Origin of the sequence: Hydrogenophaga sp. (genome assembly GCF_019264445.1) — a bacterium.
Classification (GTDB): Bacteria; Pseudomonadota; Gammaproteobacteria; order Burkholderiales; family Burkholderiaceae_C; genus Hydrogenophaga.
In genome coordinates this window covers 1-55,234 of record NZ_JAHVAB010000082.1, presented here as the reverse complement: position 1 = coordinate 55,234, position 55,234 = coordinate 1, and the positions used below count along the sequence as shown (strand labels likewise).

Sequence of the window (55,234 nt, the reverse complement as noted above, 5' to 3'; positions counted from 1 at the left end):
GCGCTTCTATTTCATGGAAATGAACACGCGCCTGCAGGTGGAGCACCCGGTGACCGAGGCCATCACCGGGCTGGATCTGGTGGAGTGGCAACTGCGCGTGGCCAGCGGCGAGCCGTTGCCGCTCAAGCAGCAAGACCTGTGCATCCAGGGCCACGCGATCGAGGCGCGCATCTGCGCCGAAACGCCGGACAACCACTTCCTGCCCGCCACCGGCACGCTCACCGTGTACCGCAAGCCCGACTGCACCGCCTTCGAGCGCGCGTCCGTGAACAGCCCTGCGGCTGGGGTGCGGGTCGATGACGGCGTGCGCGAGGGCGACACCATCAGCCCGTTTTACGACTCGATGGTGGCCAAGCTCATCGTGCACGGTGCCACGCGCGAAGAAGCGCTGGCGCGCCTGGACACGGCGCTGGCGGAGACGCGCATCGTCGGCTTGCAGACCAACGTGCAGTTCCTGCGCCACGTGGTGGGCAGCCGCTCGTTCGCGCAGGCCGACCTGGACACCGCGCTGATCCCGCGCGAAGCCGCAGCGCTGTTCCACCAGGACAAGGTGGGCCGGCCGCTGGCGGTAGCTGCCGCCGTGGCGCAGACGCTGCTGGCCGAGCGCGCGAGCGAGAGCGCCGACCCGTTTTCGCGCCGCGACGGCTGGCGCCCCCACGGCATCACCGTGCGCCGCTTTGATTTCGAGTACCAGGGCGAGCCCTTGCTGGCCCACCTGAGCTACCTGCACGACGGCGCCTTGCAGCTGACGCTGGGTGACGTGAGCGGTGTGCTGGCCTTCGATGCGCTGCCCACCGACACGGGCACGCGCATGGACCTGCACTTCAACGGCCAGCGCCAGACCGTGCAGACCTGGCAGGTCGACGAGACCGTGCACGTGTTCTGCGCGCTGGGCGCCACGCAGATCGTGGCGATCGACGCGCTGGCGCATGCCGGGGAGGCCGCCGCAGAAGGTGGTCGCCTCACCGCGCCCATGCCGGGCAAGGTGGTGTCGTTCGCGGTGAAGGCCGGCGACGCGGTGAAGAAGGGCCAGCCGCTGGCGGTGATGGAGGCCATGAAGATGGAGCACACCATTGCCGCGCCGGCCGATGGCACCGTGGCCGAGCTGCTCTACGCGCCGGGCGACCAGGTGAGCGAGGGCGCGGAGCTGCTCAAGCTGTCGGTGGGGTGACGCCTGTGGAGGCGATGAGCGCTTAAGCTTGGCCGCATGAACGTCACCTTCTGCTGCACCGACACCAAAGCCGAACCCTGGCTTGCGGGCCTTCGCATGGCCCTGCCACATGCCCACGTGTCCGAATGGCAACCCGGCGCGCCGCCCGCCGACCACGCGGTGGTCTGGGCGCCGCCCCAGCAATTCCTGGACGAGCAGACCCGGCTCAAAGGCCTGTTCAACATCGGCGCCGGGGTCGATGCGTTGCTCAAGCTGCGCCTGCCGCCCCACGCCAAGGTGGTGCGGCTGGACGACGCGGGCATGTCGGTGCAGATGGCCGAATACGTGTGCCACGCGGTGATCCGCCACTTTCGCGAATTCGATGGCTACGAGGCCGACGTGGCGCACAGCAAGTGGTCGTACCGCAAGCCGCGCATGCGGGCGGACTTCCCCGTGGGCGTGATGGGCCTGGGCGTGCTGGGCGAGCGCGTGGCGCGCGCGTTGCGCCAGTTCGACTTCCCGGTGCACGGCTGGAGCCGTTCGCCCAAGACCATCGAGGGCGTGGTGGGCCACAGCGGTGCCGCGCAGCTCGACGGTTTTCTGGCCTCGTGCCGCGTGCTGGTGAACCTGCTGCCCCTCACGCCCGACACGCGCGACATCCTCAACCACCGCACGCTCTCGCTGCTGCGCCCCGGTGGCTACGTGATCAACGTGGCGCGCGGCGCGCACCTGGTGGACGACGACCTGATCGCGCTCCTGGACAACGGCCACCTGGCCGGTGCCACGCTCGATGTGTTCCGCACCGAGCCGCTGCCCGCCGCGCACCCGTTCTGGACCCACCCCCGGATCACCGTCACGCCCCACACGTCGGCCCGCACGCTGCGCGAAGAAAGCATCGCGCAGATCGCCGGCAAGATGCTCGCGCTGGAGCGCGGCGAGCCCATTGCCGGCCTGGTCGATCCGGTGCGCGGCTATTGAAAAAGGACTTCCCATGACCGCCATTCCTTCCCGCGTTCGCCTCATCGACGTCGGCCCGCGCGACGGCCTGCAGAACGAAAAACAACCGGTGCCCGCCGGCACCAAGATCGAGCTGGTGCACCGCCTGCAGGCCGCCGGCCTGCGTGAGGTCGAGGTCACCAGCTACGTGAGCCCGAAGTGGGTGCCGCAGATGGCCGACAACCACGACGTGATGAGCGGCCTGCAGCGGCAGGCGGGCGTGCGCTACTCGGTGCTCACGCCCAACCTCAAGGGGTTTGAGGCGGCCGTGCTCGACCGGCCCGACGAGATCGTCGTGTTCGGCGCGGCCAGCGAGGCCTTCAGCCAGAAGAACATCAACTGCTCCATCGCCGAGAGCATCGAGCGCTTCGCGCCCGTGGTGGAAGCGGCGCGCGCGGCCGGCATCGCGGTGCGCGGGGCCATGAGCTGCACCGTGGGGTGCCCGTACGAAGGCGAGATCGCGCCCGGGCGCGTGGCCTACCTCGCCGGCCTCATGAAGGGCATTGGCGTGCAGCGCGTCGATGTGGCCGACACCATTGGCGTGGGCACGCCGCGCAAGGTGCAGGCCGCCATCGAGGCGACGCTGCAGCACTACGGCATCGATGCGGTGTCCGGCCACTTCCACGACACCTACGGCCAGGCGCTGTCCAACACGCTGGCCGCGCTGGAGCTGGGCGTGTGGAACTTCCAGTCGTCCGTGGCGGGGCTGGGCGGCTGCCCGTATGCCAAGGGCGCCACCGGCAACGTGGCCACCGAAGACGTGGTGTACCTGCTGCACGGCATGGGCATCGACACCGGCGTCGACCTCGACGCGCTGGTGGACACCGGGGCCTGGATCAGCGAACAGCTGGGCCGCCCCACCAGCTCGCGCGTGGCGCGCGCGCTGCTCGCCAAACGCGCCGGCTGAACGGCGCCCGCTTCATGCCCCACATCCACTCTGCGGTGTTGCTCGACACCGCCCGGCGCGCCCTCGCCGCTGCCGGCGCCAGCGACACCATGGCGCGGCTCACGGCGCACGCGCTCGTCCAGGCCGATCTGCAAGGGCTGGCCTCGCACGGCGTCACGCGCGTCCCGGCCTATGCGGCCCACCTGCGCAACGGCCGCGCCGACGGCAGCGCCGAGCCGCAGGTGCTGCACGAACACGGCGCCGTGCTGCTCATCGACGCCCGCCAGGGCCTGGCGTACCCGGCGTGCCAGCTGGCGGTGCAGCGCGGCATCGCGCTGGCGCGGCAGCAGGGCGTGGCTTTTGCGGCCATCGCCAACAGCCACCACTTTGGCGCGGCCGCCCACCACCTGCAGCCGGTGGCCGAGGCCGGCATGGTGGGTCTCGCGCTGGGCAACGCACCGGCGGCCATGCCCGCCTGGGGCGGCAAGCGGCCCCTGTTTGGCACCAACCCGATTGCCGCCGCGTTCCCGCGCCCGGGGCACGACCCGTTGCTGATCGACCTGTCGCTGTCCGCCGTGGCGCGCGGCAAGCTGGTGGTGGCCGCGCGCGAAGGCCGCTCCATTCCGCCGGGCTGGGCGCTGGATGCGCAGGGCCAGCCCACCACCGACCCGAAGGCGGGCCTGGCCGGCTCCATGGTGCCGGCCGGTGGCGTCAAGGGCACCATGCTCGCGCTCATGGTCGACCTGCTGGTGGCCACGCTCACCGGTTCGCACTTCGGCTTCGAGGCCGACTCCCTGCTCGACGACGAAGGCCGGCCACCCCGCTTGGGCCAGGTGTTTCTGATCATCGACCCGGCCGCGCTGGCCGGCGGTGCGGTGTATGCCTCGCGCATCGAGTGCCTGGTGCAGACGATGCTCGAGGAAGAGGGTGTGCGCCTGCCCGGTGCGCAGCGGCTCGCCCGCCAGCGCGAGGCCACCACCGTGGAACTGCCCGACGCGCTGTGGCATAAGCTGCAGGCACTCGCCAGCGCCGCACCAGCCGAACAGGCATCATCCAGTCCCCACTGAAGACCTCCGACCCCCATGGACCTGCACATCTGGTTTGCCTATTTCGCCGCCTCCTGGGCGATTGCCCTGTCGCCCGGCTCCGGCGCCGTGCTCTCGATGACGCACGGCCTGGCCTACGGCGTGAAGAAGACCAGCGCCACCATCGCCGGCCTGCAGCTGGGCCTGTCGGTGATCCTGCTCGTGGCCGGCGTGGGGGTGGGCGCGTTGCTGCTGGCCTCGGCCACCGCCTTCACGGTGGTGAAGTTCGCCGGCGCGGGCTACCTCATCTGGCTGGGCATCAAGCAATGGCGTTCGCGCGTGGAGGCGGCGGTGTCGTCGGACGGTGCAGCGCCGTCACCGGTGGGCTTGCCGTCGGCCCGCGAGCGCTTCACCATCGGCTTCCTCACCAACGTCACCAACCCCAAGGGCATCGTGTTCATGGTGGCGGTGCTGCCGCAGTTCATCGACCCCGCGCGCGCGCTGTGGCTGCAGCTGCTGATCTTGCTGGTCACCACGGTGGCGGTCGATCTGGTGGTGATGCATGGCTACGCCTTTCTCGCCTCGCGCGCTCAGGCCTGGCTGGCCACGGCCCGCGCCCGCCGCGCACAGAACCGCGTGTTCGGCGGCGTGCTCATGGCCATGGGGGCGAGCCTGTTGCTGGTCAAGCGCGCTGCCTGAGCGCGGTCGGCGGTTCCTGCGCTCAGCTCGCACTTGGCACGTGCAGCACACAGCACGGCACGCGGGTGTCAAACCAGTCGGTGGTGTTCATGGGCGGGTACGCGCCGGCCTCGTGGCTGGGCGGGCTGGTGCGCCCGGCGCGGCGCCGCCACAGGTGCACCGACACATCGAAGGCGTAACCGCTCTGGCTGCTGCCCGTCACATACAGCGCGACGGCCTGGTGGCTGTCCAGCGGCATGAGCACGTTGTCCACCTCGATGCTGCCCACCCAGGGCAGGCAGCGGTTGTGGAAGTTCGCCACCGCATAGGACCAGTCGGAAGGCCGTGCCGGGCACTGGATCACGCCGCCGTGGCGCTTGCCCATCACCAGCGCTTCGGCGCGCAGCGCCAGGACCAGCTGCGTGTGGAAGCGGCGTTGCACCTGCTCGGTGACTTGCATGTCCTTCACGCCGGCGCGCAAGTCGTGGGCGGCCTTCTCCGCCTGCATGAGCAGGTCGCTCGCGGTGTTGGCGTGGGCTTTGGGGTCGAGGGCCAGTGCGAGCAACCGCGCCCGCAGCGCGTCGTTCTGCGCCGTGACCTGCGGCGGCCACGGCATCAGCGCCAGAAGGTCCTGCAGCTCGTCGCGCAGAAAGCGGGCCGTGGCCGACACCGAGTCGAGCAAGGCGCCCGAGACATCCGCTTCCGTATAGCTCAGTGATTTCGGCGAGGTCTGGGCAGGCGTGAGCGCCTGGCCTTTGACGGGTGAAGGCGCCGGTTTCTGGGGCGGGGCCTTGGGGGGCAGGGGCGTTGCTTTGGGGAGTGCCTTGGCGATCATGCCCGGGTCCAGCTTGCGGGTGGATTCGCCAGTGACGGGGCCATCGATCCAGCTGGCCAGCACATCGAGCGACCAGGCCTGTGTGATCGCGAGGTCGGGTCTGGCTTGACCGGGCGCGATGTCTTGCGCCTTGACGGGTTGGGCGCGCGCCTGCGCGGCACGCGTGGGGGTCATGCGCTGCGACACGCTCTGGGCATCGGCCCGCCACCGGGCCGCCGCCGCGCGGCTTTCTTCGGTGCGCATCTGCCCGAAGTACAGGCCCCGGTCCAGCGCTTCGACGGTGGCGCACATGGCTTGCCGGGACAGGCCGGCGTACTGGGCGCTGGCCGACTGAAGCGGGAGCTCGATGGCGTCGTCCCAGCGGGTGCCGTCGGGGTCCTCACACAAGCGCTCCATCAGCTGCGACACCGCGTCCATCCGGCAGCTTTCATGCACATCGGTGAATGCTTCTGCGCGTTGCAGTGCCTTGAACAGCACATCGAGGCGCTTGCGCTCCACCAGGACCCGGTACCGCCGCATGGTCGTGGCCAGCTCGTTGGCCGGGCGCGTCATGAACAGGCGCAACACCGCATTGCGGTTCTGCCCGGGGTCGCCAGGGTACTGCTGGCACTGCTGACCCGCCTCCAGCATCAGCGCCAAGAGCTCGCTGTAGTGGGGTTCTTTGGCCAGCCCATGCGCGCCCCTCGTCATGTATTCGCGGTAGTCGGCGCAGAGCGCGCGCAGCGTGAAGTCCATGAACACATCGGGGAACACGGTGCCGATGGTCTTGAGCTGCCCCAGTCGCCACATCAACCGTTCGGGTGGTGCTTCAAGGTCGGTGAAGTGGGCGTCGACCACCCGTGCGATCCGTTCGGCGCGCTGCTGGCGTCGGTCAGCAGGCAGCAAATGGTGCTGCTGGGCCATGTGCATTGCGAACTCCAGCCCCTCGTCGACCCCGACATGGTTGACGAGCACGAGGAGGTCTGCCTTGAGTGCGGCGCGAACGGTTTCGTCGAGCCCGGTGAAATGCGGCGAGGTGACGAATTTCACCAGCTGGCCGGCGCCCTGCGCGCGCGCTGCGTTGCTCAGGGTGTTTTCGTCCGGGGACTGGAGGGCGGGCAGCCACATGTGGCAGCTCGAGCCTTTGCGCGCCTTCAGGTCTTGGGGTGTGTAGGTCAGCCAGCCGTACATGGTTCCTCCTTGGCGGGGCTTCACGGTGCGTGACGGCCCTCTGTGTGGCCAAACCAGTATCCTTGCGGGCTTGCCTTTCGCTCTGACCCAATCGTGAGCAATTCATGTTGAAACGCTGTCCCTTTGCCCGTTGCTGCCATGTGTGGTGCTGAACTCAAACCCCTGCCCGACACCGTGCAGCGCGTGGCCCGCGTGCTGCAGGACGCCAGCCACCCGCATGCGCCGGTGATGCTGGACGACGCCGCGCGCACCGCGCAGCAGGCGGCCGATGCGCTGGGTGTGGCCCTGGGCCAGATCGCCAAGAGCATCGTGTTTCGCCGCAAGAGCGACGACGTGGCGGTGCTGGTGGTCACCTCGGGTGATTTGCGGGTGGACGAGAAAAAGGTGCAGGCCCTCGTCTGCGCCGATGGCGGCAAGCTCGGGCGCGCCGATGCCGACTTTGTGAAGGCGCGCACCGGGTTCTCCATTGGCGGTGTCTCGCCGCTGGCCCACGCCACGCCGCCAGTGACGCTGATCGACGCGCAGCTCTCGCGCTTCGACGAGATCTGGGCCGCTGCCGGCCACCCCCACGCGGTGTTCCGCCTGAGCCCTGCGCAGTTGCAGTCGCTCACCGGCGCACCGGTTCACGACGTCACCCTGGACCCCGCTTCATGAGCCTGCCCCTGCCCCTGCCCCCCGTCACCCTGCAAGCCGCGCGCCGCCGCGCGGGCCTGGCCCCCGGCGTGCCCTCGCCCTGCATCTCGGTGTGCAAGATGGACGCCGCCCGCGGCCTGTGCCAGGGCTGCTTTCGCACCATCGACGAGATCCGCGCCTGGAGCCAGTCGGGCGACGCCGCCAAGCTGCTGGTGTGGCAGCAGGTGGAAGCCCGGCAGCTGCCCTGAGCGCCACCGCGCCGGAGATCGACATGCGAGACATCACCTTCTTCTACGACCCGATCTCGCCCTATGCGCACCTGGCGTTCGAGCGCCTGCCCGAGGCGCTCATGGGCCACAGCGTGCAGGTGCGCTACCGCCCGGTGCTGTTCGCCGCCATGCTCAAGGCCAACGGGCAGCTCGGCCCGGCCGAGATCCCCGCCAAGCGCGACTGGACCTACCGCCAGGTGAGCTGGCTGGCGCACCACCACGGGGTGACGCTGGCGATGCCGGCCGCGCACCCCTTCAACCCCTTGCCCCTGCTGCGCCTGGGCCTGGCCACCGCCACAGACGATGCGCCCGGCGAGACCAACCGCTACGTCACCGAGCAGCTGCTGCGCCACGTGTGGCACGGCGGGCAGGACGCCGCCGACCCCGCGCGGCTGGCCGCGCTGCAGGCGCGCTTGCAGGACCACATGGCGCAGCGCGGCAAGCCCTGGCTGGCGCCCGAGAGCGAGGCCGTGAAGCAGCGCCTGCGCGCCAACACCGACGAAGCGCTGGCGCTGGGTGTGTTCGGCGTGCCTTCCATGGTGCTGGACGGGCGCGTGTTCTGGGGCCAGGACGCCCTGCCCATGCTGCGCGCCTGCCTGGATGGCGACACGTGGTTCGACGCGCAGTGGGACGCCGCCGCGCGCACGCCGGTGGGCGTGCAGCGGCGCTAGCCGAACGCGTCGCCCAGCGCCATCACCTGGCCGGTGTGCGCGGCCTCATAGCCCTTGAGCGCCGCCACCCGCGCGCGAAACGCCGGTGAGCGCAGCACCGTGAGCACCGGCCGCAGTTCGGCGCGCTCCAGGGCGTCGGCGGGCAGCGCGAAGAAATAGCGCTCCTTGAGCAAGGGGATGAAATGCAGGCCGAAGCGGTGCGCGGCCGTCTGCACGCCAATGCCCACATCGGCCATGCCGCTGGCCACATAGGCGGCCACGGCGGCATGGGTCAGCTCGGTGTTGTCGTAGCCCGCCACCGAGCGCGGCGCGATGCCTTCGCGCTGCAGCAGCAGGTCGGTGAGCACGCGGGTGCCCGAGCCTTCGGGGCGGTTCACAAAGCGCAGCCCGCGCCGCGTGAGATCGCGCAGCCCGCGCAGCCCCAGCGGGTTGCCGGCCGCCACAAACAGCCCCTGCGTGCGCACCGCCAGCTGCACCAGCCGGTGCTGGTGGCGCTGCAGCCAGGGCAGGTAGCGCTGCGCGGCAGCGGCCTCGAACTCGCCCAGTGGCACATGAAAGCCCGCGAGCTCGCAGTCCCCCTGCGCCAGCGCCGCCACAGCCTCCAGGCTGCTGCGGTAGCGCAGCTCCACCGGCACCTGGCGCGCGGCCAGCTGCTCGCGCAGGGCAGCCACCGCAAAGCCGTGGCTGGCGTGCAGGCGCGGCACCGCGCGCTGGCGGCGCTGCACGCGGCCGAGCTCGCCCTCGAGCTCCGAGGCCAGCGACTCCAGCAGCGGCTGCAGGCGCGCGCCAATGCGCGCGTCGGCCCAGATGAGTTTCTCGCCCAGCTCGGTCAGCGCCGAGCCGCGCCCGCGCCCGCGCACCAGCAAGGGCTGGCCAAACACCTGCTCGGCCTGCTGCAGCAAGCCCCAGGCATGGCGGTACGACAGGCCCAGCTCGCGCCCGCCCTGCGAGATGCTGCCCGAGGCCTGCACCGCCGCCAGCAGGCCCAGCAGGGTGTTGGCATCGAGCGTGACGCCTTCGCCGGGGTCGATGCGCCATTGGGGAGACAGGGTGATGCGCGGCATGGATGCGGGTGCGGAAACGGGGTGGTGGATGCCCGAGTTTATGCAGCTTCAAACATATTAAGAAACCCCATACGGTGCTACGCTGAAACCATGACCCGCACCCCGGCCCCCACGGCCCCCGACACCGCCCCACGCCCGATGAACACCGTGATTCCCATCCGCCCGCTGCAGCCCATGGGCCGGGGCGGGCCGCGCCACACGCCCAAGGGCCGCCAGATATCGCCCGCAGCGCGCGAGCGCGTAGCCGCCCTGTGCGACGGGCTGGCGCCGCGTGCGGACCTGTTGATCGAGCACCTGCACCGCCTGCAGGACGGCGAAGGCGCCCTGCGCCACGGCCACCTGGCCGCGCTGGCCGAGCGGCTGCGCCTGAGCCAGGTCGAGGTGTTCGAGGTCGCGAGTTTCTACCACCACTTCGAGATCGTGGACGATGCCGCCGCCGTGCCCGAGACCGTGGTGCGCGTGTGCACCAGCCTCTCGTGCGCCATGGCCGGTGGCGAGGCGCTGCTCGCCGACCTGCAGCACGCGCTGGAGGGCGACACCCGCGTGCGTGCGCAGGCCGCGCCGTGCATTGGCCAGTGCCATGTGGCGCCGGCCGCGTGCGTGGGCCAGCGGCAACTCGCGCAGGCGAGCGTGGCCAGCGTGCAGGACGCGCTGGCGCGCGGCGACACCGGGCCGCGCAGCCTGGCCACACCCGATCCCTCCCACTTCGCGCAACTGCGCCGCCTGCTCGCTGGCGAGCTGAGCGCCGAACAGGTGCTCGACGAGCTCAAGATCTCCAACCTCCGCGGCCTGGGCGGCGCGGGCTTTCCCGCGTGGCGCAAATGGGAGACCGTGCGCGCACAGCCCGGCCCGCGCCACATGGTGGTGAACATCGACGAAGGCGAGGTCGGCACCTTCAAGGACTGGCAGGTGCTGAGCAGCGCCACCGACGGCGCACCGCAGATGTTCGAAGGCCTGCTGATCGCCGCGCAGGTGGTGGGTGTTTCGCATGCGTGGATCTACCTGCGCGACGAATACCACGACGTGCGCCAGCTGCTCACGCAGGCGCTGGCCGCGCTTGAAGACACCGTGCGCACGCTCGCCGAGCAGCACCCTGGCTACGTGCCGCCGCGCATCGAACTGCGGCGCGGCGCGGGCGCGTACATCTGCGGCGAAGAGTCGGCGCTGATCGAATCGGTGGAAGGCAAGCGCGGCCTGCCGCGCCTCAAGCCCCCCATCGTTGCCATGCACGGCGTGTTTGGCCGCCCCACGCTCGCGCACAACCCCGAAACGCTGTGGTGGCTGCCCCGCATCCTGGAGAAGGGCGGCCGCTGGCTCGCGGGCGAAGGGCTGCGCGGGCGCACCGGCCTGCGGCGCTTCTCGGTGTCGGGTCGGGTGAATCGGCCCGGCGTGCACCTGGCGCCCGCGGGCATCACGCTGCGCGAGCTGGTGGACGACCACGCCGGCGGCATGCCGCCAGGCCACACGCTGTACGCCTACCTGCCCGGCGGCGCCTCGGGCGGCATCCTGCCCGCCTCGCTGGCCGATGTGCCGCTGGACTTCGACACGCTGGCCGACCATGGCAGCTTTGTTGGTTCGATGGCGGTGGTGGTGCTCAGCCAGCACGACACGGCGCGCGGCGCCGCGCTCAACCTCATGCAGTTTTTCGAGCACGAGTCCTGCGGCCAGTGCACGCCCTGCCGCGCCGGCACCACCAAGGCCGTGCAGCTCATGCAGGCCCCGGTGTGGGACGCGCCGCTGCTCGGTGAGCTCTCCCAGGTGATGCGCGACGCGTCCATCTGCGGGCTCGGCCAGGCCGCGCCCAACCCGGTGGACAGCGTGCTGCGCTTCTTTGCCCATGAAGTGAACGGAGCCGCGGCATGAAGACCGATGACCTGCCTCAGAACGCTGCGCCGATTGCATTCACGCTCAACGACTGCGCGGTGGAAGCCGCACCGGGCGAGACCCTCCTGAAGGCCGCGCAGCGCGCCGGTGTCGAGATTCCGCACCTGTGCCACAAGGACGGCCTGCGCAGCCCCGGCAACTGCCGCGCCTGCGTGGTCGACATCGAAGGCGAGCGCGTGCTGGCGCCGTCGTGCTGCCGCGCCCCCACCGCCGGCATGGTGGTGCACACCAACAACCCGCGTGCGAAAGCCGCGCAGAAAACGGTGCTGGAGCTGCTGCTGTCCGATGCGCCCGACACCACGGCGCTCAAGTTCGACAGCGAGCTGGCGCACTGGGCGCAGGCCGCCGGTGCGCAGCCGGGGCGCTTCCCTGCACGTGCCCACTACGCCGTTTGCCCTGAGCCGGTCGAAGGGGTCACCCACACCTCGGCGGGGCTTCGACAGGCTCAGCCCGAACGGATATCGGCTCAGCCCGAACGGATGTTGGCTCAGTCCGAGCGATGGGGTGCTGACACGTCTCATCCCGCCATGACCGTCAACCTCGACGCCTGCATCCAGTGCACGCGCTGCATCCGCGCCTGCCGCGAGACGCAGGGCAACGACGTGCTGGGCCTGGCCTTTCGCGGCGGCCACGCGCAGATCGTGTTCGACCAGAACGACCCGATGGGCGCGAGCACCTGCGTGGCCTGCGGCGAGTGTGTGCAGGCCTGCCCGACCGGCGCCATCGCACCGGCCAACGGCGCGTTTGCCCAGCCCTCTCAGCGGCAGGTGGATTCGGTGTGCCCCTTCTGCGGCGTGGGTTGCCAGCTCACCTACCACGTGAACGACGACCGCATCGAGCACGTCGAAGGCATTGACGGGCCAGCCAACGAAGCGCGCCTGTGCGTCAAGGGCCGCTTTGGTTTTGACTATGCGCACAGCCCCGGGCGGCTCACGCGCCCGCTGATCCGCCGTGCGGGTGTGCCGAAAGACCCGCACGGCGAACTGCGCCGCCTCACGCCCGAGCAGGTGCGCGAGCGTTTCCGCGAAGCCACCTGGGACGAGGCGCTGGACGCCGCCGCCGAAGGCTTTCGCCGCGCCCTGGCCGCCACGCCCGCGCGCGGGCGCCAGAGCCCGGTGGCCGGCTTCGGCTCGGCCAAGGGCACGAACGAAGAGGCTTACCTGTTCCAGAAGCTGGTGCGCACCGCGTTTGGCACCCACAACGTGGACCACTGCACGCGCCTGTGCCATGCCTCCAGCGTGGCCGCGCTCATGGAAGGCCTGGGCTCGGCGGTGGTGACCAACCCGCTGCGCGATGTGCGGCATGCCGACTTCGTGCTGCTGATCGGCGCCAACCCCGCGCAGAACCACCCGGTGGGCGCCACCTGGATCAAGAACGCGGTGAAGAAAGGCATGAAGCTCGTGCTGGCCGACCCGCGCCGCACCGAGCTCGCCCGCCACAGCTGGAAGCACCTGGGCTTCAAGTCCGGCACCGACGTCGCGCTGCTCAACGCGATGCTGCACACCATCGTGTTTGAAGGCCTCACCGACCCGGCGTACATCGAAGCCCACACGCTGGACTTCGCGCAGCTCAAGGCGCACCTGGTGGACTTTTCGCCCGAAGCCATGGCGCCGGTGTGCGGCATCGACGCGGCCACGCTGCGCGAGGTGGCGCGCGCCTACGCCACCGCAAAGAACGCCATGATCCTCTGGGGCATGGGCATCAGCCAGCACACGCACGGCACCGACAACGCGCGCTGCCTGATCGCGCTCTCGCTCGTCACCGGCCAGATCGGCCGCCCGGGCACCGGCCTGCACCCGCTGCGCGGGCAGAACAACGTGCAGGGCGCGAGCGATGCGGGCCTCATTCCGATGGTGCTGCCCGACTACCAGAAGGTGAGCGACCCGCGCACCCGCGAGAAGGCCGAGCGCCTGTGGCAACTCGCGCCGGGCACGCTGGGCAGCGAACCCGGGCTCACGGTGGTGGAGATCATCGACGCCGCCCACCGCCAGGAGATCCGCGCCATGCTGATCCAGGGCGAGAACCCCGCCATGAGCGACCCCGACGCGGCGCATGCCCGCGAAGCGCTGGCCGGCCTGAGCCACCTGGTGGTGCAAGACATCTTCCTGACCGAGACCGCCAGCCTGGCCGACGTGGTGCTGCCCGCCACCGCGTGGCCCGAGAAGACCGGCAGCGTGACCAACACCGACCGCTGCGTGCAGCTCGGCCGCAAGGCCGTGCCCGCACCCGGCGAGGCGCGCGCCGACGCCTGGATCACCGAACAGCTCGCGCGCCGCCTGGGCCTGGGCTGGGCCTACGAGGTGGCTGCCGACGGCACCGCCAGCGCCGACGCGCGCACCGGCATCGGCGCGGTGTTCGAGGAAATGCGCGCGCTCATGCCCAGCATCGCCGGCCTGTCGTGGGCGCGGCTGCAGCGCGACGGCGCCGTGACCTATCCCGTGGCCCACGACGACGACCCGGGCCAGCCGGTGGTGTTCACCGACGGCTTTCCCACGCCCAGTGGCCGCGCCTCGCTGGTGGGCGCGGTGCTCACGCCGCCGGCCGAGCAGCCCGATGCCGAATTCCCGATGGTGCTCATCACCGGGCGCCAGCTGGAGCACTGGCACACCGGCAGCATGACGCGGCGCAGCGGCGTGCTCGACGCGCTGGAGCCCGGCCCGGTGGTGAGCCTGCACCCCGAGACCGCCGCTCGGCTGGGCCTGGGCGCGGGCGACAGTGCGCAGGTGCGTTCGCGCCGCGGTGAGGTGAGCCTGCCGGTGCGCATCGACGACGGCATGCCGCGCAACACCGCGTTCATTCCCTTCGCCTACGCCGAGGCCGCCGCCAACCTGCTGACCAACCCGGCCCTGGACCCGGTGGGCAAGATCGCCGAATTGAAGTACTGTGCCGTGGACGTGCGCCCGCTGACCGCGATGGCGCGCGACACAGCCCGGCATTGACCTGCCTCAACGCGGCAGCGCGTCGGGACTCCTACGATGAACCGCACCACCCCGACGGGTTGGGCGGTTCACATCACCCACCAGGAGAACCCCATGTTCAAGAAAATCCTCGTACCCACCGACGGCTCCGGGCTCGCGGCCCAGGCCACCACCACGGCGGTGCAGCTCGCCGGGAGCCTGAACGCGCAGATCATCGGCGTCAACGTGATCGACCCGTTTCCCTACATCGGCATTGGCGACGCCTCCGCCGTGGGCCTGCAGGCCTACCTCACCGAAGCCAAGAGGGCGGCCGGTGAGGCGCTCGATGCCTCGCGGCAGCTGTGTGAGGCCGCCGGCATCGCGTTTGCGGGCGACACCATCGAGCGCAACGTGGTCTATGAAGGCATCATCGAAACGGCAGAGGCCGAAGGCTGCGACCTGATCGTGATGGGCTCACACGGCCGCCAGGGCGTGAAGGCGCTCATCCTCGGCAGCGTCGCGCAGAAGGTACTGACGCATGCCAAGGTGCCCGTGCTCATCGTGAAGTCGTAGGAGAGCGAAAGGCTCGTCCAGAAGCACCGCGTAAGCGGCTTTGCCGGGCCGCTGGTGCTGCCCCCCTTCCAGGGGGGTGGCGCCGAAGGCGATGCGGGGGGTGTTTCGCTTACCGTCTGAACTTCCCTGACGCGTCGACGATGGAGAGGTCGGCGAAATCCAGGCCGGTGTGGTTGTTCGGGCTGTAGGCCACGGTGAGGCCGCCGAGGTCGTAGCTGCGAAGGCCCTCCAGCGCGTCGCGCAGGGTCACGGGTGTCGGGTTGGCGCCGGCGCGGCGCAGGCCTTCGGTGAGCACCTTGGCGGCGGCGTAGCCTTCCATCATGGCGGGCGACACGCCGTCCAGCCCCTTGGCCTTGGCGAACTCCTGCGCTTCCTTGATCAGCGGGTAGGCCACCGAGCGCTCGTTGGGGAACACCTGCGTCACGATCACGCCGCGTGCGTGCTCGCCGAGCAACTTGATGAAGCCGTCAGACGCGTTGTTGGATAGCGTGACCGCCTGCGCCCGCGAGCCCGCCGCGCGCACGGCCTTGACCGCATTGGCCGTGTTGCCCGCCGAGCCAATCACCATCACGGCCTGCGCATTGCTCTCGTTCACCCGCTTGGACAGCTCGGTGAAATCCGGCTTGTCGCGCGGAAACTTCTCGTGCATCACCGGCTTGAGGTTGGCCTTGGCAAAGCCTTTGAGTGCACCGGCCGCCGAGTCGGCGCCGAAGGAGTCGTCGGTCTCCAGCACGGCAATGCGCGTGATGCCGGTGCTCGCCAGGTGCTCGATGGCCTTGGCAGCCTCGCGCTGGTAGGTGGCACGCACGTTGAACACCCAGGGGTTCACCGGCTCGTGCAGCACCATGGCGCCCGTGCTCGGCCCCACCAGTGGCACCTTGAGCTCGGCCAGGATCGGCAGCAGCGCTTGCGAGTGTGGCGTGCCGCGGTTCAGGAACAGCGCCAGCACCTTTTGCTTGGTGATCAGTTCGCGCGCCACCTCCACCGTGACCTTGGGGTCGAACTTGTCGTCCACCGTGATCAGTTCGATCTTCTGGCCGTTGACGCCACCGCGCGCGTTGATGGTGTCGAAGTACAGCTTGGCGCCTTCGTGGTTCTCTTTCACGCCGGCGGCCACCGAGCCGGTGAAGCCGGAAGGCATGCCCACCCGCAACTGGGCCCAGGCGGGCGCCGACAGGCCGAGCAGGCCGGCCAGGGTCAGGGCCATCCAGGGGCGGGGCGAGAACGTGCGGGTCCATTTCATATGAGCGGGTCTCCATGAGGCGCGCCATGCCTTCGAGGCGCGTGCGGGCGCGATTTCAACCGCGTCCGGTGGCGTGAGGCAGATCCAGCCGACAGAAGGCGGCTCTGGGCTGATCCGTACCCCGTGGAGTATGCATTCGGTGTGGACGAGTGAAGCGCGGTGCCGCCTTGGGCTTGCGCGCATGCCGGTTCTGCGGCGCCGTCAAGCCCTTGCACCCGCCTTTCCGGGGCATTGCAGGGCCGCCAGCGCCGACTTTTGGCGTCCCTAGAATGTTGGGCTTCCCTTCTGGAGCCCCTGCATGTCCGATGCCTTTTCGCCCGCTGACGCTTCCGATGGCGCGACCCCTGCCGCGCCGCACCCAGAGGGCGCCGAGCGCCCGGCGGAAGGGGGCACCGGGCTGATCCGCATCCGGGGTGCGCGGCAGCACAACCTGAAGAACCTCGACCTCGACATCCGCACCGGAGAACTCACCGTGGTCACCGGGCCGAGCGGCTCGGGCAAGTCCAGCCTGGTGTTCGACACGCTGTTTGCCGAAGGCCAGCGCCGCTACGTCGAAACCTTCAGCGCCTATGCGCGGCAGTTCCTCGACCGCATGGACAAGCCGGCGGTGGACCGCGTGGACGGCGTGCCGCCCGCCATCGCCATCGACCAGACCAACCCGGTGCGTTCCTCGCGCTCCACCGTGGGCACCATGACGGAGCTCAACGACCACCTCAAGCTGCTGTTTGCGCGCGGCGCCGAGCTGTTCGACCGCGACACGGCCCTGCCGGTGCGCCACGACTCGCCCGAGTCGATCTTTGCGGAGCTGCAGAAGCGGGCGGCCGAACGGGGCGATCCGCGTCTGGTGGTCACCTTTCCGGTGGAGCTGCCTGCGAGCACCACGCCGGAAGAGGTGGAGCAGTGGCTGTCGGCCAGCGGCTACACGCGCGTGCAGGCCGAGCGGCTGGTGCAGCGCGAGGCCGCGCAGGAAGCCGCCCCGGCCAAGGGTGGAAAGAAGGCGAAGGCACCCATCGAGGCAGTGAAGCTGCTCGACGTGGTGGCCGACCGCTTCCGCATCGGCACGGCCGAGCCGGCGCGGGTGATGGAAGCGATCGAGGCGGGCTTGAAGCGCGGCGCCGGCAAGCTCATGGTCTACGTGCTGGCCGACGAAGGTGAAGCCCGCCGACCCGCCGCCGGGCCGCCCCAAGGCGGGGCAGCCCCCTCGGGGGGCAGCGAACCACGCGAAGCGGGGAGCGTGGGGGCTCCAGAGATATGGCGCTTCAGCACCGGCCTGCACTGCCCGGAGAGCGACATCCGCTACAGCGAACCCGCGCCGTCGATGTTCTCGTTCAACTCGGCGGTGGGCGCGTGCGAGGCCTGCCGGGGCTTTGGCCGCGTCATTGGCGTGGACTATGGCCTGGTCGTGCCCAACGACAAACTCACGCTGCGCGCGGGCGCCATCAAGGTGTTCCAGACGCCGGCCTGGAAGGAAAGCCAGGACGACCTGATGCGCCACGCCGAAGCCGCCGGCATTCCACGCGACACGCCCTGGGCCAAGCTCACACCCGAGCAGCAGGCCTGGGTGAAGGGCGGTTCGCCGCAGTGGAACGGCAAGTGGAACCAGCAGTGGTACGGCGTGGACCGCTTCTTCGAGTACCTGGAGAGCAAGGCCTACAAGATGCACATCCGCGTGCTCTTGTCGAAGTACCGCAGCTACACCGAGTGCCCCACCTGCCGCGGCGCGCGCCTCAAGACCGACAGCCTGCTCTGGCGCCTGGGCACCCGCGCGCAGGCCGACGCCGTGCTGCCGCGCGCCAAGCGCTACCTGCCGCAGGGCGTGAAGTGGTCGCGCGAGCAGCTCGAAGCGCTGCCCGGGCTGTGCCTGCACGACCTCATGCTGATGTCGCTGGACAAGCTGCGCGTGTTCTTTGCGTCGCTCGCACCGCCCGAGGCCGCCGGCGGCCGCGAGTCCACCAGCGGGCAGCAGCAGGCGCTCAAGCTCCTGCTCGATGAAATCAACACGCGCATCCGCTACCTGTGCGAGGTGGGCATTGGCTACCTCACGCTGGACCGGCAGAGCCGCACGCTCTCGGGCGGCGAGGTGCAGCGCATCAACCTCACCACCGCGCTGGGCACCTCGCTGGTGAACACGCTCTTTGTGCTGGACGAGCCCAGCATCGGCCTGCACCCGCGCGACATGGCGCGCATCGTTGATGCGATGCTGCGCCTGCGCGACGCGGGCAACACGCTGGTGGTGGTGGAGCACGACCCGGCCGTGATGCTCGCGGCCGACCGCCTGATCGACATGGGCCCGGGGCCCGGCGAGCGCGGCGGGCAGATCGTGTTCGACGGCACGCCCGAGTCGATCCGCTCGGCCGACACGCTCACCGGCGCCTACCTCGGCTCGCGCAAGACCATCGGCATGGGCTTCAAGCGCATGGTGACGGACAACACGCCGCGCCTGATCCTGGAAGGCGCGCGCGAGCACAACCTGAAAGACGTGTCGGTCGAGTTCCCGCTGCAGCGCCTGGTGGTGGTCACCGGCGTGTCGGGCTCGGGCAAGTCCAGCCTGATCCAGGACGTGCTCGCGCCGGCCCTGCTGCGCCACTTCGGCAAGTCCACCGACAGCCCGGGCGCGCACGACCGCTTGCTGGGTGCCGACTTTCTCTCTGAAGTCGTGTTTGTGGACCAGTCGCCCATCGGCAAGACCGCGCGCTCCAACCCGGTGAGCTACGTGGGCGCGTGGGACGCCATCCGCGCGCTGTTTGCCGACGCACCACTGGCGCGCCAGCGCAGCTACACGCCGGCCAAGTTCAGCTTCAACAGCGGCGACGGGCGCTGCCCCACCTGCGGCGGCTCGGGCTTCGAACACGTGGAGATGCAGTTTCTCTCCGACGTGTACCTGCGCTGCCCCGACTGCGACGGCAAGCGCTACCGCCCCGAGATTCTGGAAGTGAAGATCCAGCGGCTTTGGCCTGCCCACCTCCCCGTTCGCCCTGAGCTTGTCGAAGGGCTCACCCAGATGTCGGCGGGGGCTTCGACAGGCTCAGCCCGAACGGTGAGCATGAACGTGGCCGACGTGCTCGACCTCACCGTGAGCGAGGCCGCGGCGCTGTTCGCCGGTGACCGTGAGGTGATCCGCGTGCTGCAGCCCATCGTGGATGTGGGGCTGGAGTACGTGAAGCTGGGCCAGCCCGTGCCCACGCTCTCGGGCGGCGAGGCGCAGCGCCTCAAGCTCGCCGGCTTCCTGGCCGAGGCCTCCAAAAACTCCAGCGCGAGCCGCCAGGCCATTGCGCGCAAGGGCACGCTGTTCCTGTTCGACGAACCCACCACCGGCCTGCACTTCGACGACATCGCCAAGCTCATGCGCTCCTTGCGCAAGCTGCTCGATGCCGGCCATTCGCTGGTGGTGATCGAACACAACCTGGACGTGATCCGTGCGGCCGACTGGCTCATCGACCTCGGCCCCGAAGGCGGCGATGCCGGTGGCCTGGTGGTGGCCGAAGGCCCGCCCGAAGCGGTGCGCGAACACGCCAGCAGCCACACCGCCAAAGCCCTGCGCGACTACGCGCTGGCCATGGGCGAAGTGCACGCGGTGCGCGAAGGCCTGCCGCAGGCCCGCCTGAGCCCGTCCAGCGGGCTGAAAGCCGCTGCGCAGCGCGGCGACGCGCACGGCAACGCCATCCGCATCGTCAACGCCAAGGAACACAACCTCAAGAACCTGAGCGTGAACATTCCGCGCGGGCGCTTCAACGTGATCTCTGGCGTGAGCGGCTCGGGCAAGTCCACGCTGGCGTTCGACATCCTGTTCAACGAAGGCCAGCGCCGCTATCTGGAAAGCCTCAACGCCTACGCGCGCAGCATCGTGCAGCCCGCAGGCCGCCCCGAGGTGGACGCGGTCTACGGCATTCCGCCCACCGTGGCCATCGAGCAGCGGCTCAGCCGCGGCGGGCGCAAGTCCACCGTGGGGACCACCACCGAGGTGTGGCACTTCCTGCGCCTGCTCTATGTGAAGCTGGGCACCCAGCACTGCGTGCACGATGGCGCGGCCGTCATGCCGCAAAGCGCCGACAGCATTGCGGCGGCCATCCTCAAGCGCTACAAGGGCCAGCACATCGGCCTGCTCGCGCCGCTGGTGGTCAACCGCAAGGGCGTCTACACCGAGCTGGCCGACTGGGCGCGCCCGCGCGGCCACACGCACCTGCGCGTGGACGGCGAGTTTCTGCCCACCACCGGCTTCCCGCGCATCGACCGTTTCAAGGAACACACCATCGAACTGCCGGTGGCCGACTTCGTGGTGAGCGCCGAAGGCGAAGTCGCGCTGCGTCAGCAGCTGAACAAGGCGCTGGAAATCGGCAAGGGCGTGGTGCACGTGCTCACCCCGCTGGATGGCCTGGCACAGGCGCTGGCCGACGGCACCTCCACGCGCGAGCTGGGCACGCTGGAGGTGTTTTCCACCACGCGCGCCTGCCCGGTGTGCGCCACCAGCTACCCCGAGCTCGACCCGCGCCTGTTTTCGTACAACAGCAAGCACGGCTGGTGCCCGGACTGCGTGGGCACGGGCGTGAAGCTTTCGCGCGACCAGCGCAAGGCGCTCGACGACTCGGTGCGCGACGACAAGGAAAAAGGCCGCGAGCAGAGCTTCGCCGAACCCGAGGTGGACGACCTCGTGGACGAAGCCTGCCCCACCTGCGAAGGCACCCGGCTGAACGCCCAGGCCCGCGCGGTGCGCTTCGCGGGCGTGGGCATCACGGACGTGGCGCGGCTGTCGGTGCGCGAGGTGCGCGCCTGGGTGCGCGGGTTGATGAACTTCCCTGTGTCCTCGATACCCACCACCTCCGTTCGCCCTGAGCCCACGCACCCCGTTCGCCCTGAGCTTGTCGAAGGGCATCCAGGCACGCTGGGGCTTCGACAGGCTCAGCCCGAACGGGGCGGGGCTCAGCCCGAACGCATGGCAGCGCTGCCCGTGTACGACTTTGCGATGAGCACGCGTGAAACCGACATCGCGCGCGACCTGCTGCCCGAAATCGAAGGCCGCCTGGCCTTCCTGGAAGAGGTCGGCCTGAACTACCTCACGCTCGACCGTGGCGCGCCGACCCTGTCGGGTGGCGAGGCGCAGCGCATCCGCCTGGCCGCGCAGCTGGGCAGCAACCTGCAGGGCGTGTGCTACGTGCTCGACGAGCCCACCATCGGCCTGCACGCGCGCGACAACGCGATCCTGCTCAACGCGCTGCACAAGCTCGGCGACATGGGCAACACGCTGGTGGTGGTGGAGCACGACGAGGACACCATCCGCCGCGCCGACCACATCATCGACATTGGCCCCAGCGCGGGCAAACGCGGCGGGCGCGTGGTGGCGCAGGGGTCGGTGAGCGACCTGTCGGCGAACGCCGAGTCCGTCACCGGGCGCTACCTGCTGCACGCCATGAAGCACCCGCTGCAGGCGCGGCGCCCGGTGCCACCGGTGCCGGCCGATGGCGCCCACTGGCTGCAGGTGCGCGGCGCGCGGCTGCACAACCTGAACCAGCTCGATGCCGCCGTGCCGCTGCAGCGGCTGGTGGTCATCACCGGGGTGTCGGGTTCGGGCAAATCCACGCTGGCGCGCGACGTGCTGCTGAGCAACGCCGCCAGCGCCGTCGCCATGCGCTCCACGCAGGCCGGGCGCACCGCCTGGGACAAGGGCACGCGCCCCACCTGGACCGGTTGCGACAAGCTCATCGGCACCGAAACGGTGGACCGTGTGCTCGAAGTCGACCAGACGCCGATTGGCAAGACGCCGCGCAGCTGCCCCGCCACCTACATCGGCTTCTGGGACACGGTGCGCAAGCTGTTTGCCGACACGCTCGAGGCCAAGGCGCGCGGCTACGGCCCGGGCCGCTTCAGCTTCAACACCGGCGAAGGCCGCTGTCCGGGCTGCGAAGGCCAGGGCATGCGCACGATCGAGATGAGCTTCCTGCCCGACGTGAAGGTGCCCTGCGAGGTGTGCTCCGGCGCGCGCTTCAACCCCGAAACGCTGGCCGTCACCTGGAAGGGCAAGAGCATCGGCGACGTGCTGCAGATGGAGGTGGACGAGGCGGTGGAATTCTTCGCCTCCATGCCCAACATCAGCCACCCGCTGCAGTTGCTCAAAGACGTGGGCCTGGGTTACCTCACGCTGGGCCAGCCCAGCCCCACGCTCAGTGGCGGCGAGGCGCAGCGCATCAAGCTGGTGACCGAGCTCAGCAAGGTGCGCGACGACATCACGCGCCGCGGCCAGAAGCCACCGCACACGCTGTACGTGCTGGACGAACCCACGGTGGGCCTGCACATGGCCGACGTGGAAAAACTCATCCGCGTGCTGCACCGCCTGGTGGACGGTGGCCACAGCGTGGTGGTGATCGAGCACGACCTGGACGTGATGGCCGAAGCCGACTGGATCGTGGACCTCGGGCCCGAAGGCGGTCAGGGCGGTGGCCGCATCGTGGCCGCCGCGCCGCCCGACGAGGTGGTGCGCCTGGGCACGCACACGGGCAAGGTGCTCGCTCCGGTGCTGGCGCGGGCGTGATGGGCAAAGGTCCCTCCGTTCGCCCTGAGCCCGTCGAAGGGCCTGCGAGCCCGGATGGGCTTCGACGGGCTCAACCCGAACGGGTGGAGATCATCCACATCCACGCCGAGGCGCCGGCCAAGCCGGCGCTGGGTGCGCCCTGCAACGGTTGTGGCGTGTGCTGCCTGGCCGAGCCTTGCCCGTTGGGGCGTGTGATCTCGCGCAAGCGCTTCGGCGCGTGCGACGCGCTGCGGTGGGACGGCGCCCTGGCGGTCTACCGCTGCGGCGTGCTCACCGACACCCGCACGGTGCTCGGCCCGCGCTGGCGCTGGGCGGCGCCGCTGGTGCAGCGTCTGGCGCACCGCTGGATTGCGGCGGGTGTGGGGTGCGACGCCACGCTGCAGGTCGAGCGCGGCAACGGCGGCGCGGGCTGAAGGCTCAGCGCGCGGCCAGCCAGACCAGGCCCACGGCCAGCACGAGCGCCGCCGCCATCAGCACGCGGGTGCGCTTGCGCAACAGGTCCACGGCGCCCACCAGCCGCGCGTTCTGCTCGGCGAGTTCGGCCAGGGTCGCGGCCATCTGCTCCTGTGTGGCGGCTTGCTGGTCGATCAGCTGGCGGGCCTCGATCAGGCGGTTCTTCAGCTCGCCCAGCGTGGGGGGCGCATCGCCCAGGTCCAGCGGTGCCGGCACGGCCGCGCCGGGGGCGGGTGCTTTCTGGCGGTCCATCAGCTTGCGGGCGGCGTTGAGCACCTTGGGCGCGTGTTCGATCACGTCGCCCCAGGGGATCACTTTCAGGGCAACCAGCCAGGGAATGGCCATGGGAGAGATCCTTTCGCTTTGTCGGACAACCAGGGGGCTACGGTGGGAGCCGCTCAACCCCGAGGGGTTCCTTCAGATGGGGACGATGTGGCCCGTCTCAACATCCACCAGCCCAGGCCCGCCACCGACAGCAGCAGCGCGGGGAAGCCCAGGGTGGGCGCCCACTGCAGCGCGGCGGCACCCAGTGCGGGCGCCAGCACCCCGCCCAGCGTGTACGAGAGCACCAGCACGGCGGTGCTGTTCACCAGCGTGATGCCTTCTTCGCGCGAGCCGATGTCGATCATGGCCAGTGTGTAAAGGCAACCACCAGCGCCGCCCCAGAGAAACGCCACTGGCGCGGCCAGCCAGGGTGTGCCCGCCACCATGGGGATGACCAGCGTGGCCAGCAACGTGATGAGTGCGCAGACCCGCATGATCACCAGCCGCGCGGCCCGCGCGTTGCCCCAGCGCTGTTGCGGGTCGTGGGCCAGGCGGTCGGCCAGCAGGCCGGCAGGCAACATCATGAGCGCGCTGCCCAGGCCGCTGGCCGAGACCAGCAGCGCCGCAGCGGTGGCGCCCAGCCCGAGCGCCAGGCCGTACAGCGGCAGGATGGACGTGAGGCCACTTTCGAAGAAGCCGCCCACGAAGCCCACCGTCATGATGAGGGGATGCGCCAGCAGCGCATGCCACACGCCAGACAGGCCGACCTTGGCGCTGTGCGCGTCGGCCGCATCGGGCAGGCGCGGAATGAGCAGGCTCCAGAGCAGGCCGATGGCCATGGAGCCCAGCGCCATCCACAGCGCTGCATCGCTCTCGGCGCCCACCCAGGCCAGCATCAGCGGGCCCACCACGAAGGTGATGCCGACCATGGTCTCGAAGATGCCGACGTAACGCCCGCGTTGCCCGGGCGGCGAGAACTCGGCCACGATCGCTTCGGCCAACACCCAGCGCAAGCCCGAGGCCATGCCGGCGGCCATCTTGAACACGAACCAGAGCCACAGCAGCGACGTGAAGGCAAACCCGGCCGTGGAGACCACCGGGATCAATGCGGCCAGCCACAGCGTGGGCCGTCGGCCCAGGCGCTGCGTGATGGCCGAAGCGAACGGCGTCATGAGGAAGATGCCGAACCAGCCGCTCGCTGCAAACAGACCGGCCAGCGCGGTCGATTCGCCGCCGGCCTTCAGGCGCAGCAGCAGCAGCGGTGTGAGCATGAAATAGCCGACCAGCTCGAAGAAGGTGGAGCCGAAGATGGCGACCAGGCCCAGCCGCGCCTGGCCCGCCGTGTGCGCCTGCGGCACGGCCGCGCCGGTGTGGTGCGGCGGCAGCGGGTGCTCGCTCATGCGGCGCGCGCGCCGAGCACGGCGTCGGCCACTTCCGCAAAGCCCGCGCCCCGCTCGCCGCGCGCGACATAGCGCGGCAGGTGGCTGAGTGCGTCCTGGAAGCGCGCCACATTGGCCACGCCCACGCTGTGCGGAAAGTGGCCGAACATGCGCGCGTCGTTGGTGGAGTCACCCACGTACACCCAGCGGTCGAGCTCGTTGTCCAGCGCGCGGCCCAGGCGCGAGCGCACGATCCAGCGCGCGCCGGCGAGTTTGTCGTGGTCGCCGATCCAGCCGTTGATGTGGATCGAGCTCACGGTGGCGTTGAGGCCTTCGCGCTGCATGAGTTGCACCACTTGCGCGATCTCGGCTTCGTTCAGGTGCGCAAACTCGCTGTGGTCGATGGCGATGTCGGTCTCGCGGCCGGCGCTGTCGGTGGCCAGGCGCGCGGCAGGCAGTTCGCGCAGCACGCGCTGCGCCACCGCCTGCAGGCGCTCGAAGTTCACCGCGCGCGTGGCGCTGTCCTGCAGGTGGTCGCGGCACAGTTCGCCGCTGGCGCCACGCCACAGCGCCACGGCACCGTTCTCGGCCACGATGGCATCCACCGGCCAGGCCAGCGCAAAGCCCTCGCTCCAGCCGGCGGGCCGGCCGGTGATGGCGAAGACCGGCAGGCCGGCCGCGCGCAGGCGGTGCAGCGCGTCCAGCGCGTCGGGCGTGATGGCGCCTTCGGTGGTGAGGGTGTCGTCGATGTCGGTGAGCACGCCCTGGATGCGGGCGCGGGCCGCAGCGGGCCACAGGGCAAGAGGGGTCATGGTGCGCATGGAAAGGCGCGCAGTTTCGCACAGGGGTGGGTGTTTCACGGTGCCACGCAGGGGCTTTTGCAAGGGCCAGATCGGGCTTGCTGGGGTAGAATCCCGCGATCCGAGGAGCGTTGCAGCGCCCCCACTGAGTTTTCAGCGGCGGGGCGTGAGGCTCGGACCATCCATGCAACGACGCTCATCCACATCCCGTGTGATGAGTTCTTTTTGACTCCCTAGCGAGATGTGGTTTGTCCATCCTTTCTGGAGCAAACCATGAATGCACGTCTGAACAACCCCGCCATCACCGACTGCGCCATCGCCGACATCGGCCTGGCCGAATGGGGCCGCAAGGAAATCAAGATCGCCGAGACCGAAATGCCCGGTCTGATGGCCATCCGCGAAGAATTCGCCGCCGCCAAGCCGCTCAAGGGCGCGCGCATCACCGGCAGCATCCACATGACCATCCAGACCGCGGTGCTGGTCGAAACCCTGCAAGCCCTGGGTGCCAGCGTGCGCTGGGCGTCTTGCAACATCTTCTCCACGCAAGACCACGCCGCCGCAGCGCTGGTGGCCGAAGGCACGCCGGTGTTCGCGCACAAGGGCGAGACCCTGGCCGAGTACTGGGATTTCACCCACCGCATCTTTGAATTCGGCGCCGCCGGCACCGAGGGCGAAGGCCCCAACATGATCCTGGACGATGGCGGCGACGCCACGCTGCTGATGATCCTCGGCCAGAAGGCCGAGAAAGACCTCTCGGTCATCAGCAAGCCCACCAGCGAAGAAGAAACCTGCCTGTTTGCCGCCATCAAGGCCAAGCTCGCACAAGACCCGACCTGGTACACCCGCAAGGCCGCGCAGATCATCGGCGTGACCGAGGAAACCACCACGGGCGTGCACCGCCTGAAGGAAATGAGCGCCAAGGGCACGCTGCCGTTCCGCGCCATCAACGTGAACGACTCGGTGACCAAGAGCAAGTTCGACAACCTGTACGGCTGCCGCGAGTCGCTGGTGGACGGCATCAAGCGCGCCACCGACGTGATGATCGCCGGCAAGGTCGCCGTGGTCGCGGGCTACGGTGACGTTGGCAAGGGCTCTGCCCAGGCCCTGCGCGCGCTGTCCGCACAAGTGTGGGTGACCGAGATCGACCCCATCAACGCCCTGCAGGCCGCGATGGAAGGCTACAAGGTCGTGACCATGGAGTACGCCGCCGACAAGGCCGACATCTTCGTGACCACGACGGGCAACAAGTCCATCATCACGCACGACCACATGGTCGCCATGAAGGACCAGGCCATCGTCTGCAACATCGGCCACTTCGACAACGAGATCGACATCGCCTCGATCGAGAAGTACACGTGGGAAGAGATCAAGCCGCAGGTCGACCACGTGATCTTCCCCGACGGCAAGAAGATCATCATGCTGGCCAAGGGCCGCCTGGTGAACCTGGGTTGCGGCACGGGCCACCCCAGCTTCGTGATGTCGAGCTCGTTTGCCAACCAGACCATTGCACAGATCGAGTTGTTCACGCAGCCACAGAAGTACAAGGTCGGCGAGGTGTATGTGCTGCCCAAGCACCTGGACGAAAAGGTCGCGCGCCTGCACCTCAAGAAGGTCGGCGCCATGCTCACGGAACTGACCGACGAGCAGGCTGCGTACATCGGCGTGGACAAGGCCGGCCCGTACAAGCCCGACACGTACCGCTATTGATCACTCCCGCCGCGCTTCGCGCGACCCCGTCAAGGGGGCGATGCCTGCGGCCCGTCCCGAGCTCGTCGAGGGGCGGTTCCGCGGCATCCCTGTTGGCGGGGTGAGGGCACAGCAACGTGCGTGCTGATCAATTGCTCGTCGAACGCGGCCTGGCGGCCACGCGCTCGCAGGCCCAGCGGCTCATCGCCGCGGGTGTGCAGTGGCGGCTGCCGGCGGGCGACTGGAAAGCGGTCGCCAAAAACGGCGAAGAGCTCCGGGACTCGGCCGAGCTGCGTCTGCTGGACACCGCCGAGACGCGCTATGTGTCGCGCGGCGGCCTGAAGCTGGAAGGTGCCTTGCGCCACACCGGGCTGCACGTGGCCGGTCTGCGGTGTCTGGACGTGGGGCAGAGCAGCGGAGGCTTCACCGACTGCCTGCTGCAGCAGGGCGCCGCGCAGGTGGTGGGTGTGGATGTGGGTCAAGGCCAGTTGCACCCGCAGCTCAAGGGCGATCCGCGCGTGGTCTGCATCGAGAAGTGCAACGCGCGCGACTTGTCGGCCGACGAACTCCTGCAAGCGGGCGCCGCCGCGCCCTTCGGGCTGATCGTGGGCGACCTGTCGTTCATCTCGCAGACGCTGGTATGGCCCGCGCTGGTGCCCTTGATGGCCTCTGGCGGGCACCTGCTGATGCTGGTCAAACCGCAGTTCGAGCTGCAGCCCGAGCACATCGGCAAGGGCGGGCTGGTGAAAGACCCGGCCAGTTACGGGCTGGTGCGCGAGCGCATTGCACAGGCGTGTGCCGAGCATGGCCTGCAGCTGCGCGACTACTTCGAGAGCCCGATCACCGGGGGTGACGGCAACCGTGAATTTTTTGTGTTGGCAAGCGAATGACGTAAGGAGGGGGCCGTGAGTCTTCCGATCAGCCTGGAATTTTTCCCGACCAAGACGCCTGAAGGCGCGGTCAAACTGCGCGCCGTGCGCCAGGAGCTGTATGCGCTCAAGCCGGAGTTTTGTTCGGTCACCTTCGGTGCCGGCGGCTCCACGCAAGACGGCACGCTGCAGGCCGTGACCGAGATCATGGGTGAGGGCGTGTCGGCTGCGCCGCACCTGAGCTGCATTGGTCAGTCGCGCGAGAGCATCCGCGAGCGGCTGGCGGCCTACCAAGCTGCGGGCATCCGCCGTCTGGTGGCGCTGCGAGGTGATCTGCCCAGCGGTTACGGCGCGGGCGGCGAGTTCCGCTACGCCAGCGACCTCGTGGCCTTCGTGCGCGCCGAGACGGGCGACCACTTCCACATCGAGGTGGCGGCTTACCCCGAAACGCACCCACAGGCGAAGTCGCCGCAAGCCGATCTGGACGCCTTCGCCGCGAAGGTCAAGGCCGGTGCCGATTCGGGCATCACGCAGTACTTCTTCAACAGCGACGCCTACTTCCGCTACGTCGACGACCTTCACGCCATGGGCGTGGACGTGCCCGTGGTCCCGGGCATCATGCCCATCGCCAGCTCCACGCAGCTCATGCGTTTTTCCGATGCCTGTGGCGCAGAGATTCCGCGCTGGATCCGCCTGCGCCTGCAGGCCTTCGGCGACGACACGGCGTCGATCAAGGCTTTCGGCCTGGACGTGGTCACCGACCTGTGCGACCAGTTGCGCCATGCCGGCGTGCCCGGCCTGCACTTCTACACGATGAACCAGAGTGGCGCGACCACCGAGATCGTGCGCCGGCTGAGCGGCGGCTGAGTGTTTGCGAAAGCGCACACGAGGCCGTGTGCGCGGGTGTCAAAGTGCACACTTTGCGCGTTTGCGAGAGTGGCTCGTGAGAAATGTAAGAAGTTGTGACCTATCCTTGAGATGAACAGAGGTCGGATGGCGTCTCGTGCATCGCCAGATGAATCACTTTGTTTGCCAATGCCTGGTTGGTCAGGCAGGGCCTTGAAGGATTCGCACCCAGGTGCTTCTTTTTCTCCGTACAGCCATGAACCACATCTACTCGATCGTCCGCATTGCCGCCACCCATCAGACCCAGGTGGTCCCAGAGACCGCGCGACAGCGTCGCGGTGGGTCGTCCGGCGCTCGGGTGCGCGGCGCCAAGGCCGCTGCCGTCGCGCTGGTGGCCATCGGCGCTGTGAGTCCTGCGCTCTCGGGTTCCGGGCCTGCGCTGGGCGCAGCAGGTTCGTGCCAGGAGGTGGGGGTGTTCTCCGTCTCGGACACGCGCACCACCATGTGCGAACTGACCGACAACGACCACATCACGGTGACCAGCACGGGCAGCATCACCGGCGCCACCAATGCCATTCAGGTGGGGGTGCCCACGCTGGGCTTCACGCCACCCGTGGGCATTCAGGTGGTCAACCGTGGGCAGTTGTATGGCACCACCTTTGAAGGCATCCGCAACTACGGCTCCATCGACCTCGTTGACAACTACGCCGGCATGCGCGGCAACAGTTTCGGTATCGTCAACTCGAACCTGATCTATGTGATCAACAACGCCAGCACGGGTACGATTTCGGGCCAGAACGACGGCGGCATCCTGAACTACTACGGTATCGGCGAGGTCAACAACGACGGGTTCATCGGGGGCGTGGCCGGCGGCTACGGCATCGAAAACTACGGGCTCTTCCAGGCCATCAACAACCGGGGTGTCATCAGCGGTCCAGCGGGCGCCATCAACAGCCCGGGCGACATCAACATCCTGAACAACAGCGGCCAACTGCTCGGCACCGTCACCACGAACAACACCGAGCTCAACCTGCTGGGCACGGTGGCGCGCATCTCGGGCGCGCTGGTCAACACGGGTGGTTCCGTCAATGTGCTCAACGGCGCGGACTTCACCACCGAGAGCACCTTCAGCAGCGCCACGTTTGGCGTGAACAGCGGAGGCACGCTGCGCGTGGGCAGCTCCGCCCACACCCTGACCGTCAGCAGCGCAGCCGCCAACGCTTTCAGCAATGCGGGCACCTTGCGCGTGGGCGAAGGTGTGGTGGCGAACGTGGTGGGCAACTACACGCAGAGCGGCGCGGTGCGCCTGGGCGCGAGCAGTGTGGGCAGTTTCGGTCGCGTGGCCGTGCAGGGCAATGCGGCGCTCACGTCCACCGCCACGTTCTTCGTTGACGTGAATGCCGTCAACACGCTGGCCGATGGCCAGGTGCTGGCGGGCGTGGTGTCGGCCACGGGCACGCTGACGAACAGCGCGTCCACCAACAACGTCAGCGACAGCAGCGCGCTCTTCAACTTCACCTCGGTCACCAACGGCAACGCGGTGGACCTGCGCGTGGCGGCCGCAGGCTTCCCCGGTGGCTCGGGCGATGGCATCGTGCCTGCCGTGATCCAGAACGGCCTCAACACGGGCGTGCCGATTGCCACCGTGCTCGACGGTTACGTTCGCGGTGGCACGACAGGCACCGACTGGGATGCGGTGGTCACGGCCCTGGGGCAGCTCCCCACCAACCGCGATGTGGCTGCCGCCGTGGGTCAGATGATGCCGTCCCTGCACGCCAACGCCGGCCTGGCCTTGCTGTTGCACGGCGCGAGCACGGGCACGGCCATCGAGCAACAGCGCGAGCTCACCGGCCAGTCCGGCGGCTCGGAGGCGGGTGGGCGCAGCCTGTGGGTGAAGCCCATCGGCGGCTGGGTTCAGCAAGATGCGGTGGATGGCGTCAGCGGCTACAAGATGGGCACCACCGGTATCGTGGGCGGTGTGCAGCGCGATCTCAACGCGGGCACCCGTCTGGGTTTTGGTCTGGGCTATCTGAAAAGCACGGTGGACGGACAGGACTTTGCCGGCAGCCACCGCAGCGGTATCGAGAGCGCGCAGCTGATCGGCTACGGGCGCTACGCCCTTGACAACACCGGCTGGCAGTTTGACTGGCAGGGCGACTACACGCTCAGCCGCATCGAGTCGCAGCGTGGCATGGGCTTCATTGGCCGCACCGCCCGCGCGAAGTACGACGGTGACGCCTGGCACCTGGGGGTGGGCGTGAGCCGCGCGTACCAAGTCAGCCAGATGAGCGTCAAGCCGCTGGTGGCGCTCGACTGGCGGCAGTTCCGCAGCGATGGCTACACCGAGGACGGCGCCGGCGCGCTGAACCTGCAAGTCAATTCCCAGAAGGTGCGCGAGCTCATCCTGAAGGTGGGTGCCCAGGTGCAGGGCGACATCAACGCCCGCACCCAGTGGCTGACCCGCGCGGCGGTGGGCTACGACCTCAATGACCAGCGAAGCGCCGTCACAGGCCGGTTCACCGGTGGCGGCGTGGCCTTCACGACCGAGGGCCTGCCCAAGGCCCGTACGGTGGCCGAGCTCGGTGTGGGCGTGCGCTACCGCGCGACCGAAGGCATGGAGCTCACCGCGCGCTACGACGTGCGGCTGCGCAAAGGCCTGCGCGACCAGACCGCGACCGTGCGACTGGCTTGGGCCTTCTGACCCATCGCATGCGTTGGCTGCTGGTTGCAGCCATCGTGGCAGGGCTCGCGGGCTGCGCCACACCTTCGCCGCAGGCGCGCCGCGACAGCGCCATGGTCTGGGCCTCGGCGCAGGGCTGGCGGCCCCTGTTGTTGCCCGGGTCGGCGTTCGACCTCCAGGCCTTTGTGCCTGAGCGGCTGCAGCGCACCGAGCGGTTGACGGTCTACATCGAGGGCGATGGCCTGGCCTGGCTGGACCGTCACACCCCTTCGTTCGCACCCACGCCCGTGGACCCGCTGGGCCTTCGGCTGGCGGTGGCCGATGCCGGCGCACAAGCGGTGTACCTGGCGCGGCCCTGCCAGTACACCCAGGGCGCCTCGTTCAAGGGCTGCGAGGTCCGGTACTGGGGCACGCACCGCTTTGCGCCTGAGGTGATGGGGGCCATGAACGACGCGTTGGGCGAGCTCAAGCGCCGGTACGGCGCCACCGATCTGGTGCTGGTCGGCTATTCGGGTGGCGGTGCCGTGGCCGCTTTGCTCGCCGCGCGCAGGGACGACGTCGCCGCGCTGGTGACCGTGGCCGGCACGCTCGACACCGCGCACTGGACGCAGGTGCAGCGCCTGTCCCCGTTACTGGGATCGCTCAACCCGCGGGACGCGGCCGCGCTTCTGGCAAGGGTGCCTCAGTGGCATTTCGTCGGACTGCGGGACGACGTGGTGCCCCGCAGCGTGTTGAACCATTTTCTGGATCGCGTGTCAGACTCGGCCAGCCCCGGCGCGCGTCCGCCCACCGTGGAAGCGATGCCGGACTTTGATCACCACTGTTGTTGGGCGGCGGCTTGGCCGCAGCTGAGCCAGCGATTCGCCGCGCCCGGCAGCGGGCGCTGAAAAAGCGCGTAGCGGAGTCGACGCTGCGTTGAGCGGCCGTTCAGCGCCCGCCCTCGCGCACCCCTTCACTTGCACGATGCCATGAATGCTGTTGCTGATGAATCCGGTTGCACCGTCGAACCCCGCAGGCGTGGCGTGGAAGGGTGCGCGCTGCACCCGCTGCGTTCTTCCGCGGTGCTGGCCCTGGCCACCGCGCTGTGGCTTGGTGGCTGTGCCACGCGAGCGCCTTCTCTGCCCGATGGGGGTGTGCCGTCCGACGGCGGCACCGGCGCCGAGGAGGGCGAGATCGCTCGTGGCCTGGCGTCTTGGTACGGCGAGCCTTTTCATGGCCGGCGCACCGCCAGCGGTGAGGTGTTCGACATGAACGAGCTCACCGCCGCCCACAAGACCTTGCCGTTTGGCACCCGCGTGCGCGTGCGCCACGCGAGCACCGGCAAAGAGGTCACGGTGCGCATCAACGACCGTGGCCCGCATGTACCCGGCCGCATCATCGACCTGAGCCAGGCCGCTGCTTCAGCGCTGGGCATTGTGCAAAGCGGTGTGGGCCGCGTGGTGCTGCTGCGCGATTGAGGCCACCGTCCTGACCGGTTTGACCTGCGTCAAGCCGCGTGCGCTGCGGGCTTTCAGGCTTGTGTCGGTTTGACGTGGCGCAACCTGCTGCGATGGCCTGTCTTCTGTAATGAACGCGGGGATTCTCCCGTGTCATCGAACCTCAGAAGATCATGAAAACTCACCACTTCGCCTTGGCCGCCATGGCATCGGTTTGCGTGCTTGCATCGGGCGCCGCGCAGGCGCAAGACTTTGCGGCGGGCTCCGTGCTGGTGCGCGCGCGCGCTGTACACATGGACAGCGCCAACAAGGACAGCACCGGTTTGGGGCTGGCCATCAACAACAAGACCTTGCCCGAAGTCGACTTCAGCTACTTTTTCAGCAAGCACATTGCGGCCGAGCTCATCCTGACGGTGCCGCAGAAACACACGCTCACCTCCAACGGCACTGCCATTGGCTCGCTGCGCCATCTGCCGCCTACGCTCACCGTGCAATACCACTTTGATGCGCCCGGTTTCAAGCCTTACGTGGGCGCCGGCCTGAACTACACGCGCTTCAGTTCCGTGAACATCCTGGGTGGCGCGGCCGACGTCAAGCGCAACAGCTTCGGCCCCGCGCTGCAGGTCGGCGCGGACATTCCGCTCACGAACACGCTCTACCTCAACGTCGACGTGAAGAAGGTGCTGATCCGCACCGATGTGAGCGCTGGTGGCGTCAAGCTCGGCAAGTTCAAGGCCGACCCATTGCTGGTGGGTGTGGGCCTGGGCTGGCGTTTCTGATGCGGCGGGCGCGTCAGCGCTCGTCGTAGCTCACCACCACGCGGTCGGTGGTGGGTCTGGCCTGACAGCTCAGCACGAAGCCCTTGTCGGTCTCCCAGGGCTCCAGGGTGAAGTTCTTGTCCATCTGCACGGCGCCTTCCATCACCTTGGCGCGGCAGGTGCAGCACACACCACCCCGGCACGACCAGGGCAGGTCCAGGCCTGCGTTCAGGGCCACGTCGAGAACGCGCTCGTCGCGGTTCATGCGCAGCTCGTGGGGCTTGCCATCGAGCACCACCGTCAAGGCCACCTCGCCTTCGGTGCGCACGAGGGGTTGACCCGTCACCACCATCTGGCGCTGCGCCGTGGGGAGGGCTTCAAGTGTGGGTGAGGTGAAGCGCTCGGTGTGCACGCGGTCGGGCCGCACACCGGCGTCGAGCAGGGCTTTCTCGGTGGCTTCGATCATGGCCTCGGGGCCGCAGATGAACACCTCGTCCATGCTGGCCACCGGCAGCAACGTGGCGATCAACGCACGCACTTTGTCGGCGTCGATGCGGCCCTCGAGCAGAGGCACTTCCTGTGCCTGGCGCGAGAGGATGTGGATCAGCGTGAGACGGTTGGCGTAGCGGTCCTTGAGGTCTTGCAGCGCTTCGTTGAACATCACGCTGGCCATTCGCCGGTTGCCGTACACCAGCGTGAATTTGGATGTGGACGACTCTTCCAGCGTGCTGGCCATCAGCGACAGAATGGGCGTGATGCCCGAGCCTGCCGCAAAGCCCACCCGGTGCACGGCGCGGGGCTTGTGCACGGTGAAGCGCCCGTCGGGCGGCATGGCCTTGAGCGTGTCGCCCGCCTTCAGCTCGGTGGCGGCCCAGTTGGAGAACACGCCGCCTTCGACCGGCCGGATGCCCAGCGTGAGTTCGCCGTGCTGCGTGAGCAGGCTGCGCGGGCTGCTGATCGAGTAGCTGCGCCGCACGTCCTGCCCGCCGATCGTGGCGCGCACCGTGAGGAACTGGCCCGGTTCGAAGTGGAACGCGCTGCGATGCTCGGGCGGCACTGCAAGGGTGATCGCCACCGCGCCGGCGGCCTCGGGGCTGATGCGGGCGATGGGCAGGTCGTGAAAACCGCGGGCGGCTGTGCTCATGTCGTCAGTACGGTTTGAAGTAGTCGAAGGGTTCGAGGCAGTCGAGGCAGCGGTACATCGCCTTGCAGGCGGTCGAGCCAAACGGCGAGGTTTCGGTGGTATGCGCCGAGCCGCATTGCGGGCAAGGGACTGCCTGGTAGCGCAGGGCCTGTCGGGAGAACTTCAGCACGTGGGTGCTGTCGTGGGGGTGGCTGCCGCATTGCGGCGGCGCGATCCCGTAGGCACGCAGCTTTTCGCGCGCCGCCTCGCTCATCCAGTCGGTCGTCCAGGCGGGGGCCAGTTGGGTGACCACGCGCGCATGGATGCCGGCATGGGCCAGCGCGGCCCGCACATCGTCCTCAATCTGGCCCATGGCCGGGCAGCCACTGTAGGTGGGTGTGATCACGACCTCGGGTGTGCCATCGGCGCCGTTGCGCACGCCGCGCAAAATCCCCAGCTCGCTCAGGCTGACCACCGGAATCTCCGGGTCGGACAGATCCGCGAGCGCGTTCCAGATCGCGGTGTGGTCGGCTTCAACAGCGTGCATGGCGCGGCATCACCAGACGGCTTGCGGATGCGCGCGCGCCAGACTCTGCATCTCCGCCAGCAGAAAGCCCATGTGCTCGGAGTGCACGCCCTGTTTGCCCTGCGTCACGTAGCCGTTCATGGCGGGTCGCTGCAGCGTGGCTTCGCCAAGGGTGTCGTCCACCAGTGCGCTCCAGTCGGCTTGCAGGTCGGCCACGTGTACGCCCGTGCCGTTCTGCACGGCCGCGGTGTCGGCCGCGCTGCCGATCCAGAACTCCTGGCAGTACGGCATCAGGTGGTTGAGCGCAGCCTGCGCTCGTGCGTGAGACTCGTCGGTGCCGTCGCCAAAGCGCACCAGCCAGTCGCTGGCGTGGCGCAGGTGGTAGCGCACTTCCTTCAACGACTTGGCGGCAATGGCGGCGAGCTGCGCATCCGCCGAGGTCTGCAGCCGGTCCCACACCAGCACCATCAGTGCGCTGTACAGGAAGTTGCGCGCGATGGTGGTCGCGTAGTCGCGGTCGCCGGCGGTGGTGCTCGCCAGCGGTCCGCTGTGGGGCAGTTCCAGCAGCGTGAAATTGCGGAACTCGTGCGTGTCGCGGAAATAGGCCAGCGTGTCTTCGGTCACGGCGCCGCCGGTGCGCGCGCCCTGCAGGTGGCTGAAGCGTGCGGCCTCGGCGGTGCTGGCGTTGATGAGCGAAGCCGCGTGCTGGTAAAGCAGCCGCGCCTGTCCGAGCAGGTCCAGGCTGTTGTTGGCGAGGGCCAGGTCTTCTTCCAGAATCGGTCCATGGCCACACCACTCGGCGTTGCGCTGACCGAGCACCAGCGCGTTGTCCGCCAGGTGCAGCAAATGGTCGACGGGGACTGTTGCGGTGCTGGCCATTACATGTGCCCCACTTGATCGGGGATCTCGTAGAAGGTGGGGTGGCGGTACACCTTGTCGGCAGCGGGATCGAAGAAGCTGTCCTTGCTGTCGGGTTCGCTGGCCGTGATGCTGCTGGACTGCACCACCCAGATGCTCACGCCTTCCTGGCGGCGGGTGTACACGTCGCGCGCGAGATGCAGTGCGTGCTGTGCGTCGCTGGCGTGCAGGCTGCCGCAGTGCTTGTGCTCCAGGCCCTGCTTGCTGCGCACGAACACTTCCCAGAGTGGCCATTCCTTCATCGCTGTGTGGGGTGTGCTCATGCGGCCTCCTTCATGGCGCGGGTCTGTTGTTTGCGTGCGTGGGCCAGAGCGGCGTCGCGCACCCACTGTCCATCGTTCCAGGCCTTCACGCGTGTGGCCAGGCGTTCCTTGTTGCACGGGCCGTCGCCATTCACCACCGCCCAGAACTCATCCCAGTCGATCTGGCCGTAATCGTGGTGCCCTCGCGCCTCGTTCCATTTCAGGTCCGGGTCCGGCAGGGTGACGCCCAGCACCGCAGCCTGTGGCACGGTGGCGTCGACAAACTTCTGGCGCAGGTCGTCGTTGCTGATGCGCTTGATGCCCCAGCGCATGCCTTGCACGCTGTTGGGGCTGTCGGCATCGGGCGGGCCGAACATCGCCAGGCATTTCCACCACCAGCGGTTCACCGCGTCCTGCACCATGGCTTTTTGTTCGGCTGTGCCCTGCATCATCGTCAGCAAGGCTTCATAGCCCTGGCGCTGGTGGAAGCTCTCCTCCTTGCAAACCCGGATCATGGCGCGCGCATAGGGGCCGTAGCTGCAGCGGCACAGCGGGATCTGGTTCATGATCGCCGCGCCATCCACCAGCCAGCCGACCACACCGACGTCGGCCCAGGTCAGGGTGGGGTAGTTGAAGATGGAGCTGTATTTCGCCTTGCCCGAGTGCAGGGCGTCGAACAGCTGGTCGCGGCTGGTGCCCAGGGTTTCGGCTGCGCTGTACAGGTAAAGCCCATGGCCTCCTTCGTCCTGCACCTTGGCCACCAAAATGGCTTTGCGCTTGAGGCTGGGCGCGCGGGAAATCCAGTTGCCCTCGGGCAGCATGCCGACGATCTCGCTGTGCGCGTGCTGGCTGATCTGGCGCACCAGCGTCTTGCGGTAGGCATCGGGCATCCAGTCGCGCGGCTCGACCTTGCCGTCGGCGTCCACGGTGGCGTCAAAGTGCGCTTGAAGCGCCGCATCGTGCGGCACGGCCTTGAGTGAGGCGCCGGTTTTGGCATCGGCGTCTGGCACGTTGAAAGATTGGGTGTACATGCACGTCTCCTGCGCCGCTCAAGGGCGCGCGAACCGCAGTATAGCCATTAACCGACCAATCGGTCGGCTAATTTTGCAACAGCCGGGCGGGCACTTGCCGGAAGGCCGGGCACGCTGATCCGAGGAGCGGTCGCCGGGCACATTCGCTTACCAGCCGCTGCTGGCATGGCCGTAGAGTGAGCCGCATGCACAACGTCGAATTTCAGGATGGTGTCCGCGCGCTCGCCGAGCGCTGGCGGGTGGTTGCCCTTGCGCTCGCGGCAGGCGCATCTCTGGGCCTGGGGGCTTGCGGCGGAGGTGGTGGCGATTCAGGCGGCGGCGCCAGCGCGGCCGAGGGAACCGTGGGCACGGCGCCGTCGAGCACGTCGGGCAGCTCAGGATCTGTTGGTGCGGGAGCCGGTCTCGTGGCGCTGGACGCCAGCACCAGTTGCGGCCTGCCCGACTTCCGCAACAGCCTGCTCCAGCAGATCAATGCCGCGCGGGCGGTGGCGCGCACCTGCGGCGCCACGGCCATGCCCGCGGTGTCGGCCCTCACGTGGAATGACCGGTTGTTCTCAGCTGCCGCGCGGCATTCGCAGGACATGGCCACCAACAACTATTTTTCGCACACCGGCCTGGATGGCCGCAGCGCGGCACAGCGGATTGCGGCCGAAGGCTACGCGTGGTCGTGGGTGGGGGAAAACATTGCCGCCGGACAGTCGTCTGTCTCGGCGGTGATGAGCGGCTGGCTGGGCAGCGAGGGGCACTGCGCCAACATCATGCGGGCCGAGTACCGGGACGTGGCCGTGAGCTGCGTGCAGCGCAGTGGCACCACCTACGGCCGCTACTGGACCATGACGCTGGCTCGGCCCCAGTAAGCTTCAGCCGCCTGACTCGATCGACTGCGATTTGCCCCGGCCGCGACCCAGATGGGTCAGCAATTGAGGCAGCGCTTCCTGGAGCACGCCCTTGAGCGTGTGTGGCGGGTTGATCACGAACATCCCACTGGCGGTCAGGCCGGGGCGATCCTCCGGGCCGTGTGTCGGGTCCTGGCCGATGGCCAGCGTCGCGTTCAGCCAGGGCTTTTGCGCCTGATTGGAAATCGTGCGCAGGCGGCGCGGCAGATCGTGGGCTTCCGGGCGAGGAATCACCGGGTACCACACCAGGTAAGTGCCGGTAGGGAACCGCCGAACAAGCTCCTGTATGCAGGCGCTCACTTTGCTGTAATCGCTCTTGATTTCGTAGCTCGGGTCGATCAGCACCATGGCCCGCTTGGAGCCGGTGGCCGAGGGCGGTGGCGGCAGCAGCGGCTTGACGCTTTCAAACCCGTCTTCCCGCGCCACAGCAATTTGGCGCCCCGCTTCCAGTTGGGCGATGTTGGCGGACAACGTCCGGCTGTCGGTGGGGTGCAGCTCGAACAGCTTGAGGCGGTCGCGCGACTCGGTCCTCAGCAAGTGGTGCATGACGAACGGCGAGCCCGGGTAGACGCGCAGCGCACCGGAGGGGTTGAAGTTGGCAATCAGGTCGAGGTAGTCGTCAATGGCGGGCGCCGCCGCTGTGGCGGGGCGGTCGGCGGCGCGCAGCGCGCCCATGAGTTTGACGACGCCGTCCTTGGCTTCGCCCCCGGTCTCCGTGTAGTCGCCGTCCAGTCGGTAGAGCCCCGCACCGGCATGCGTGTCGATCAGCGTGATCCCCGCCTCTTTCTGCATCAGGTGGCGCAGCGTGGCAATGAGGGTGATGTGCTTGAGCACATCGGCATGGTTGCCTGCGTGGAAGGCGTGTCGGTAGCTGAACATGCCCTGATGGTAGCCGTTCGCCCCGTCTGGCCGACCATCGGGGCACGCATGGTTGCCATGGCAGGCCAGAATTTCGTACAATGGCAGGCTTCGCAGCGATCAGCTGGCTCCGCGGCGAAGTCTTCAACACCCACCTAAGAGCGTTCCGTCAGAGAACGACCGACCGTGGAAAAGAGCCGCCAAACCACCTCTCCCAGAGAAAACTCATGACCAAAACGTTCAGCGCCAAACCCGCTGACGTGACGCACGAGTGGTTTGTGATTGACGCGACCGACAAGGTCCTCGGACGAGTAGCCAGTGAAGTTGCTCTCCGTTTGCGCGGCAAACACAAGGCCATTTACACGCCTCACGTCGATACCGGTGACTTCATCGTCATCATCAACGCAGCCAAGCTCCGCGTCACGGGCAACAAAGCCCTCGACAAGGTGTACTACCGCCACTCGGGTTTCCCCGGCGGTATCTATGGCACCAACTTCCGCGACATGCAGGCCAAACACCCTGGCCGCGCGCTCGAGAAGGCCGTCAAGGGCATGCTGCCCAAAGGTCCCCTCGGCTACGCCATGATCAAGAAGCTCAAGGTGTACGGCGGTGCAGAGCATCCGCACACCGCCCAACAGCCGCAAGTGCTGGAACTCTAAAGGAGCCTTGAGATGATTGGTGAATGGAACAACGGAACCGGCCGTCGCAAGTCCAGCGTCGCCCGCGTGTTTCTGAAAAAAGGCAGCGGCAAGATCACGGTCAATGGCAAGGACATCCAGGCCTACTTCGGCCGCGAAACCTCCATCATGATCGCCAAGCAGCCCCTGCTGCTGACCAACCACGCCGAGACGTTTGACATCCAGGTCAACGTGCACGGTGGTGGCGAATCCGGCCAGGCCGGTGCTGTGCGTCACGGCATTACCCGCGCCCTGATCGACTACGACGCGACCCTCAAGTCGGGTCTGTCGCAAGCCGGCTTCGTGACGCGCGATGCCCGCGAAGTGGAACGTAAAAAGGTCGGTCTGCGCTCCGCGCGCCGCCGCAAGCAGTTCAGCAAGCGCTAAGCCCGCTGTCCATGCTCCAGAAGCCGCCTTCAAGTGTCAACTTGGGGCGGTTTTTGCTTTCTGGGGCCTGGTTGCGTTTGCTTGCACTTTGAAAGGTCGGAATGCGCTTGCGCCTGTTGCGAAGAAGGCTGACGGTCAGTGCGCCGCGCGTGTCGGTGCGCAGCGCCATGCCCTGGCCTCTTCGCTGGGTGCTGTGTGCGTTGTTGTTGGGTTTTTCGGCTGCGTTGGCCGTATGGGCGTTTGAGTTCGGCAAGGACATTGCGGGACTCGACCGCAATGCCCAGCAAGAGCTTGAACAGTTGCGGCGCGAGGTCCGCATGTTGCGCACCGACCTGAGCGAGGCGCAGTCGGTGGCCAACACGTCGGACAGCCTGCTGATTGCCGAGCGCAGTGCGCAGGCGCAGCTGATGATGCAGATTCGCCAGCTCCAGACCGACAACGAAGTGCTGCGCAGCGACCTGGGCTTCTTCGAGCGACTGATCCCGGGTTCGGGCAATGACACGTTGAGCATCCGCGGCTTGCAGGCCGAGCGCCTGTCGGAGACGCAGCTGAAGTGGCAGGTGCTCATGATCCAGGCGAGCAAGAACGCACCCGATTTCAAGGGCGCGCTGGAGGTCACGTTCACCGGCACGCTGGCGGGCAAGCCATGGTCGCTGCGCCAGGCTCCCGCGCCGCAGTCGGTCATCATCAAGGGCTATTTGCGCATGGAGGGCGTGGTGGACGTGCCCGCCCAGGTCGTGGTGGAGAATGTCACGGCCAAGATCCTCCAGGGCACTTCGGTCCGATCCATGCAATCTTTCAACCTGTAACCGTCGCGGTCCGCCGTGAGGAGATCTCCATGTTCGCGAAAAAGAAGCAACCTCCCATCAAGAGCCTCATCGCGCAGGGCACCCGCATCGAGGGCAATGTGTTCTTCCACGATGGGTTGCGCATTGACGGCGAAGTCATTGGCGACCTGCGGGCGAGCGACGAACAGCCCAGCCTGCTGGTGGTGAGCGAGGCGGCGGTGGTCACCGGGCAGATCCATGCCGACCACGTGATCATCAACGGACACGTCAAGGGGCCGGTGCTGGCGTTCGAGTTGCTGGAGCTTCAGCCCAAGGCGCGCATCGAGGGCGACGTGTCGTACAAGGCGCTTGAAATGCACCAGGGGGCCACCATTTCTGGTCAGCTCAAGCCCATGGCCGGCGGGCTTGAGGACAAACCCACATTGAAGCTGGCGGCAAATAACGGTTGATCGCATACCCGAGCGTTTTGATTTAGTATCCAACGCTCTTCCAGGTGCCTTGCACCTCCCCTTTTTCCGTCAAGAGGTATTCCCATGAGCGCTGTTGCCGAAAACATTCCGACCGAAATGCCGGCACCGCTGGTCTTCACCGACAGCGCTGCGGCCAAAGTGGCCGAGCTGGTGGCCGAAGAGGGCAATCCCGAGCTGAAGCTGCGCGTTTTCGTGCAGGGCGGCGGTTGCTCTGGTTTCCAGTACGGCTTTACCTTCGATGAGATCGTCAACGAAGACGACACCACCATGACCAAGAACGGTGTGTCGCTGCTGATCGATGCCATGAGCTACCAGTACCTGGTGGGCGCCGAGATCGACTACAAGGAAGACTTGGAAGGCGCCCAGTTCGTGATCAAGAACCCGAACGCATCCACCACCTGCGGTTGTGGCTCGAGCTTCAGCGTCTGACACCAGACTGCTTCAAACACCCACAAAAAAGGGAGCCGCTGGCTCCCTTTTTTGCGGCCGGGCCTCACGGCCCGGTGGTTTACTGAGCGCTGGCTTGCTGGATGCTGGCTGCCGCATCCAGCTGTTTGCGCTGCAGTTGTGCGACCGCATCGAAGCGCTGGCGCAGGGCAGGCGGCACCGGGATCGACTCGCTCTGGCGCGCAATCGCCAGCGGATCGACATGCACGCCGTTGTCGCGGAACTCGAGGTGCAGGTGGGGCCCGGTCGAGGCGCCTGTCGTGCCCACATTCCCGATGAACTCGCCTTGTGAGACACGCTGACCTTTGCGCACGCCGATGCGGCTGAGGTGGGCGTACACGGTCATCTGGTTGCTGCGGTGGCGGACATAAATGACGTTGCCGTAGCCGCGTTGTTCGCCAGCAAACTCCACCACGCCGTCGCCAATCGTGCGCACAGGCGTGCCGGTGGGTGCGGCGTAGTCCACACCCATGTGGGCTTTGCGATCGCCCGTGATGGGGTGAAAGCGCATGCCGTAGCCGCTGCTCACGCGCGAGAACTCCAGGGGAGAGGCGAGGTAGAAGCGGCGCGAGCTCGTGCCGTCAAAGCCGTAGTAGCCGCCCTTGTGGCCGGGTTCCTCAAACCACACGGCTTCGCGCTTCTTGCCGTCGTTGACGAACTCGGCGCTGAGCACGCGGCCGGTGCGCATGCTCTCGCCGTCGGCTTCGAGGCTTTCGTAGACGACGCTGAAGCGGTCGCCCTGGCGCAGGTCCCGGCGGAAATCGATGTCGCTGGAGAACATTTCAGCGAGCTGGATGGCCACGGGGTCCGGGATGCCGGCTTCGTCGGTGGCGGCAAAGAGCGAGCTGCGGATCACGCCGCTGGCCAAGCGAGCCGAGGCGGTGAGCGCACCCTGCTCCAGGCGTGAGCTGAGCGTGCCCTGGGCGTTCTTCTCGATCACCAGACGTGTGAAGCTGCGCTCGTCGGCGGACAGCCAGCGTGCGGTGAGGCGAAGCAGGGCTTGCTGGTCAGACGCTTCCACGCTGACCAGGCGACCAGCGCGGCCGAGCAACTGCCGCGCGATGGCGTCGTTGCGAAGGAATGTCTGTGCCTGGGTGTCGAGCACGCCCAGGCGCTGCAGCAGGCTCTGGGCGGTGTCGTCGCGGCGGGTGGTCTCGCTGCGGAACAGCACGAGCGGTGCAGCGGGTGGGGCGGCAACCAAGCTGTCGATGTCCAGGCGGGTGGGCGCGTCGAGTGCTTCGACGACCTGGCGCACGGGCAGGTCGGAGGCGTCGGGGGCCAGCGGGGCGATACCGAAGGCGGTGACGCCCGTGCCCAGCAACAGCACGCCCAGGCCACCCATGATGCGGCGCGGATGCCTTGCGAGGCTTTGGCTTGTGGCATCAGCAAGTTGTGCCAGCGTGTGGAGTAGCGAACGGGTCAAAATCGGGGTTTCCAGTAGGGCGGGCCGCAGGTGGGCGGGCCACGCGCACAAAAAAAGAGCGGTTGAGGCGGAACAAGTTCACTCAAACGCCCATGCGCAGACGAACCAGCTTGATATCGTGCAAAAACTGCGCCAACTAAAATCCGTCCAACGCGCCCGGCAGTATAGCCAGCGTGCACCCTTTTGCATCTGAAAAAACCCCTATGACCGCCCTCTCCAACGACGCCGAAAGTTCTCAAAAAAGCGTGCCCCTGACGGACGGCGTCCAGCACGCCCTGAGCGTCACGCTGCGGGGGTGCGAAGAATTGATTCCTCAGGCCGACTGGGTCAAAAAATTGTCACAGTCGGAAACCAGCGGCCAGCCGCTGCGCATCAAGCTGGGGCTGGACCCCACGGCGCCCGACATCCACATTGGCCACACGGTGGTGCTCAACAAGATGCGCCAGCTGCAGGACCTCGGGCACCAGGTGATTTTTCTGATCGGTGACTTCACCAGCCTGATTGGCGACCCGTCCGGGCGCAACAACACCCGCCCGCCGCTCACCGCCGAGCAGATCAAGGCCAATGCCGAGACGTACTACAAGCAGGCCAGCCTGGTGCTGGACCCGGCGCGCACCGAGATTCGCTACAACAGCGAATGGAGCCTCCCGCTGGGATCGATGGGCATGATCCAGCTCGCCGCCAAATACACCGTGGCGCGCATGATGGAGCGCAACGATTTCCACGACCGCTTCAAGGCGGGCACGCCCATCAGCGTGCACGAGTTCCTGTACCCGCTGATGCAGGGCTATGACTCCGTGGCGCTCAAGAGCGACCTGGAGCTGGGCGGCACCGACCAGAAATTCAACCTGCTCATGGGTCGTCACCTTCAACAGGAATATGGCCAGGAGCCGCAGTGCATCCTGACCATGCCGCTGCTCGAGGGGCTGGACGGGGTGGACAAGATGTCCAAGAGCAAGAACAACTACATCGGCATCACCGAGGAGGCGAACTCGATGTTTGCCAAGGTGCTGAGCATTTCCGACACGCTGATGTGGCGCTGGTACACGCTGCTGTCGTTCAAGTCGCTGGCCGAGATCGAGGCGCTGAAGAAAGAAGTGGACGGTGGGCGCAACCCCAAAGACGCCAAGGTGATGCTCGCCAAGGAAATCACCACGCGCTTTCACAACGCAGTGGCGGCCGATGCGGCGGAGCAGGACTTCATCAACCGCAGCAAGGGCGGCGTGCCGGATGACATTGCCGAGGTGTCGCTCTCGGGCGCGCCCCTGGGCATTGCGCCGCTGCTCAAGTCCGCAGGCCTGGCGCCCTCCAACAGCGAGGCCAACCGCCTGATTGAAGGCGGTGGCGTGCGCGTGGACGGCGCGGTGGTCAGCGACAAGGGGCTGAAGCTGCCCGCCGGCACCTTCGTGGTGCAAGTGGGCAAGCGCAAGTTCGCCCGTGTCACGCTGAGCTGAACCGACCCGTTCAGCGCCGTTCGGCCGCCTCCAGCATCGCCACCATGGCGCTGTAGCCCCGGGCGCGGGCCAGCGCCAGCGGCGTCTGGCCGGTGCGGTCGGCCAGCTGCAGGTTGGCGCCTGCGTCGATCAGCGCCTTGAGCGTGGCCTGGTGACGCGCGCCGCCATCGCCCAGCACGACCGCCTCGATGGCCGCTGTCCAGTGCAGGTTGTTCACGTGGTCCAGCGGCGCGCCCGCCGCAATCAACTGCCGCACGACGCCGTCGTGGCCCAGGTGCGCCGCCGCGATGAGCGCCGTGCCGTCGTAGCGGCTGGTGGTCTGCCGGGCGCTGGCGCCCAGTTGCAGCAGCACGCGCAGCGTGTCTTCGTCATCGGCGACCGAGGCGATGGTCACGGCGTCGTAGCGGTCGTTCTCCAGCCGGTTGATGTCCGCACCCGCTTTGACCAGCGCGCGAATGGCCTCGCGTTGCCGGGCAAACGTGGCCACGTGCAGGGGCGTGCGACCGCGCGCGTCGGTGGCGTTCACGGCGGCGCCGCCCGCCACCAGTCGCGCGATCTTGGCGGCATCGCCCTGCTGGGCGGCGGCGTGCAGGCCGCTGTAGGCTGCGGCCTCGCTGGCACTGGGCGCCACCTGGGCCCAGGCCGATGCCAGCGGCATCGACACCAGCGCGGTGATCAGCGTGCGGCGTTTCATTTCAGCTGGTCCTTGACCTTGTCGAGCGCCGCCATGGCGCATTGCTCGTCCAGATGACCGCCGGGTGCGCCGCCCACACCCACCGCGCCGATCACCTCGTTGCCCACTTTCACCGGCACGCCGCCACCCAGCAGCAGGTAGCCGGGGATGTTCACCAGGTTGGCCGCGGCCGGATTTTTCTGGGCGCCTTCCATCATGGCCAGCGTGGTGTTTTTGGCCGACGCGGAGGTGTAGGCCTTCAGGCGGCTGGCCTCCAGCGTGTGCGGGCCGGCGTTGTCGGCACGCATGACGGCGCGCACGCCGCCCGCGCGGTCCACCACTGTGGCGGTCACGTTGTGGCCGGCGGCGCTGCAGGCGGCCACGGTGGCGCTGGCGATTTGCCCGGCGAGTTCGAGCGACATGTTCTTTTCCACGCGCACGCTCTGGGCGCTGGCGAAGGAGGCTGCGGTCAGCGAGGCGGCGAGCAGGGTGGCCTGGACGATGGCTTTCATGGGGTTCTCCGGTGGGGTGAAGCGGTTCGATCAACCGTGGGAGAACTGTAGAAATTCGCGCCCGTCTTCACCATTCGGACGCCTACGCGCGGGCCTCCGTAGAACTACGCAGTGCCGCCAGCCGCATCGTGCGCATCGACCAGGGCGGCGTAGTGGCGAATGAGTTGGGCCAGCGAGGGCGCCTGCAGCTTGGCGAAGAGGTTGGCGCGGTGGGTCTCGACCGTTCGCGGTGACAGGCCGAGTGCGCGGCCGATCTCCTTGTTGGTCAGGCCTTCGACGATCAACCCGAGCACCTCGCGCTCGCGTTCGGAGAGTTGCGCGTAGCGCTCGCGCGCGGCGCGGTCGGCCTGGTGGCGCTGGCGCGAGCGCACGTGCTGGCGCACCGCGTTCTGCAGGGCTTCGAGCAGGGCCTCGTCGTCCACCGGTTTTTCCAGGAACTCTGCCGCACCGGCCTTGAAGGCGCGGCGGCACATGTCCACCGTGCCGTGGCCGGTGAGCATGATCACTGGCTGGTCCACGCCCTGCGCAACGAGGGTGTCCAGCACGCTCAGCCCGCTGATGCCGGGCATGCGCACGTCGAGCACGATGGCACCGATGCCCTCGCGGTCGAAGTCGCTGAGGAACGCTTGCGGGTCGCTCCAGGGCTGCACGCGCAGGCCCACCGTGCCGATCAGCAAGGCCAGGCCGTCGCGCACCGCCTGGTCGTCATCGATCAGGTGCACGGTAGGCGACAGGGTGTCGGGCGATCCGTTCATGGTGTGCCTGTGGCCAGCGGCAGTTGCAGGCGAAACACGGCGCCACCCTGGGGCGCGTTGGCCGCGCTCAGCGCGCCGCCCATGCCCTGAGCCAGCGTTTCGCACAGGCTCAGGCCCAGTCCCAGGCCGCCTTCGCGCGTGGAGAAGAAGGGCTCGAACAGGCGCGGCAGCACCTCCGGTGCAATGCCGGGTCCGCTGTCGGCCACCGAGATGTCGGCGCGCGCACCCTGTGTCGACACGGTCAGGGTGAGCCGCCGCTGAGCGGGAGGCACCTGCTCCAGCGCCTGCAGCGCATTGAGGATGAGGTTGTGCACGATCTGGTCGAGCGCGACGGGGTCGGCCAGCACCGTGACGGCTTGCGGGGCGTCGAGCCCGGGCACGACCTCGCGCCGCTGGCACTCGGGCTCCAGCAGGTACAGCGCGCGGCGCACCGCTTCCACCGCCGCCACCGGCTGGTGTTGGCCGCTGCGGTCCGGCCGCTCCACCGCCTGGCGCAGGCGCCCCACCACCTCGGCCGCCCGCCGCGCCTGGGCGACGGCTTGCAGCATGGCGTTGCGCGCGGTGGGGAGTTCGGGGGGGGCTTCGAGGAGCAGGCGCTGCGCGGCCTGTGTGTTGGCGAGCACGGCGGTGAGGGGCTGGTTGAGTTCGTGGGCCATGCCGGCCGCGAGTTCGCCCAGCGTGTTCAGGCGGGCCACCTGGCCCAGCCGCAGCAGTTCTTCGGCGCGGCGGCGTGCGCTGCGCTGGCGCTGCAAATGGTGCAGGGCCGCCAGCAACGCGGCCACGCCCAGTGGCCAGGCCAGCATTCCCGCCCAGGGCAGTTCGCTCCAGCCGACCGTGCGCGTGGCCACCACGTCAAACGGCTGGCTCTCGGCGGCCAGCAGCTTGTGGAAGCCGAAGTGCCAGCCGTGCGCAGGTGCATCGGCGGCCGGCGCGCCGGCCTGCACCACGTACCGCTGGCCGGCGTGTTCCAGCGTCACCCGCACGGGGCTGGACTCGGCCTTCATCGGCCATTCCGGCCAGGGCACCATGGCGCGCATGTCGATGGTCAGCGCGTAGCTGGTGGGTGTGGCCGCGAGCACGAGCTGGTAGCGGCCTTGGGTGAGGTCGAGCCCGCCCAGCGCGGCCCGGCGCGTCTGGCGCGAGAGCGTTTCGGCCTGCGTGAGCATGGCGTCGCTCCAGCGCTGGTCGGGGTCGCGCCGTTGCACGCTCAGGATCTGCGGGTACAGCACCGGCAAGCGCTGCTCCGGGGAGGCCGCGCCGCCACCGCTGTCGGGGGCTGGCTGCAGCAGCGCCAGCGTGGCGAGCATGGCGTCGTGCTGCACCACCTGCTGGCTGAGCAGCCGGTGCACGATGCGCGCGTCGGTTTCGAACAGCGACCGCTGTTGTTCCAGCGACTGGCGCGCGATCGCGGCCGCGCCGGCCAGGGCCACCACCGCCCCGCCGACCAACCACCACACCGGAAATCGCCAGGGCCGTCGCATCCGGCGGATTCTGTCATGCGCAGCGGCGCAGCGTGGGGCCGGGCCAGCCGACGGGCCGCCCCAAGGCAGGCCCAGCCCCCTCGGGGGGCAGCGACCCGCGCAGCGGCGGAGCGTGGGGGTCCAGCCCTTCCGCCGGGCCGCCCCAAGGCGGGGCCGCCCCCTCGGGGGGCAGCGACCCGCGCAGCGGTGGAGCGTGGGGGTCCAGTGAAGCGCCGAGGTAGGCCTGTTGCACCGCGGCGTTGGCTTGCACCTCAGCAGGCGTGCCCGCCGCCAGCCACTGGCCGGCATCGAGCACCACCACGTGGTCGGAGATGCCCATCACCAGCGCCATGTCGTGCTCCACCAGCAGCACGCCCAGGCCGGCGTCGGCGATGCGGCGCAGCAGGGCCGCCAGCGCGGTCTTGTCCTCTCGCGAGAGGCCGGCGGCGGGCTCGTCGAGCAGCAGCACTTCGGGGTCGAGCGCGAGCGCGCGGGCAATCTCCACCAGGCGGCGGTCCACGTGCGGCAGGTCGGCCGCGCGCGCCTGCGGTGCACCGGCATAGCCGCACCACACGAGCAGGGCTCGCGCCTGAGCGCGGGCGCTGGCGGAGCGCAGGCGCGCATCGCCCAGCAGCGGCCCGAGGCGGCCGCGGTTGAGCGCCAGCGCCACGTTGTCTTCCACGCTCAGGCTGCCAAAGAGTTGCGAGGTCTGGTAGCTGCGCGCAATGCCCAGGCGCGCCAGGCGCATGGCGGTGCGGCCGGTGAGGGCGTGCCCGCCCAGCGAGAAGCCGCCCGCTGTGGGCTGGTAGTAGCCGCTGAGCACGTTGAGCGCGGTGGACTTGCCCGCGCCGTTGGGGCCAATCAGGCTGGTCACGGCGGCGGTGCGCGCCTGCAGGCTCAGGTCACCCACCGCGCGCACGCCGCCAAACTGCATGGTCAGGCCCTGCGCCGCGAGCACCTGGCGCTCACGCGCAGGCAGGCTGAAGCCCTCGGGCGCGGTGGCCGGCTGCCAGTCCAAGGCACGGGCGCCGCGCAAGCGCTGCAGCAGGCGGCGCCACTGGCGCTCGGCCAGGCCCACCATGCCGTCGGGCGCAGCCCACAGCACCAGCAGCAACAGGCCGCCAAAGAACAGCAGGCGGTATTCCTCCAGGCTGGAGAGCAGCTCGGGCAGCAGGCCCACGATGAGCGCGCCCACCAGCGGCCCGGCCACCGACCCCGCGCCGCCCAGCATCACCACCAGCACAAACAGGATCGACTGCACAAAGCCGAAGGTGTGCGGCGTGACGAAGCCCGAGAGCGGCGCAAACAACCCGCCTGCCAGCCCCGCGCACGCGGCGGAGAGCGCAAACGCCACCACCTTCACCGCCAGCGGGTTCAGGCCGATGGACTCGGCGGCGGTTTCGCTGTCGCGCACCGCGCGCAGCGCCGCGCCCCAGGTGCCGCGCGAGAGCCACGCATAGCCGGCCAGCACCACCACCGCGCTCAGCAGCGCCAGCAAGGCCACCGCCTGTTCGCCCGCCACCGGGCCGAGCTTGGGCGAGCCGATGCCCATGATGCCGTTTTGCCCACCGGTGAGGTCGCGCATCTCGACGATGGCGTGCTCGACGATGAAGCCAAAGGCAATCGTGATCATGGCGAGGTAAGGCCCCTTCACGCGCAGGGCCGGCAACGCCAGCAGCGCGCCCATGGCACCCGCCAGCAGCACGGCGATGGGCCAGGCGAGCCAGAAGCTCAGGCCGGCCTTGCTGGTGAGGATGGCCACGGCATACGCGCCCACGGCATAGAAGCCCACGTGCCCGAAGGACACCTGGCCGCTCAGGCCCATCAGCAGGTTCAGCCCGATGCCGACCACCGCGAGCAAGGCCACGTTGGCCAGCACGAAGGCGTAGTAGGGGTTGACGGTGAGCGCCATCACGGCGCCGGTGCCGAACACCAGGCACACGGCCGCCAGCTGCGCCGGTGTGCCCAGGCCCAGCCAAAGGCGGGGGGTGGAATCGCTCATACCTTCTTCACCTCCGCGCGGCCAAAGAGGCCATTGGGCCGCGCCGCCAGCGCCACGATCACCAGACCGAACGTGATGATCTGCGTGTAGCCCGAGCCCAGCGTGCTCGTGACCAGCGCCTCGATCACACCAAACAGCAGGCCGGCGATCATCACGCCCCAGGCGCTGGTGATGCCACCCAGAATGGCCACGGCAAACGCCTTGAGGCCAAACAGCGTGCCCATGTCGGACGCCACGTTGAACAGCGGCGCGATCAACACACCGGCAATGCCGGCAAACAGCGCCGAGAGCGCAAACGCCAGCGCAATGGCGCGCTGGATCGGAATGCCCATGAGGCGCGCGGCCGACGGGTTCTGCACCACCGCCAGCATGCCGGTGCCCCAGCGCGTGCGGCGCGAGAGCAGGTGCAGCACCGCCGCCAGCGCCAGCCCCACCACCGGAATGAGCACCTGCAGGGGATACAGGCCCAGGCCCACATCGCCCAGGTTCAGCGGCGTCTGCGCCAGCGGCGAAGGCAGGCTGCGCGGCTCCTTGCCGAAGGTGAACAGCACGAGGTTGTCGAGCACGATGCCCAGCGCCACCGTGGCCATGAGCCAGGCGTCCGAGCCGCGCCGCGCGAACGGCCGCACCGCCACGAACTCGACCACCAGGCCATACAGCGCACACAGCGCCAGCGCGAGCACGATGGCCGCCCACAGCGGCCAGCCCAGCGTCTGCGCAAACGCAAACGTGAGCACCGCACCCAGCATCATCGAACTGCCCTGGGCAAAGTTCACCGTGCCCGACACGGCATACGTCACATAGAAGCCCAGGGCCATGAGCCCGTACATGCTCCCCAGGCCCAGCCCGCTGATCAGCGCTGACAACAACATTTAAGAATCCTTGAAGGCACGCACCGCGCGCAGCAACCCAGTCCAGAGACACCGAGGGTCCGGCTCCGCCGGCCCAAGGTGTCGCCCCCCTTGAGGGGGGAGCGCCGAAGGCGCTCGGGGGGTGTTTACCGGACAGGCAGGATGCGGTTGTCGATGAACTGCGCCCACACGTAGTCGGTCGAGTTCACCGCGTCGTGCACGCCGGGCTTGAAGGGCTGCTCGTAGGTCTTGATCAGGCCGTCGTACTTGCCGATCTTGTAGAAGCCCTGGCGCACCGCATCGCCGTCGGTGGAGCCAGCGGCGCTGATGGCGAGCGCGGCGAGCATCATCCCGTCGTAGGCGTTGGCCACACCCACGGCGGGCGTGATGTCGTCCGGGCCCTTGATGGCCGGGTACTTGGCCTTGAGCGCGGCAATCACCTTCTGGCCCACGGGGCCCTGGTCGCCAAAGAAGCTGTAGGTCTGCACGAAGTGCACGTTCTTGCCGTTGGGGCCGGCCAGCTCGGTGAAGCGGCCACCCGCCGGGCCCCAGTGCGAAACGATCGGCACCTGCCAGCCCATGCGGTCGAGCGACTTCACCACCTGCGCCGACGGACCGACGTTGCCCACCATGAACAGCGTGTCGGCACCGGCGGCCTTCAGGCGCGTGAGCTGGGGCACCACGTCCACATCGTTGCCCTCGAACTTCTCCACGCCCACGGCCTTCATGCCCTTGGCGGCCAGCGCGGCGTGCAGGCCTTTTTCGTTCGACTCGCCCCACGGGTTGTTCACCAGGATCATGCCGGGCTTGGTGCTCTTGAAGTTCTTCTGCGCGTAGTCGAGCATGCCCACGTTGACGATCTCGTCCACCGCCGACACGCGGAACGCGAAGTTCGGGTTGGCGCCGTTCTTGGTGATCGGCGTGCCCGCGGCCCACGGCCCCATGAAGGGCACCTTCTCCTGGTTGATCAGCGGCACGATGGCCATGGACACCGGCGTGTCCAGCCCGCCAAAGATGACCGCCACCTTCTCGCGGTAAATGAGTTCGCGCGCGGCCAGCACGCCCTTGGCCGGGTTGGCCTCGTCGTCGCGGCGCACCAGCTCCAGCTTGCGGCCACCGAGCAGCCCGCCCTTGGCGTTGATCTCGTCGATGGCCACCGTGAGGCCGCGCGTGATGGCCTCGCCCGCCAGCGCCGACTGGCCCGAGAGCGCGGTGATCAGGCCGATCTTGATCGGGTCGGCAGCAAACGCGGGCAGCGCCCAGAACGAACAGGTGAGGGCAGCGGTGGCAGCCAGCAGGCGGCGGCGGGTCGGTCGGGCGGCATGGGTCATCGCAAATCTCCAGAGGGGGTTGAACACATGACGGGCCTGTGCGCCGCCATGCCTGTCAACGGATGCAAGGGCCGTGCCAGCGTCAACAAATGCAAATAAAGATTGTCAACAATATGTGTTTGTCTTTGTCTACCATGTGGCACAGGCCTTGCTCACACCAAGAGCGTGCACCGGGCAGGACGCCTCCGCGCCCCGAAGCAGTGCCCCACAGGAGAACACCCATGAGCGAATCGCCAAAACAGTGCGCCGACACCGGGCTGGACCCGGCTGGCATCGTCGACGAGTACCTGCGCATCCTGATGATTCCGGACCCGGCCAACGCCATGCGTTTCGTCGCTCCGGATCTGCGCATCCGTTTCACGGGCGGGCGCGCCATGAGCGCACCCGCCGAGTGCGCCGCCTTCAATGCCACGCGCTACGCGTGGGTGAAGAAGCGCATCGAACGCACCGAAGTGGTGGCCGGTGGCACGCCAGAAGAAACGGTGGTCTACAGCCTGGGCACGCTCTACGGCGCCTGGCCCGACGGCACCGCGTTCGAGGGCAACCGGTATGTGGACCGCTACGTGGTGAAGCACGGGCTGATCACCCACATGGATGTGTGGAACGACAGCGCCGAATGGCTGATGGTGCGCGCCGGCCTGGCGAGCGTGTGACATGAGCAACGCACTCCTTTACGACGGCCTGCTGCCGCACCACGGCCGCTTTGACTACCAGCCCATCACCCGCCGGGCCGACCACGTGTGGCCCAACGGCGCGCGGCTGGCGGTGTACCTGGGCTTCAACCTGGAGCACTTCGCGTTTGGCGAAGGCATGGGCGCGGGCATCGGCCCCGTCTCGCCGCACCCCGACGTGCTCAACGCGAGCTGGCGCGAGTACGGCAACCGCGTGGGCGCGTGGCGCTGCATGGAGCTGTTTGACCAGCTCGCCCTGCCCTGCGCCACGCTGCTCAACACCGCGCTGTACGACCACTGCCCCGAACTCATCGCGGCCTGCGTGGCGCGCGGCGACGAGCTGGTGGGCCACGGCCACACCAACGCCGAGCGGCAGGGCACATTGCACGAGGCTGAAGAACAGCGCCTGCTCGCGCTGTGCCGCGAGCGCATCGCGCGGCACAGCGGCGTGGCGCCCACCGGCTGGCTCTCGCCCTGGATTTCGGAGAGCCACCTCACGCCCGACCTGCTGGCCGAGACCGGCTACCGCTACACGCTCAACTGGTGCCACGACGACCAGCCCGTGGCCATGCGCACGCGCAGCGGCCAGCGGCTGTGGAGCGTGCCCTACCCGCAGGAGCTCAACGACATTCCCATGATCGTGGCGCGCCAGATGGACGCCAAAGACTTCGCGCAAATGGTCATCGACAACTTCGACGAGATGCGCGAGCAAGCCCGGCGCCAGCCGCTGGTGATGGGCCTGGCGCTGCACCCGTACATCGTCGGCCAGCCCTACCGCCTGCGCCACCTGCGCCGCGCGCTCGAACACCTGGCCCGCGCGCGCGACGCGGGCGAGATCTGGTTCACCACACCCGGCGCGATCTGCGACGCCGCCGAACAACAGGCCCAGGCCTCCACACCCACCTCGCCCGCATGACCACCGACCTGCCCCTCACCCTCAACGACACCGTGGGCGCCTGGGTGCCGCACGGCCGCTTCGTGCGGCCCGGACAGGCCAGCGGACCGCTCCAGGGCCTGCGCTTTGCCGCCAAGGACGTGTTCGACGTGGCCGGCCAGCCCACCGGCGCCGGCAACCCCGCGTGGCTCGCCAGCCACCCCGTGCCCACCCGCAGCAGCCCGCTGGTGGACGCCTTGCTGCAAGCCGGCGCCACCCTGGCCGGCAAGGTGCTCACCGACGAACTCGCCTACAGCATCCACGGCGACAACATCCACTACGGCACCCCCATCAACGCCGCCGCGCCCGCACGCGTCACGGGAGGCTCTTCAAGCGGCTCGGCCGCGGCGGTGGCCGCGCGGCTGGTGGACTTTGCGCTGGGCACCGACACCGGCGGCTCCACCCGCGTGCCCGCCAGCTACTGCGGCCTGTGGGGGCTGCGCACCACGCACGGCCTGCTCAGCCGCGACGGCCTGGTGCCGCTGAACCCGCTGTTTGACACGCCCACCTGGCTGGCCCACGACCCCGCCACCTTCGAGCGCGTGGCCAGCGTGCTGCTGCCCGACTCCCCCTTCGCCCCCCGGCGCGTGCTCACCTTGAGCGACGCCTGGACCGAAGCCGAGGCGGTGTTCCAGCCCGCGCTGCAGCAAGCGCGCGACGCGCTCATCGGCCTGCTGGGCGCGCCCGCGCACGCGCGCACGGCCAGCGACGAAGGCCTGGACGCCTGGCGCCAGCTCTACGTGACGGCATCGGCCTTCAACGGCTGGGAAACGCACGGCGAATGGATCGCCAACCACACGCCCGATTTCGCGCCGCCCATTGCCGCGCGCTGGCAGTTCGCCAGCACCGTGCGCGCCGAAGACGCCGCCGCCGCGCGTGCGCGCATCGCCGGCATTCGCGCCCACGTGCGCGGCTGGCTCGGCGAAGACGGCGTGGCCGTGCTGCCCTCGGCCGCCAGCCTGGCGCCGCTGCGCGACGCCGACCCCGCTGCCGTGGACGCGGTGCGCATGCGCACGCTGCGCATCACCAGCATCGCCGGCCTGGCGGGGCTGCCGCAGGTGAGCCTGCCGCTGCGCAGCCCGGAGGGCGTGCCGCTGGGCGTGTCGCTGCTGGGCCCCGCCGGCCGCGCCCGCGCCC

At 68.6% G+C, this 55,234-nt stretch carries 50 protein-coding genes, 1 pseudogene and 1 riboswitch (1 of these 52 cut by a window edge); of the genes and pseudogenes, 30 read left to right on the top strand and 21 right to left on the bottom strand.

The window, feature by feature from the left end; translation table 11 throughout:
- The 5 genes in view from KXJ60_RS21710 to KXJ60_RS19345 are tightly spaced (at most 36 nt apart) and all read left to right on the top strand, a layout consistent with a single transcriptional unit that may run on beyond the window.
- Positions 1–1,171, top strand: partial view of an acetyl/propionyl/methylcrotonyl-CoA carboxylase subunit alpha gene (locus KXJ60_RS21710; RefSeq protein ID WP_363318069.1) — the 3' portion only. It extends 869 nt beyond the left edge of the window; 1,171 of the gene's 2,040 nt are visible here — the last part of the coding sequence; its start codon lies off the left edge, out of view; the stop codon is at positions 1,169–1,171.
- A gap of 36 nt (positions 1,172–1,207) precedes the next feature.
- Positions 1,208–2,128 carry a glyoxylate/hydroxypyruvate reductase A gene (locus KXJ60_RS19360; protein ID WP_291131618.1) on the top strand — a complete coding sequence of 307 codons (921 nt, stop codon included), beginning with the start codon at positions 1,208–1,210 and terminating at the stop codon, positions 2,126–2,128.
- A 13-nt stretch (positions 2,129–2,141) separates the two neighbouring features.
- A complete protein-coding gene (locus KXJ60_RS19355; RefSeq protein WP_291131616.1) occupies positions 2,142–3,053 on the top strand; it encodes a hydroxymethylglutaryl-CoA lyase in 912 nt (303 codons plus the stop codon).
- Between the two features lie 14 nt (positions 3,054–3,067).
- Positions 3,068–4,099, top strand: coding sequence for an Ldh family oxidoreductase (locus KXJ60_RS19350; protein WP_291131614.1), 1,032 nt, complete (start codon positions 3,068–3,070; stop codon positions 4,097–4,099).
- Positions 4,100–4,114: 15 nt separating this feature from the next.
- The gene (locus KXJ60_RS19345) at positions 4,115–4,756 is read left to right on the top strand and encodes a LysE family transporter (RefSeq protein WP_291131612.1); all 642 of its coding nucleotides are present in this window, start codon (positions 4,115–4,117) and stop codon (positions 4,754–4,756) included.
- Between the two features lie 22 nt (positions 4,757–4,778).
- On the opposite strand, the gene KXJ60_RS19340 is transcribed toward KXJ60_RS19345, so the two are convergent.
- A complete protein-coding gene (locus KXJ60_RS19340; RefSeq protein ID WP_291131610.1) occupies positions 4,779–6,740 on the bottom strand; it encodes a hypothetical protein in 1,962 nt (653 codons plus the stop codon).
- 138 nt (positions 6,741–6,878) lie between these two features.
- On the opposite strand from KXJ60_RS19340, the gene KXJ60_RS19335 reads away from it, so the two are divergent.
- The 3 genes from KXJ60_RS19335 to KXJ60_RS19325 are packed head-to-tail and all read left to right on the top strand — an operon-like array spanning position 6,879 to position 8,313.
- The gene (locus tag KXJ60_RS19335; protein WP_291131698.1) at positions 6,879–7,394 is read left to right on the top strand and encodes a YbaK/EbsC family protein; all 516 of its coding nucleotides are present in this window, start codon (positions 6,879–6,881) and stop codon (positions 7,392–7,394) included.
- Positions 7,391–7,621, top strand: a complete 231-nt coding sequence (locus KXJ60_RS19330; protein ID WP_291131608.1) for a DUF1289 domain-containing protein — start codon at positions 7,391–7,393, stop codon at positions 7,619–7,621. The genes KXJ60_RS19335 and KXJ60_RS19330 overlap by 4 nt, the downstream gene beginning before the upstream one ends.
- 23 nt (positions 7,622–7,644) lie before the next feature.
- Entirely contained in the window at positions 7,645–8,313 is a 669-nt protein-coding gene (locus KXJ60_RS19325) for a 2-hydroxychromene-2-carboxylate isomerase (RefSeq protein WP_291131606.1), read from the top strand.
- On the opposite strand, the gene KXJ60_RS19320 is transcribed toward KXJ60_RS19325, so the two are convergent.
- Positions 8,310–9,377 carry a substrate-binding domain-containing protein gene (locus KXJ60_RS19320; protein WP_291131604.1) on the bottom strand — a complete coding sequence of 356 codons (1,068 nt, stop codon included), beginning with the start codon at positions 9,375–9,377 and terminating at the stop codon, positions 8,310–8,312. The two genes, KXJ60_RS19325 and KXJ60_RS19320, sit on opposite strands and share 4 nt — an antisense overlap.
- 90 nt (positions 9,378–9,467) lie before the next feature.
- Between KXJ60_RS19320 and KXJ60_RS19315 the strand changes: the two genes are divergently transcribed.
- The 3 genes from KXJ60_RS19315 (at position 9,468) to KXJ60_RS19305 (ending at position 14,731) form a co-directional block, all read left to right on the top strand.
- On the top strand, positions 9,468–11,240 hold the full coding sequence (locus tag KXJ60_RS19315) for an NADH-ubiquinone oxidoreductase-F iron-sulfur binding region domain-containing protein (RefSeq protein ID WP_291131602.1): 1,773 nt from the start codon (positions 9,468–9,470) through the stop codon (positions 11,238–11,240).
- Positions 11,237–14,200 carry a molybdopterin-dependent oxidoreductase gene (locus KXJ60_RS19310; RefSeq protein WP_291131600.1) on the top strand — a complete coding sequence of 988 codons (2,964 nt, stop codon included), beginning with the start codon at positions 11,237–11,239 and terminating at the stop codon, positions 14,198–14,200. The genes KXJ60_RS19315 and KXJ60_RS19310 overlap by 4 nt, the downstream gene beginning before the upstream one ends.
- Positions 14,201–14,293: 93 nt before the next feature.
- A complete protein-coding gene (locus KXJ60_RS19305) occupies positions 14,294–14,731 on the top strand; it encodes a universal stress protein (RefSeq protein WP_291131598.1) in 438 nt (145 codons plus the stop codon).
- A 109-nt stretch (positions 14,732–14,840) separates the two neighbouring features.
- Here KXJ60_RS19305 and KXJ60_RS19300 read toward each other — a convergent pair whose 3' ends face one another.
- Entirely contained in the window at positions 14,841–15,938 is a 1,098-nt protein-coding gene (locus KXJ60_RS19300; protein WP_291131696.1) for an ABC transporter substrate-binding protein, read from the bottom strand.
- 334 nt (positions 15,939–16,272) lie between these two features.
- On the opposite strand from KXJ60_RS19300, the gene KXJ60_RS19295 reads away from it, so the two are divergent.
- Both KXJ60_RS19295 and KXJ60_RS19290 read left to right on the top strand, forming a co-directional pair.
- On the top strand, positions 16,273–22,497 hold the full coding sequence (locus KXJ60_RS19295; protein ID WP_291131596.1) for an excinuclease ABC subunit UvrA: 6,225 nt from the start codon (positions 16,273–16,275) through the stop codon (positions 22,495–22,497).
- On the top strand, positions 22,497–22,910 hold the full coding sequence (locus KXJ60_RS19290) for a hypothetical protein (RefSeq protein ID WP_363318063.1): 414 nt from the start codon (positions 22,497–22,499) through the stop codon (positions 22,908–22,910). The genes KXJ60_RS19295 and KXJ60_RS19290 overlap by 1 nt, the downstream gene beginning before the upstream one ends.
- A 4-nt stretch (positions 22,911–22,914) precedes the next feature.
- Here KXJ60_RS19290 and KXJ60_RS19285 read toward each other — a convergent pair whose 3' ends face one another.
- From KXJ60_RS19285 to KXJ60_RS19275, 3 genes are read right to left on the bottom strand one after another with little or no spacing between them, the layout of a single operon-like run.
- Positions 22,915–23,295 (bottom strand): hypothetical protein, encoded by a 381-nt coding sequence (locus KXJ60_RS19285; protein ID WP_291131594.1) that lies wholly within the window; start codon positions 23,293–23,295, stop codon positions 22,915–22,917.
- 53 nt (positions 23,296–23,348) lie between these two features.
- Positions 23,349–24,614 carry an MFS transporter gene (locus KXJ60_RS19280; protein WP_291131591.1) on the bottom strand — a complete coding sequence of 422 codons (1,266 nt, stop codon included), beginning with the start codon at positions 24,612–24,614 and terminating at the stop codon, positions 23,349–23,351.
- The gene (locus KXJ60_RS19275; RefSeq protein ID WP_291131589.1) at positions 24,611–25,405 is read right to left on the bottom strand and encodes an HAD-IIB family hydrolase; all 795 of its coding nucleotides are present in this window, start codon (positions 25,403–25,405) and stop codon (positions 24,611–24,613) included. Before KXJ60_RS19275 ends, KXJ60_RS19280 begins: the two co-directional genes overlap by 4 nt.
- 105 nt (positions 25,406–25,510) lie before the next feature.
- Positions 25,511–25,598: riboswitch (S-adenosyl-L-homocysteine riboswitch) on the top strand.
- Positions 25,599–25,666: 68 nt separating this feature from the next.
- On the opposite strand from KXJ60_RS19275, the gene ahcY reads away from it, so the two are divergent.
- The 7 genes from ahcY to KXJ60_RS19240 all read left to right on the top strand — a co-directional run bounded on the left by ahcY (position 25,667) and on the right by KXJ60_RS19240 (position 33,689).
- On the top strand, positions 25,667–27,100 hold the full coding sequence (gene ahcY, locus KXJ60_RS19270) for an adenosylhomocysteinase (protein ID WP_291131587.1): 1,434 nt from the start codon (positions 25,667–25,669) through the stop codon (positions 27,098–27,100).
- Positions 27,101–27,216: 116 nt separating this feature from the next.
- Positions 27,217–27,969: a TlyA family RNA methyltransferase gene (locus tag KXJ60_RS19265; protein WP_291131585.1), complete on the top strand. Its 753-nt coding sequence runs from the start codon at positions 27,217–27,219 to the stop codon at positions 27,967–27,969.
- A 15-nt stretch (positions 27,970–27,984) separates the two neighbouring features.
- Positions 27,985–28,815: a methylenetetrahydrofolate reductase [NAD(P)H] gene (metF, locus tag KXJ60_RS19260; RefSeq protein ID WP_291131583.1), complete on the top strand. Its 831-nt coding sequence runs from the start codon at positions 27,985–27,987 to the stop codon at positions 28,813–28,815.
- A 235-nt stretch (positions 28,816–29,050) separates the two neighbouring features.
- Positions 29,051–31,495: an autotransporter domain-containing protein gene (locus KXJ60_RS19255; RefSeq protein ID WP_291131581.1), complete on the top strand. Its 2,445-nt coding sequence runs from the start codon at positions 29,051–29,053 to the stop codon at positions 31,493–31,495.
- An 8-nt stretch (positions 31,496–31,503) separates the two neighbouring features.
- Positions 31,504–32,361 carry an alpha/beta fold hydrolase gene (locus KXJ60_RS19250; protein ID WP_291131580.1) on the top strand — a complete coding sequence of 286 codons (858 nt, stop codon included), beginning with the start codon at positions 31,504–31,506 and terminating at the stop codon, positions 32,359–32,361.
- 135 nt (positions 32,362–32,496) lie between these two features.
- Positions 32,497–32,931, top strand: coding sequence for a septal ring lytic transglycosylase RlpA family protein (locus tag KXJ60_RS19245; RefSeq protein WP_291131692.1), 435 nt, complete (start codon positions 32,497–32,499; stop codon positions 32,929–32,931).
- A gap of 152 nt (positions 32,932–33,083) precedes the next feature.
- Positions 33,084–33,689: an OmpW family outer membrane protein gene (locus tag KXJ60_RS19240; RefSeq protein WP_291131578.1), complete on the top strand. Its 606-nt coding sequence runs from the start codon at positions 33,084–33,086 to the stop codon at positions 33,687–33,689.
- A gap of 13 nt (positions 33,690–33,702) precedes the next feature.
- Here KXJ60_RS19240 and KXJ60_RS19235 read toward each other — a convergent pair whose 3' ends face one another.
- From KXJ60_RS19235 to paaA, 5 genes are read right to left on the bottom strand one after another with little or no spacing between them, the layout of a single operon-like run.
- On the bottom strand, positions 33,703–34,812 hold the full coding sequence (locus tag KXJ60_RS19235) for a 2Fe-2S iron-sulfur cluster-binding protein (RefSeq protein ID WP_291131576.1): 1,110 nt from the start codon (positions 34,810–34,812) through the stop codon (positions 33,703–33,705).
- Positions 34,813–34,816: 4 nt separating this feature from the next.
- Positions 34,817–35,338, bottom strand: a complete 522-nt coding sequence (gene paaD / locus KXJ60_RS19230; protein ID WP_291131574.1) for a 1,2-phenylacetyl-CoA epoxidase subunit PaaD — start codon at positions 35,336–35,338, stop codon at positions 34,817–34,819.
- A 9-nt stretch (positions 35,339–35,347) separates the two neighbouring features.
- Positions 35,348–36,196: a 1,2-phenylacetyl-CoA epoxidase subunit PaaC gene (gene paaC / locus KXJ60_RS19225; protein WP_291131572.1), complete on the bottom strand. Its 849-nt coding sequence runs from the start codon at positions 36,194–36,196 to the stop codon at positions 35,348–35,350.
- Positions 36,196–36,498, bottom strand: coding sequence for a 1,2-phenylacetyl-CoA epoxidase subunit PaaB (paaB, locus tag KXJ60_RS19220; RefSeq protein WP_291131571.1), 303 nt, complete (start codon positions 36,496–36,498; stop codon positions 36,196–36,198). Before paaB ends, paaC begins: the two co-directional genes overlap by 1 nt.
- Positions 36,495–37,508, bottom strand: coding sequence for a 1,2-phenylacetyl-CoA epoxidase subunit PaaA (gene paaA / locus KXJ60_RS19215; RefSeq protein WP_291131570.1), 1,014 nt, complete (start codon positions 37,506–37,508; stop codon positions 36,495–36,497). The genes paaB and paaA overlap by 4 nt, the downstream gene beginning before the upstream one ends.
- A 185-nt stretch (positions 37,509–37,693) precedes the next feature.
- Here paaA and KXJ60_RS19210 point away from each other — a divergent pair, with 185 nt between their 5' ends.
- Complete coding sequence (locus tag KXJ60_RS19210) at positions 37,694–38,365, top strand: CAP domain-containing protein (protein ID WP_291131569.1); 672 nt, start codon at positions 37,694–37,696, stop codon at positions 38,363–38,365.
- A 3-nt stretch (positions 38,366–38,368) separates the two neighbouring features.
- On the opposite strand, the gene rlmJ is transcribed toward KXJ60_RS19210, so the two are convergent.
- Positions 38,369–39,283 carry a 23S rRNA (adenine(2030)-N(6))-methyltransferase RlmJ gene (rlmJ, locus tag KXJ60_RS19205; protein ID WP_291131567.1) on the bottom strand — a complete coding sequence of 305 codons (915 nt, stop codon included), beginning with the start codon at positions 39,281–39,283 and terminating at the stop codon, positions 38,369–38,371.
- 206 nt (positions 39,284–39,489) lie between these two features.
- Between rlmJ and rplM the strand changes: the two genes are divergently transcribed.
- Positions 39,490–39,921 (top strand): 50S ribosomal protein L13, encoded by a 432-nt coding sequence (rplM, locus tag KXJ60_RS19200; RefSeq protein WP_291121334.1) that lies wholly within the window; start codon positions 39,490–39,492, stop codon positions 39,919–39,921.
- Between the two features lie 12 nt (positions 39,922–39,933).
- On the top strand, positions 39,934–40,326 hold the full coding sequence (gene rpsI / locus KXJ60_RS19195; protein ID WP_291131564.1) for a 30S ribosomal protein S9: 393 nt from the start codon (positions 39,934–39,936) through the stop codon (positions 40,324–40,326).
- On the opposite strand, the gene KXJ60_RS19190 is transcribed toward rpsI, so the two are convergent.
- Positions 40,313–40,495: a hypothetical protein gene (locus KXJ60_RS19190; protein WP_291131708.1), complete on the bottom strand. Its 183-nt coding sequence runs from the start codon at positions 40,493–40,495 to the stop codon at positions 40,313–40,315. The genes rpsI and KXJ60_RS19190 overlap by 14 nt on opposite strands.
- On the opposite strand from KXJ60_RS19190, the gene KXJ60_RS19185 reads away from it, so the two are divergent.
- The 3 genes from KXJ60_RS19185 to erpA all read left to right on the top strand — a co-directional run bounded on the left by KXJ60_RS19185 (position 40,494) and on the right by erpA (position 42,013).
- A complete protein-coding gene (locus tag KXJ60_RS19185; RefSeq protein ID WP_363318064.1) occupies positions 40,494–41,135 on the top strand; it encodes a DUF6776 family protein in 642 nt (213 codons plus the stop codon). The two genes, KXJ60_RS19190 and KXJ60_RS19185, sit on opposite strands and share 2 nt — an antisense overlap.
- A gap of 29 nt (positions 41,136–41,164) precedes the next feature.
- Complete coding sequence (locus KXJ60_RS19180) at positions 41,165–41,563, top strand: polymer-forming cytoskeletal protein (RefSeq protein WP_291131561.1); 399 nt, start codon at positions 41,165–41,167, stop codon at positions 41,561–41,563.
- An 84-nt stretch (positions 41,564–41,647) separates the two neighbouring features.
- On the top strand, positions 41,648–42,013 hold the full coding sequence (erpA, locus tag KXJ60_RS19175) for an iron-sulfur cluster insertion protein ErpA (RefSeq protein ID WP_291131560.1): 366 nt from the start codon (positions 41,648–41,650) through the stop codon (positions 42,011–42,013).
- A 79-nt stretch (positions 42,014–42,092) separates the two neighbouring features.
- Here the strand turns inward: erpA and KXJ60_RS19170 are convergent, their stop codons facing one another.
- Complete coding sequence (locus KXJ60_RS19170) at positions 42,093–43,454, bottom strand: M23 family metallopeptidase (RefSeq protein ID WP_291131558.1); 1,362 nt, start codon at positions 43,452–43,454, stop codon at positions 42,093–42,095.
- Positions 43,455–43,657: 203 nt separating this feature from the next.
- On the opposite strand from KXJ60_RS19170, the gene tyrS reads away from it, so the two are divergent.
- The gene (tyrS, locus tag KXJ60_RS19165) at positions 43,658–44,908 is read left to right on the top strand and encodes a tyrosine--tRNA ligase (protein ID WP_291131557.1); all 1,251 of its coding nucleotides are present in this window, start codon (positions 43,658–43,660) and stop codon (positions 44,906–44,908) included.
- A 10-nt stretch (positions 44,909–44,918) separates the two neighbouring features.
- Here tyrS and KXJ60_RS19160 read toward each other — a convergent pair whose 3' ends face one another.
- From KXJ60_RS19160 to KXJ60_RS19130, 7 genes and pseudogenes are all read right to left on the bottom strand, one after another.
- A complete protein-coding gene (locus tag KXJ60_RS19160; RefSeq protein ID WP_291131555.1) occupies positions 44,919–45,602 on the bottom strand; it encodes an ankyrin repeat domain-containing protein in 684 nt (227 codons plus the stop codon).
- Positions 45,599–46,093, bottom strand: coding sequence for a heme-binding protein (locus KXJ60_RS19155; protein ID WP_291131553.1), 495 nt, complete (start codon positions 46,091–46,093; stop codon positions 45,599–45,601). The genes KXJ60_RS19160 and KXJ60_RS19155 overlap by 4 nt, the downstream gene beginning before the upstream one ends.
- Before the next feature lie 104 nt (positions 46,094–46,197).
- Positions 46,198–46,848, bottom strand: coding sequence for a response regulator (locus KXJ60_RS19150; RefSeq protein WP_291131551.1), 651 nt, complete (start codon positions 46,846–46,848; stop codon positions 46,198–46,200).
- On the bottom strand, positions 46,845–48,329 hold the full coding sequence (locus tag KXJ60_RS19145; RefSeq protein WP_291131549.1) for an ATP-binding protein: 1,485 nt from the start codon (positions 48,327–48,329) through the stop codon (positions 46,845–46,847). Before KXJ60_RS19145 ends, KXJ60_RS19150 begins: the two co-directional genes overlap by 4 nt.
- Before the next feature lie 211 nt (positions 48,330–48,540).
- Positions 48,541–50,220: pseudogene (locus KXJ60_RS19140) on the bottom strand (branched-chain amino acid ABC transporter ATP-binding protein/permease); the annotation flags it as partial.
- An 86-nt stretch (positions 50,221–50,306) separates the two neighbouring features.
- Complete coding sequence (locus KXJ60_RS19135) at positions 50,307–51,182, bottom strand: branched-chain amino acid ABC transporter permease (protein ID WP_291131547.1); 876 nt, start codon at positions 51,180–51,182, stop codon at positions 50,307–50,309.
- Between the two features lie 125 nt (positions 51,183–51,307).
- Positions 51,308–52,492: an ABC transporter substrate-binding protein gene (locus tag KXJ60_RS19130; protein WP_291131546.1), complete on the bottom strand. Its 1,185-nt coding sequence runs from the start codon at positions 52,490–52,492 to the stop codon at positions 51,308–51,310.
- 221 nt (positions 52,493–52,713) lie between these two features.
- Here KXJ60_RS19130 and KXJ60_RS19125 point away from each other — a divergent pair, with 221 nt between their 5' ends.
- The 3 genes from KXJ60_RS19125 to KXJ60_RS19115 form a co-directional block, all read left to right on the top strand.
- Entirely contained in the window at positions 52,714–53,145 is a 432-nt protein-coding gene (locus tag KXJ60_RS19125; RefSeq protein WP_291131544.1) for a nuclear transport factor 2 family protein, read from the top strand.
- Position 53,146: 1 nt separating this feature from the next.
- Positions 53,147–54,079 carry a polysaccharide deacetylase family protein gene (locus KXJ60_RS19120; protein WP_291131542.1) on the top strand — a complete coding sequence of 311 codons (933 nt, stop codon included), beginning with the start codon at positions 53,147–53,149 and terminating at the stop codon, positions 54,077–54,079.
- Positions 54,076–55,234: amidase (locus KXJ60_RS19115; protein ID WP_291131540.1), on the top strand; the 1,159-nt coding region annotated here is incomplete at its 3' end. The genes KXJ60_RS19120 and KXJ60_RS19115, both read left to right, overlap by 4 nt.

What these genes read in the sequence shown, in the direction of transcription:
- KXJ60_RS19135 (WP_291131547.1), bottom strand. Translation starts at nt 51,182, where the DNA reads ATGTTGTTGTCAGCGCTGATCAGCGGGCTGGGCCTGGGGAGCATGTAC.
- rpsI (WP_291131564.1), top strand. Translation starts at nt 39,934, where the DNA reads ATGATTGGTGAATGGAACAACGGAACCGGCCGTCGCAAGTCCAGCGTC.
- KXJ60_RS19210 (WP_291131569.1), top strand. Translation starts at nt 37,694, where the DNA reads ATGCACAACGTCGAATTTCAGGATGGTGTCCGCGCGCTCGCCGAGCGC.
- ahcY (WP_291131587.1), top strand. Translation starts at nt 25,667, where the DNA reads ATGAATGCACGTCTGAACAACCCCGCCATCACCGACTGCGCCATCGCC.
- KXJ60_RS19160 (WP_291131555.1), bottom strand. Translation starts at nt 45,602, where the DNA reads ATGAAACGCCGCACGCTGATCACCGCGCTGGTGTCGATGCCGCTGGCA.
- KXJ60_RS19295 (WP_291131596.1), top strand. Translation starts at nt 16,273, where the DNA reads ATGTCCGATGCCTTTTCGCCCGCTGACGCTTCCGATGGCGCGACCCCT.
- KXJ60_RS19320 (WP_291131604.1), bottom strand. Translation starts at nt 9,377, where the DNA reads ATGCCGCGCATCACCCTGTCTCCCCAATGGCGCATCGACCCCGGCGAA.
- rlmJ (WP_291131567.1), bottom strand. Translation starts at nt 39,283, where the DNA reads ATGTTCAGCTACCGACACGCCTTCCACGCAGGCAACCATGCCGATGTG.
- KXJ60_RS19255 (WP_291131581.1), top strand. Translation starts at nt 29,051, where the DNA reads ATGAACCACATCTACTCGATCGTCCGCATTGCCGCCACCCATCAGACC.
- KXJ60_RS19325 (WP_291131606.1), top strand. Translation starts at nt 7,645, where the DNA reads ATGCGAGACATCACCTTCTTCTACGACCCGATCTCGCCCTATGCGCAC.
- KXJ60_RS19360 (WP_291131618.1), top strand. Translation starts at nt 1,208, where the DNA reads ATGAACGTCACCTTCTGCTGCACCGACACCAAAGCCGAACCCTGGCTT.
- KXJ60_RS19330 (WP_291131608.1), top strand. Translation starts at nt 7,391, where the DNA reads ATGAGCCTGCCCCTGCCCCTGCCCCCCGTCACCCTGCAAGCCGCGCGC.
- KXJ60_RS19305 (WP_291131598.1), top strand. Translation starts at nt 14,294, where the DNA reads ATGTTCAAGAAAATCCTCGTACCCACCGACGGCTCCGGGCTCGCGGCC.
- KXJ60_RS19340 (WP_291131610.1), bottom strand. Translation starts at nt 6,740, where the DNA reads ATGTACGGCTGGCTGACCTACACACCCCAAGACCTGAAGGCGCGCAAA.
- KXJ60_RS19355 (WP_291131616.1), top strand. Translation starts at nt 2,142, where the DNA reads ATGACCGCCATTCCTTCCCGCGTTCGCCTCATCGACGTCGGCCCGCGC.
- KXJ60_RS19335 (WP_291131698.1), top strand. Translation starts at nt 6,879, where the DNA reads ATGTGTGGTGCTGAACTCAAACCCCTGCCCGACACCGTGCAGCGCGTG.
- KXJ60_RS19275 (WP_291131589.1), bottom strand. Translation starts at nt 25,405, where the DNA reads ATGACCCCTCTTGCCCTGTGGCCCGCTGCGGCCCGCGCCCGCATCCAG.
- KXJ60_RS19315 (WP_291131602.1), top strand. Translation starts at nt 9,468, where the DNA reads ATGACCCGCACCCCGGCCCCCACGGCCCCCGACACCGCCCCACGCCCG.
- rplM (WP_291121334.1), top strand. Translation starts at nt 39,490, where the DNA reads ATGACCAAAACGTTCAGCGCCAAACCCGCTGACGTGACGCACGAGTGG.
- tyrS (WP_291131557.1), top strand. Translation starts at nt 43,658, where the DNA reads ATGACCGCCCTCTCCAACGACGCCGAAAGTTCTCAAAAAAGCGTGCCC.
- KXJ60_RS19300 (WP_291131696.1), bottom strand. Translation starts at nt 15,938, where the DNA reads ATGGCCCTGACCCTGGCCGGCCTGCTCGGCCTGTCGGCGCCCGCCTGG.
- paaA (WP_291131570.1), bottom strand. Translation starts at nt 37,508, where the DNA reads ATGTACACCCAATCTTTCAACGTGCCAGACGCCGATGCCAAAACCGGC.
- paaC (WP_291131572.1), bottom strand. Translation starts at nt 36,196, where the DNA reads ATGGCCAGCACCGCAACAGTCCCCGTCGACCATTTGCTGCACCTGGCG.
- KXJ60_RS19280 (WP_291131591.1), bottom strand. Translation starts at nt 24,614, where the DNA reads ATGAGCGAGCACCCGCTGCCGCCGCACCACACCGGCGCGGCCGTGCCG.
- KXJ60_RS19310 (WP_291131600.1), top strand. Translation starts at nt 11,237, where the DNA reads ATGAAGACCGATGACCTGCCTCAGAACGCTGCGCCGATTGCATTCACG.
- KXJ60_RS19150 (WP_291131551.1), bottom strand. Translation starts at nt 46,848, where the DNA reads ATGAACGGATCGCCCGACACCCTGTCGCCTACCGTGCACCTGATCGAT.
- KXJ60_RS19120 (WP_291131542.1), top strand. Translation starts at nt 53,147, where the DNA reads ATGAGCAACGCACTCCTTTACGACGGCCTGCTGCCGCACCACGGCCGC.
- KXJ60_RS19350 (WP_291131614.1), top strand. Translation starts at nt 3,068, where the DNA reads ATGCCCCACATCCACTCTGCGGTGTTGCTCGACACCGCCCGGCGCGCC.
- KXJ60_RS19145 (WP_291131549.1), bottom strand. Translation starts at nt 48,329, where the DNA reads ATGCGACGGCCCTGGCGATTTCCGGTGTGGTGGTTGGTCGGCGGGGCG.
- erpA (WP_291131560.1), top strand. Translation starts at nt 41,648, where the DNA reads ATGAGCGCTGTTGCCGAAAACATTCCGACCGAAATGCCGGCACCGCTG.
- KXJ60_RS19180 (WP_291131561.1), top strand. Translation starts at nt 41,165, where the DNA reads ATGTTCGCGAAAAAGAAGCAACCTCCCATCAAGAGCCTCATCGCGCAG.
- KXJ60_RS19285 (WP_291131594.1), bottom strand. Translation starts at nt 23,295, where the DNA reads ATGGCCATTCCCTGGCTGGTTGCCCTGAAAGTGATCCCCTGGGGCGAC.
- KXJ60_RS19155 (WP_291131553.1), bottom strand. Translation starts at nt 46,093, where the DNA reads ATGAAAGCCATCGTCCAGGCCACCCTGCTCGCCGCCTCGCTGACCGCA.
- KXJ60_RS19240 (WP_291131578.1), top strand. Translation starts at nt 33,084, where the DNA reads ATGAAAACTCACCACTTCGCCTTGGCCGCCATGGCATCGGTTTGCGTG.
- paaB (WP_291131571.1), bottom strand. Translation starts at nt 36,498, where the DNA reads ATGAGCACACCCCACACAGCGATGAAGGAATGGCCACTCTGGGAAGTG.
- KXJ60_RS19125 (WP_291131544.1), top strand. Translation starts at nt 52,714, where the DNA reads ATGAGCGAATCGCCAAAACAGTGCGCCGACACCGGGCTGGACCCGGCT.
- KXJ60_RS19235 (WP_291131576.1), bottom strand. Translation starts at nt 34,812, where the DNA reads ATGAGCACAGCCGCCCGCGGTTTTCACGACCTGCCCATCGCCCGCATC.
- KXJ60_RS19290 (WP_363318063.1), top strand. Translation starts at nt 22,497, where the DNA reads ATGGGCAAAGGTCCCTCCGTTCGCCCTGAGCCCGTCGAAGGGCCTGCG.
- paaD (WP_291131574.1), bottom strand. Translation starts at nt 35,338, where the DNA reads ATGCACGCTGTTGAAGCCGACCACACCGCGATCTGGAACGCGCTCGCG.
- KXJ60_RS19345 (WP_291131612.1), top strand. Translation starts at nt 4,115, where the DNA reads ATGGACCTGCACATCTGGTTTGCCTATTTCGCCGCCTCCTGGGCGATT.
- KXJ60_RS19130 (WP_291131546.1), bottom strand. Translation starts at nt 52,492, where the DNA reads ATGACCCATGCCGCCCGACCGACCCGCCGCCGCCTGCTGGCTGCCACC.
- KXJ60_RS19250 (WP_291131580.1), top strand. Translation starts at nt 31,504, where the DNA reads ATGCGTTGGCTGCTGGTTGCAGCCATCGTGGCAGGGCTCGCGGGCTGC.
- KXJ60_RS19190 (WP_291131708.1), bottom strand. Translation starts at nt 40,495, where the DNA reads ATGGCGCTGCGCACCGACACGCGCGGCGCACTGACCGTCAGCCTTCTT.
- KXJ60_RS19185 (WP_363318064.1), top strand. Translation starts at nt 40,494, where the DNA reads ATGCCCTGGCCTCTTCGCTGGGTGCTGTGTGCGTTGTTGTTGGGTTTT.